The 54,445-nt window shown below is 72.9% G+C and carries 58 protein-coding genes (2 of these 58 only partly in view); 29 read left to right on the plus strand and 29 right to left on the minus strand.

Translation table 11 applies throughout. From position 1 onward, the window contains the following. From ACIPN7_RS11830 to ACIPN7_RS11845, 4 genes are all read right to left on the minus strand, one after another. Positions 1–641 carry the 5' portion of a cytochrome P450 gene (locus tag ACIPN7_RS11830; RefSeq protein WP_400541668.1) on the minus strand. It extends 670 nt beyond the left edge of the window, so only the first 641 of its 1,311 coding nucleotides appear in the window; it begins with the start codon at positions 639–641; the stop codon falls past the left edge of the window. A 72-nt stretch (positions 642–713) separates the two neighbouring features. Continuing rightward, on the minus strand, positions 714–977 hold the full coding sequence (locus ACIPN7_RS11835; RefSeq protein WP_400541671.1) for a CBS domain-containing protein: 264 nt from the start codon (positions 975–977) through the stop codon (positions 714–716). Positions 978–1,091: 114 nt separating this feature from the next. Beyond that, the gene (locus tag ACIPN7_RS11840) at positions 1,092–1,583 is read right to left on the minus strand and encodes a DUF6098 family protein (protein WP_400541674.1); all 492 of its coding nucleotides are present in this window, start codon (positions 1,581–1,583) and stop codon (positions 1,092–1,094) included. Between the two features lie 2 nt (positions 1,584–1,585). Continuing rightward, a complete protein-coding gene (locus ACIPN7_RS11845) occupies positions 1,586–2,359 on the minus strand; it encodes a PAS and ANTAR domain-containing protein (RefSeq protein WP_400541677.1) in 774 nt (257 codons plus the stop codon). Between the two features lie 185 nt (positions 2,360–2,544). Between ACIPN7_RS11845 and ACIPN7_RS11850 the strand changes: the two genes are divergently transcribed. The 17 genes from ACIPN7_RS11850 to ACIPN7_RS11930 all read left to right on the plus strand — a co-directional run bounded on the left by ACIPN7_RS11850 (position 2,545) and on the right by ACIPN7_RS11930 (position 14,895). Further along, positions 2,545–3,960, plus strand: a complete 1,416-nt coding sequence (locus ACIPN7_RS11850) for an FAD-dependent oxidoreductase (protein ID WP_400541680.1) — start codon at positions 2,545–2,547, stop codon at positions 3,958–3,960. Between the two features lie 209 nt (positions 3,961–4,169). Beyond that, complete coding sequence (locus ACIPN7_RS11855; RefSeq protein ID WP_400541683.1) at positions 4,170–5,252, plus strand: glycosyltransferase family 9 protein; 1,083 nt, start codon at positions 4,170–4,172, stop codon at positions 5,250–5,252. A 234-nt stretch (positions 5,253–5,486) separates the two neighbouring features. Beyond that, the gene (locus ACIPN7_RS11860; RefSeq protein WP_400541686.1) at positions 5,487–6,131 is read left to right on the plus strand and encodes a hypothetical protein; all 645 of its coding nucleotides are present in this window, start codon (positions 5,487–5,489) and stop codon (positions 6,129–6,131) included. Positions 6,132–6,181: 50 nt separating this feature from the next. Further along, positions 6,182–7,168, plus strand: a complete 987-nt coding sequence (locus ACIPN7_RS11865; protein ID WP_400541688.1) for an SRPBCC family protein — start codon at positions 6,182–6,184, stop codon at positions 7,166–7,168. Then, positions 7,165–7,647 (plus strand): gas vesicle protein GvpJ, encoded by a 483-nt coding sequence (gene gvpJ / locus ACIPN7_RS11870; RefSeq protein WP_400541691.1) that lies wholly within the window; start codon positions 7,165–7,167, stop codon positions 7,645–7,647. The genes ACIPN7_RS11865 and gvpJ overlap by 4 nt, the downstream gene beginning before the upstream one ends. 12 nt (positions 7,648–7,659) lie before the next feature. Further along, positions 7,660–8,403, plus strand: coding sequence for a GvpL/GvpF family gas vesicle protein (locus tag ACIPN7_RS11875; protein WP_400541694.1), 744 nt, complete (start codon positions 7,660–7,662; stop codon positions 8,401–8,403). A gap of 3 nt (positions 8,404–8,406) precedes the next feature. Beyond that, a complete protein-coding gene (locus ACIPN7_RS11880) occupies positions 8,407–8,658 on the plus strand; it encodes a gas vesicle protein GvpG (protein ID WP_400541697.1) in 252 nt (83 codons plus the stop codon). Beyond that, complete coding sequence (gene gvpO / locus ACIPN7_RS11885) at positions 8,655–8,999, plus strand: gas vesicle protein GvpO (RefSeq protein ID WP_400541700.1); 345 nt, start codon at positions 8,655–8,657, stop codon at positions 8,997–8,999. Before ACIPN7_RS11880 ends, gvpO begins: the two co-directional genes overlap by 4 nt. 61 nt (positions 9,000–9,060) lie before the next feature. After that, complete coding sequence (locus ACIPN7_RS11890; RefSeq protein WP_400541703.1) at positions 9,061–9,537, plus strand: gas vesicle protein; 477 nt, start codon at positions 9,061–9,063, stop codon at positions 9,535–9,537. Beyond that, positions 9,534–10,184, plus strand: coding sequence for a gas vesicle protein (locus ACIPN7_RS11895; RefSeq protein WP_400541706.1), 651 nt, complete (start codon positions 9,534–9,536; stop codon positions 10,182–10,184). The genes ACIPN7_RS11890 and ACIPN7_RS11895 overlap by 4 nt, the downstream gene beginning before the upstream one ends. Next, a complete protein-coding gene (locus tag ACIPN7_RS11900; protein WP_400541979.1) occupies positions 10,171–10,488 on the plus strand; it encodes a gas vesicle protein K in 318 nt (105 codons plus the stop codon). Before ACIPN7_RS11895 ends, ACIPN7_RS11900 begins: the two co-directional genes overlap by 14 nt. Next, positions 10,485–11,291 carry a GvpL/GvpF family gas vesicle protein gene (locus ACIPN7_RS11905; protein ID WP_400541709.1) on the plus strand — a complete coding sequence of 269 codons (807 nt, stop codon included), beginning with the start codon at positions 10,485–10,487 and terminating at the stop codon, positions 11,289–11,291. Before ACIPN7_RS11900 ends, ACIPN7_RS11905 begins: the two co-directional genes overlap by 4 nt. An 87-nt stretch (positions 11,292–11,378) precedes the next feature. Further along, positions 11,379–11,552 (plus strand): CsbD family protein, encoded by a 174-nt coding sequence (locus ACIPN7_RS11910; RefSeq protein ID WP_400541712.1) that lies wholly within the window; start codon positions 11,379–11,381, stop codon positions 11,550–11,552. Positions 11,553–11,600: 48 nt separating this feature from the next. Beyond that, the gene (locus ACIPN7_RS11915; RefSeq protein ID WP_400541715.1) at positions 11,601–11,864 is read left to right on the plus strand and encodes a GlsB/YeaQ/YmgE family stress response membrane protein; all 264 of its coding nucleotides are present in this window, start codon (positions 11,601–11,603) and stop codon (positions 11,862–11,864) included. A 200-nt stretch (positions 11,865–12,064) separates the two neighbouring features. Continuing rightward, on the plus strand, positions 12,065–13,108 hold the full coding sequence (locus tag ACIPN7_RS11920; RefSeq protein ID WP_400541718.1) for a DUF418 domain-containing protein: 1,044 nt from the start codon (positions 12,065–12,067) through the stop codon (positions 13,106–13,108). A gap of 30 nt (positions 13,109–13,138) precedes the next feature. Further along, positions 13,139–13,708 (plus strand): TetR/AcrR family transcriptional regulator, encoded by a 570-nt coding sequence (locus ACIPN7_RS11925; protein ID WP_400541721.1) that lies wholly within the window; start codon positions 13,139–13,141, stop codon positions 13,706–13,708. Between the two features lie 14 nt (positions 13,709–13,722). Next, entirely contained in the window at positions 13,723–14,895 is a 1,173-nt protein-coding gene (locus ACIPN7_RS11930; RefSeq protein WP_400541724.1) for a GDSL-type esterase/lipase family protein, read from the plus strand. Positions 14,896–14,920: 25 nt separating this feature from the next. Here ACIPN7_RS11930 and ACIPN7_RS11935 read toward each other — a convergent pair whose 3' ends face one another. Further along, the gene (locus ACIPN7_RS11935) at positions 14,921–16,078 is read right to left on the minus strand and encodes a sensor histidine kinase (RefSeq protein ID WP_400541727.1); all 1,158 of its coding nucleotides are present in this window, start codon (positions 16,076–16,078) and stop codon (positions 14,921–14,923) included. 163 nt (positions 16,079–16,241) lie between these two features. On the opposite strand from ACIPN7_RS11935, the gene ACIPN7_RS11940 reads away from it, so the two are divergent. Together ACIPN7_RS11940 and ACIPN7_RS11945 are read left to right on the plus strand one after the other, a co-directional pair. Further along, on the plus strand, positions 16,242–17,138 hold the full coding sequence (locus ACIPN7_RS11940) for an ABC transporter ATP-binding protein (RefSeq protein ID WP_400541730.1): 897 nt from the start codon (positions 16,242–16,244) through the stop codon (positions 17,136–17,138). A 33-nt stretch (positions 17,139–17,171) separates the two neighbouring features. Further along, the gene (locus tag ACIPN7_RS11945; RefSeq protein ID WP_400541733.1) at positions 17,172–17,891 is read left to right on the plus strand and encodes an ABC transporter permease; all 720 of its coding nucleotides are present in this window, start codon (positions 17,172–17,174) and stop codon (positions 17,889–17,891) included. 94 nt (positions 17,892–17,985) lie between these two features. Here ACIPN7_RS11945 and ACIPN7_RS11950 read toward each other — a convergent pair whose 3' ends face one another. The 9 genes from ACIPN7_RS11950 to ACIPN7_RS11990 all read right to left on the minus strand — a co-directional run bounded on the left by ACIPN7_RS11950 (position 17,986) and on the right by ACIPN7_RS11990 (position 25,592). Next, positions 17,986–18,750, minus strand: a complete 765-nt coding sequence (locus ACIPN7_RS11950) for an ABC transporter permease (protein ID WP_400541736.1) — start codon at positions 18,748–18,750, stop codon at positions 17,986–17,988. Beyond that, positions 18,747–19,580 carry an ABC transporter ATP-binding protein gene (locus ACIPN7_RS11955; protein ID WP_400541739.1) on the minus strand — a complete coding sequence of 278 codons (834 nt, stop codon included), beginning with the start codon at positions 19,578–19,580 and terminating at the stop codon, positions 18,747–18,749. Before ACIPN7_RS11955 ends, ACIPN7_RS11950 begins: the two co-directional genes overlap by 4 nt. 34 nt (positions 19,581–19,614) lie before the next feature. After that, positions 19,615–20,454, minus strand: coding sequence for a DUF4097 family beta strand repeat-containing protein (locus ACIPN7_RS11960; RefSeq protein ID WP_400541742.1), 840 nt, complete (start codon positions 20,452–20,454; stop codon positions 19,615–19,617). 107 nt (positions 20,455–20,561) lie between these two features. Then, the gene (locus tag ACIPN7_RS11965; protein WP_400541745.1) at positions 20,562–21,092 is read right to left on the minus strand and encodes a histidine kinase; all 531 of its coding nucleotides are present in this window, start codon (positions 21,090–21,092) and stop codon (positions 20,562–20,564) included. 149 nt (positions 21,093–21,241) lie between these two features. Continuing rightward, on the minus strand, positions 21,242–21,604 hold the full coding sequence (locus tag ACIPN7_RS11970) for a lipopolysaccharide assembly LapA domain-containing protein (protein ID WP_400541748.1): 363 nt from the start codon (positions 21,602–21,604) through the stop codon (positions 21,242–21,244). 105 nt (positions 21,605–21,709) lie between these two features. Then, positions 21,710–22,825 carry a fatty acid desaturase family protein gene (locus tag ACIPN7_RS11975; RefSeq protein ID WP_400541751.1) on the minus strand — a complete coding sequence of 372 codons (1,116 nt, stop codon included), beginning with the start codon at positions 22,823–22,825 and terminating at the stop codon, positions 21,710–21,712. A 28-nt stretch (positions 22,826–22,853) separates the two neighbouring features. After that, a complete protein-coding gene (locus tag ACIPN7_RS11980) occupies positions 22,854–23,975 on the minus strand; it encodes an NAD(P)/FAD-dependent oxidoreductase (RefSeq protein ID WP_400541754.1) in 1,122 nt (373 codons plus the stop codon). A 5-nt stretch (positions 23,976–23,980) separates the two neighbouring features. Then, complete coding sequence (locus ACIPN7_RS11985; RefSeq protein WP_400541757.1) at positions 23,981–24,508, minus strand: isoprenylcysteine carboxyl methyltransferase family protein; 528 nt, start codon at positions 24,506–24,508, stop codon at positions 23,981–23,983. Between the two features lies 1 nt (position 24,509). Further along, on the minus strand, positions 24,510–25,592 hold the full coding sequence (locus ACIPN7_RS11990; protein WP_400541760.1) for a type III polyketide synthase: 1,083 nt from the start codon (positions 25,590–25,592) through the stop codon (positions 24,510–24,512). Positions 25,593–25,659: 67 nt separating this feature from the next. Between ACIPN7_RS11990 and ACIPN7_RS11995 the strand changes: the two genes are divergently transcribed. After that, entirely contained in the window at positions 25,660–26,523 is an 864-nt protein-coding gene (locus ACIPN7_RS11995) for a UbiA family prenyltransferase (RefSeq protein WP_400541763.1), read from the plus strand. A gap of 48 nt (positions 26,524–26,571) precedes the next feature. Beyond that, positions 26,572–27,243, plus strand: coding sequence for an ANTAR domain-containing protein (locus ACIPN7_RS12000; RefSeq protein ID WP_400541766.1), 672 nt, complete (start codon positions 26,572–26,574; stop codon positions 27,241–27,243). A gap of 36 nt (positions 27,244–27,279) precedes the next feature. Here ACIPN7_RS12000 and ACIPN7_RS12005 read toward each other — a convergent pair whose 3' ends face one another. Next, complete coding sequence (locus tag ACIPN7_RS12005) at positions 27,280–28,161, minus strand: LLM class F420-dependent oxidoreductase (protein ID WP_400541769.1); 882 nt, start codon at positions 28,159–28,161, stop codon at positions 27,280–27,282. Between the two features lie 167 nt (positions 28,162–28,328). Between ACIPN7_RS12005 and ACIPN7_RS12010 the strand changes: the two genes are divergently transcribed. Beyond that, entirely contained in the window at positions 28,329–29,162 is an 834-nt protein-coding gene (locus tag ACIPN7_RS12010; RefSeq protein ID WP_400541772.1) for a class I SAM-dependent methyltransferase, read from the plus strand. Between the two features lie 9 nt (positions 29,163–29,171). On the opposite strand, the gene ACIPN7_RS12015 is transcribed toward ACIPN7_RS12010, so the two are convergent. From ACIPN7_RS12015 to ACIPN7_RS12025, 3 genes are all read right to left on the minus strand, one after another. Then, positions 29,172–31,298, minus strand: coding sequence for an iron ABC transporter permease (locus ACIPN7_RS12015; RefSeq protein ID WP_400541775.1), 2,127 nt, complete (start codon positions 31,296–31,298; stop codon positions 29,172–29,174). A gap of 4 nt (positions 31,299–31,302) precedes the next feature. Next, entirely contained in the window at positions 31,303–32,328 is a 1,026-nt protein-coding gene (locus tag ACIPN7_RS12020) for an ABC transporter substrate-binding protein (RefSeq protein WP_400541778.1), read from the minus strand. A gap of 95 nt (positions 32,329–32,423) precedes the next feature. Beyond that, on the minus strand, positions 32,424–33,245 hold the full coding sequence (locus ACIPN7_RS12025) for an ABC transporter ATP-binding protein (protein WP_400541781.1): 822 nt from the start codon (positions 33,243–33,245) through the stop codon (positions 32,424–32,426). 124 nt (positions 33,246–33,369) lie between these two features. Here ACIPN7_RS12025 and ACIPN7_RS12030 point away from each other — a divergent pair, with 124 nt between their 5' ends. Genes ACIPN7_RS12030 through ACIPN7_RS12040 form a run of 3 tightly spaced genes read left to right on the plus strand, consistent with a single transcriptional unit; the run spans position 33,370 to position 38,874 of the window. Continuing rightward, positions 33,370–34,857, plus strand: a complete 1,488-nt coding sequence (locus tag ACIPN7_RS12030; RefSeq protein ID WP_400541784.1) for a DUF3375 domain-containing protein — start codon at positions 33,370–33,372, stop codon at positions 34,855–34,857. Next, entirely contained in the window at positions 34,850–35,521 is a 672-nt protein-coding gene (locus ACIPN7_RS12035; RefSeq protein ID WP_400541787.1) for a DUF4194 domain-containing protein, read from the plus strand. The genes ACIPN7_RS12030 and ACIPN7_RS12035 overlap by 8 nt, the downstream gene beginning before the upstream one ends. Further along, positions 35,518–38,874 (plus strand): ATP-binding protein, encoded by a 3,357-nt coding sequence (locus ACIPN7_RS12040; RefSeq protein WP_400541790.1) that lies wholly within the window; start codon positions 35,518–35,520, stop codon positions 38,872–38,874. Before ACIPN7_RS12035 ends, ACIPN7_RS12040 begins: the two co-directional genes overlap by 4 nt. Positions 38,875–38,904: 30 nt before the next feature. Here the strand turns inward: ACIPN7_RS12040 and ACIPN7_RS12045 are convergent, their stop codons facing one another. Next, positions 38,905–39,819: a glycoside hydrolase family 43 protein gene (locus tag ACIPN7_RS12045; protein ID WP_400541793.1), complete on the minus strand. Its 915-nt coding sequence runs from the start codon at positions 39,817–39,819 to the stop codon at positions 38,905–38,907. Between the two features lie 256 nt (positions 39,820–40,075). Between ACIPN7_RS12045 and ACIPN7_RS12050 the strand changes: the two genes are divergently transcribed. Continuing rightward, positions 40,076–40,780 (plus strand): DUF4232 domain-containing protein, encoded by a 705-nt coding sequence (locus tag ACIPN7_RS12050; protein ID WP_400541795.1) that lies wholly within the window; start codon positions 40,076–40,078, stop codon positions 40,778–40,780. 134 nt (positions 40,781–40,914) lie between these two features. After that, the gene (locus ACIPN7_RS12055; RefSeq protein ID WP_400541797.1) at positions 40,915–41,604 is read left to right on the plus strand and encodes a hypothetical protein; all 690 of its coding nucleotides are present in this window, start codon (positions 40,915–40,917) and stop codon (positions 41,602–41,604) included. 15 nt (positions 41,605–41,619) lie between these two features. On the opposite strand, the gene ACIPN7_RS12060 is transcribed toward ACIPN7_RS12055, so the two are convergent. The 5 genes from ACIPN7_RS12060 to ACIPN7_RS12080 all read right to left on the minus strand — a co-directional run bounded on the left by ACIPN7_RS12060 (position 41,620) and on the right by ACIPN7_RS12080 (position 47,609). Next, positions 41,620–42,876 (minus strand): MFS transporter, encoded by a 1,257-nt coding sequence (locus tag ACIPN7_RS12060; protein ID WP_400541800.1) that lies wholly within the window; start codon positions 42,874–42,876, stop codon positions 41,620–41,622. Positions 42,877–43,022: 146 nt separating this feature from the next. After that, a complete protein-coding gene (lgt, locus tag ACIPN7_RS12065; RefSeq protein ID WP_400541803.1) occupies positions 43,023–44,021 on the minus strand; it encodes a prolipoprotein diacylglyceryl transferase in 999 nt (332 codons plus the stop codon). 82 nt (positions 44,022–44,103) lie between these two features. Further along, entirely contained in the window at positions 44,104–45,648 is a 1,545-nt protein-coding gene (gene der / locus ACIPN7_RS12070; RefSeq protein ID WP_400541806.1) for a ribosome biogenesis GTPase Der, read from the minus strand. Positions 45,649–45,717: 69 nt separating this feature from the next. Continuing rightward, positions 45,718–46,371 (minus strand): response regulator, encoded by a 654-nt coding sequence (locus tag ACIPN7_RS12075; protein WP_400541809.1) that lies wholly within the window; start codon positions 46,369–46,371, stop codon positions 45,718–45,720. Continuing rightward, positions 46,359–47,609 (minus strand): sensor domain-containing protein, encoded by a 1,251-nt coding sequence (locus ACIPN7_RS12080; protein ID WP_400541812.1) that lies wholly within the window; start codon positions 47,607–47,609, stop codon positions 46,359–46,361. The genes ACIPN7_RS12075 and ACIPN7_RS12080 overlap by 13 nt, the downstream gene beginning before the upstream one ends. A gap of 107 nt (positions 47,610–47,716) precedes the next feature. Here ACIPN7_RS12080 and ACIPN7_RS12085 point away from each other — a divergent pair, with 107 nt between their 5' ends. Both ACIPN7_RS12085 and ACIPN7_RS12090 read left to right on the plus strand, forming a co-directional pair. Next, positions 47,717–48,457, plus strand: a complete 741-nt coding sequence (locus ACIPN7_RS12085; RefSeq protein WP_400541814.1) for an ABC transporter ATP-binding protein — start codon at positions 47,717–47,719, stop codon at positions 48,455–48,457. Further along, positions 48,454–50,322 carry an FtsX-like permease family protein gene (locus ACIPN7_RS12090; RefSeq protein WP_400541817.1) on the plus strand — a complete coding sequence of 623 codons (1,869 nt, stop codon included), beginning with the start codon at positions 48,454–48,456 and terminating at the stop codon, positions 50,320–50,322. Before ACIPN7_RS12085 ends, ACIPN7_RS12090 begins: the two co-directional genes overlap by 4 nt. A 50-nt stretch (positions 50,323–50,372) precedes the next feature. Here ACIPN7_RS12090 and cmk read toward each other — a convergent pair whose 3' ends face one another. The 5 genes from cmk to ACIPN7_RS12115 all read right to left on the minus strand — a co-directional run. After that, positions 50,373–51,110 carry a (d)CMP kinase gene (gene cmk / locus ACIPN7_RS12095; RefSeq protein WP_400541820.1) on the minus strand — a complete coding sequence of 246 codons (738 nt, stop codon included), beginning with the start codon at positions 51,108–51,110 and terminating at the stop codon, positions 50,373–50,375. A 73-nt stretch (positions 51,111–51,183) separates the two neighbouring features. Further along, a complete protein-coding gene (locus ACIPN7_RS12100; RefSeq protein WP_400541823.1) occupies positions 51,184–52,074 on the minus strand; it encodes a pseudouridine synthase in 891 nt (296 codons plus the stop codon). A 75-nt stretch (positions 52,075–52,149) separates the two neighbouring features. Continuing rightward, the gene (locus ACIPN7_RS12105) at positions 52,150–52,815 is read right to left on the minus strand and encodes an SMC-Scp complex subunit ScpB (protein ID WP_400541826.1); all 666 of its coding nucleotides are present in this window, start codon (positions 52,813–52,815) and stop codon (positions 52,150–52,152) included. Beyond that, positions 52,812–53,834 carry a segregation and condensation protein A gene (locus tag ACIPN7_RS12110; protein ID WP_400541829.1) on the minus strand — a complete coding sequence of 341 codons (1,023 nt, stop codon included), beginning with the start codon at positions 53,832–53,834 and terminating at the stop codon, positions 52,812–52,814. The genes ACIPN7_RS12105 and ACIPN7_RS12110 overlap by 4 nt, the downstream gene beginning before the upstream one ends. Next, positions 53,818–54,445, minus strand: the 3' portion of a protein-coding gene (locus ACIPN7_RS12115; protein ID WP_400541982.1) for a ParA family protein. It continues 269 nt past the right edge of the window; 628 of the gene's 897 nt are visible here — the last part of the coding sequence; its start codon lies off the right edge, out of view; the stop codon is at positions 53,818–53,820. The genes ACIPN7_RS12110 and ACIPN7_RS12115 overlap by 17 nt, the downstream gene beginning before the upstream one ends.

Genomic DNA, 54,445 nt, shown 5'->3' on the forward strand with positions numbered 1-54,445 from the left:
CGCCGGGGGTGCAGCCACGACCAGTTCGCGTCCCGGCGCAGGGTCTCGAGTGCGTTCACCAGATCGTGGTCCGTGCATGCCTCGGTGCCCAGCACCATGTCCAGGACGATGCGCCACCACGTGGTGGAGAAGGCATCGGCGTCCAGCCCTCCTGTCCGGACCAACCGGTCCGCCAGAGTCACGGCACCGCGCCGGACGGCGGCCACGAACGCCGCCCCGTCGTCGTGCACGGCGTGGTCCGTCTGCAGCACGTGGTCGTTGAGCTCCCGCCGGCGCCGGCGCCGGGAGTTCGGCGAGATCAGCACGCCTTCGGGCTGGAAGTGTGCGAGGGCTCCGCGCTTCTCCTTGGTCGCGGGCGTGAACGGTTCGGGCGAGCCGTCGAGCAGCCGACGCACGTCGTCGGCCAGGGTGACCACCACCAGGCGCCGCGTGCCGATCCGCAGCACGAGCGGGGCGCCGCCGTGGCGTTCACGCAGCCCGGCCAGGACCACGTGCGCCGCGCGGTCGGTCTGATGACGCTCGGCCCACGCCGTGGCGTGGGGACGCCGGACGATCGCCCCCTGAGCGACCAGCGGAGCCAGCACCTTGCACACGACGTCCGTCGTCTCGGCGAGGGTCAGGTCGACAGGCGTGGAACTCATCGCACCTCCTCGCCGGGGCGAGACGACCTCGGGCCGCCCGGCCGAGGTCGTCTCGCACCAGCGTCAGAGAGCTCAGCGGTTCGGCTCGGCATCGGAGATGTCCGCGAGCGCCGAGGACGGGTCCCGTTCGAAGGCCAGGTCGCCGATCGAGACGATCCCGACGAGGGTGCCGCCGTCGAGCACGGGCACGCGTCGGACGGCGGCGTCGCGCATCACCTTGACTGCTGTCTCTACGTCCTGCTCGGTCATCAGGCGGGCGGCGTCCTGGATCGTCTCGGTCACGTCGACCGTGGTCGGATCCGGGGTCACGACATCGGCAACGGTCTGCTGAACCATGTCGCGTTCCTCCCTGGTTGGATCGGTCCTGTTCGGCTCGGTGGCTGTCTGCCTCACCGGTACCTTCCACACTGGCGCGCGGTAGGCCCACTCGCATGCGGGCCCGCCCCGCGTCTATGTCCCGTCCGCTCCCGGAGCGAACACCTGCGCGTAGATCGCGGCCGCTTCGTCGACGACGTGGGGCACGATCGACGCGACGGGCGTGACACAGACGAGCAGCGGTTCGCAGTCCGGGCCGTGGGCGGAGACCTCGCCGGTCAGCAGCCAGGGGAAGCGGTCGCGGACCATCAGGTGGGCGTACTGGTTGAGCTGGCGTGCCACCCAGTGCTCGACGGGCCGGGTCCACCAGGCCTCCGGCGTCATCGGGTTGACGCTCAGGCCTGGCATCACACACCCGCTCTCGTGGTCCCGGCTGACGGTCACCCGATCGGCCTCCGGGCCGGCACTGAAACGCACGTACACCGGCGCCAAGATCTGGACGAGCTCGGCGACCTCGGCGAGCGTCTCGAGACGGGGCACCGCCCACAGCCGGGTGAAGGGCCCAGGCATGTCGCTGCCCGCGATGCCGGAGGTGGATCGTTCGTCGACGGGGACTCGCGGTCTCATCGTCAGCCCCGTTCCGAGCGGCGGTGCCGGGTCAGCAGCGGATCATGGGCTCGCGGCCGCCCCACGGGCTGCACGGCGTCGAGCGCGCGCGTCAGCGCGGCCTGTGTGACCGGGGTCCTCTCCTCGGCCCGCAACGCGGTCATCATCTGGTCGGCGGCCGACCGCAACGGAACCCCCACCGCACGCGCGACGTCGCGCAGGACGCGCTCCGCACTGCCCTCGTCGACCGTGCGGACCGCCATGATCACGCCCTTGGCCTGTTCGATCACGGCCTGACTGACGAACGCCTGGTTCACGATCCCCGTCGACCGGCGGCGCAGGACCTCCGTCTGGAACGGCGTCACGTCCACCACGTAACCGGCCACCTCCGGGGACTCACCAGGACCACCCCGGTAGCCCTGACCCGTCACCACGACCGAGTGTGAGCGCCCGTACTTGTCCACGATGCGGTGGGCGCAGGCGAACGGCCGGCCGGCCCGCAAGGCCTCACCGGCGACCCGGAGCACCTGCGCCCTGTCGTCGGGATGCTTGCGGGACCGCAGCGCGTCCAGGCCGGGCTCCACCTCGTGCCGCTGCCAGCCGTGCATGGTGTAGATCTCGTCGGACCACCACCAGTCCCCCGAGTCCAGGTCCACGCGATACCGGCCGACCAGAAGGCTGGTCCCGACTCCGAGAGCGGCGGCCAGCTCGCCGGCCGAGAGCATCCGCAGTTGTGGCGGGGTCTCGACGTCGGAATCCTCGACGAGGGCGAGACGGGCCTGAGGGTTGAGAGACATGAGGACCTCCAGATCCGATCCGGACCTGGAGCCGCTTCCTGACTCCGCAAGGCAGATCTTAAAGCGGATCGCGGCCATCGGAAAGCCATCCGGGTCGCGAGCCGCAGCCTCCTGCGAGCGCCGGGATCTCGTGTCAGCCTCGAGTTGGCTGCTCATGGACCAACTACCGGTGCGGGAGGCAGACCGTGAGCGAGATCTCCGGCAACACGACGAGGGCGGACGGCACCGGAACTCCGAGTGTCGCCACGCCCGGCCCCCTGCGAGCCGACGTGGCGGTGGTGGGCGCCGGGCTCACCGGGGTCGTCACCGCCCTGCTCCTCGCCGACGGCGGCGCGGACGTCGTGGTGCTCGACGCCGGCTCGGCCCGCACGACCACCACCGCCCGTTCGACCGGCAAGCTCTCCGTGCTGCAGGGCACCAAGCTCGCACGCCTCGACCGGCACGGGAGCGAGGTGGTGGGCGACTACCTCGCGGCCGGGTTCGCCGGGCTCGGCTGGCTGCGCCGCGCCCTCGAAGACCTGAACGTCGCCGTGGACAACCGGGACGACCTGACCGTCGCGACCACCCCCGATCAGATCACCGACATCGACGCCGTGGCTGCGGCCTGCGCACACCACGACCTCGCCGCGCAGTGGGAGGAACACCCTCCTTACCCGGCTCCCACCTACGGCGCGGTTCGCCTTCCCGGCCAGGCGCAGGTCGATCCGCTGCACATGCTGTCCGCCCTGCGGTCCCGGCTGCGCAGCCGGGGCGTCGCCGTGCACGACCGCGCCAGGCTCAAGCAGGTACGACGGTTCCGGTCCGGCGTCGCGTTGCGCACCACCCGCGGCACGGTGCTCGCCGAACACGTGGTCCTGGCCACCGGCGTCCCGCCCGGCCGCCTGGGCGGGCTGTTCCTGCGGCTGGAAGCAAACCGCAGCCTGCTCACCACCTGGGAGGTGCCCGACCCTGATGCCCTGCCAACGGGCTTCGCCGACACCATGTCGATCACGGCGGGCTCGCCCGTCCGCTCGCTCCGCATGGCCCACGGACTGCTCATGGTGGGCGGCGAGGGCTACGCCGTGGGCCGTGAGCCGGCGCCGGCTGGGCGCCTCGCGGCGCTCGACGAATGGACCCGTGCGCACCTGCCGGTCGGTCCCACGCGGCACACCTGGGCCGCCCAGGACTACAGCAGCGACACCGGGCTGCCGCTCGTCGGACCGGCCGTCCCCGGTGACGACCGAGTCCTCGTGGCGACCGGCTACGACAAGTGGGGGCTCACCACAGGTGCCGCCGCAGGCTTGGCGCTCGCCGGCCGGATCCTCGGCGAGCCCGTCCCGTGGGGCCGGACGCTCGAACCGTGGGCCCGCTCCCCCGAGCCCGACGCGCGCGCCGCGGTCACGTTCGGTGAGCAGACCGTCGGCTGGGCTTGCGCGACGACGCGCCCCACGGGGCAGCGCGCCGGGGCTCGGCGGGTGTCGCGGGTCTGCCCGCACCTCGGCGGCGTCGTGCGGTGGAACGAACAGGAAGAGTCCTGGGACTGCCCTGTCCACGGTTCGCGTTTCGCACCCGACGGTGCGCTGCTCGAGGGCCCCGCCACGAAGGGCCTGGCCCGACGCTGACCTGCCACTTCATCGCAGGTGTTGGCGCGAAGCGGTTCCGGGTGCGAGTGGTCGGGAAGTCGTCGACCGTAGGACAGAAGAAGCCCGGCGACGCCGTCCCGTGGAGGTCATCCCGGTCCCGTTCGCGGCCTGGGAGTTGCCGGAGCCCCGCGGCGAGGAACTGTCCGCTCCGTGGTGGCGGCGATTCTCGACGAGGTGGTGACCGTGTTGTGACCCGCACCGACATGCCCGTCCGGGTGCTCGCCGTGCGGCTGGCGAGCGACGGGGAGGTGATCCTGACCGGCCCTGCCGTCCGCGCGCTGGCCGCGACCTACGACCAGGTGGATCTCCTTGTCCCCAGTTCCGGCGTCCAGGCCGCGTCCCTCCTGCCCGGGGTGACCGACACACTCCGGTTCGACGCTCCGTGGGTGGGTAGCGAACCGCCCCCGCTGAACCGCGAAGCGGTCTTGGACCTCCTGGCTGACCTGAGCACCCGGCACTATCAGCTGGCGGTGATCTTCACGTCGTTCCGGCAGTCACCGCTACCGATGGCACTGCTGGCTCGGCTTGCAGGCGTGCGCAGAGTTGTGGCGACCAGCGATGACCATCCCGGCTCGCTGGTCGACGTGCGGCATGTCCGCCCGCCCGGTCTGCACGAGGTCGAGGCCTGCCTCGACCTCGCCGGTCAAGCCGATGCTCAACTACCGGCGGGTGACGACGGCCTTCTTGCGGTCCGCCGGCCGCTGCCGCCATTGCCCCCACGGGCCGCGCGAACACTGGGCATCGAAGGTACGCAGGGACAGCGCTCAGTCGTCCTGCACCCAGGCGCCTCGACGACCGCGCGGGCGCCGCTCCCGGAAGGCGCGCGCACCACGGCCCAGCGACTTGCGCACGACGGCTGGGACGTCGTGGTGACCGGGTCGTCGGGCGAGCGCGATCTGACCGCGTACGTGGCCGGTGAGCACGCCACGGATCTAGGTGGGCAGACCGATCTTCCAGAGCTCGCCGCCGTCCTGGAGGCCGCAGCATGCGTGGTCGTCGGAAACTCCGGCCCCGCACACCTCGCCGCCGCCGTCGGGACGCCCGTGGTCAGCCTGTTCGCGCCCGTGGTTCCCCCCGACGACTGGGCACCGTACGGGGTGCCTCGGCTCCTTCTTGGTGACCAGGGCGCGGCCTGCCGGGGAACCAGGGCGTGCGCGTGCCCCGTACCAGGTCATCCGTGCCTCGGATCGGTCACGCCGGAGCAGGTGTCCAACGCCGTCGCACGGCTGACACGCCTGCCTTGTCGCACGCCTGCGGTCGCCGGGCGGTAGCGGGCCGTCCTCGGTTCAGCGCAGCGCGGGGCACCCTTCGCGGTGACCCGCGGACCTCATGACCCGATACGACGTGCGGTCGCACCACGGCCTTGGCCGGTCACGCGGGCGCGTCGTCGGAGTTCATCCATTGCCCGGGCGCGAGTCGGACACCCCGATGCTAGCCTCAAAAATCAGGCCCCCCGCGGCGCGACGATGTGCCGCTCGCTCCCCCCGGGTCTGTAAGGAACCAGCATGGACGACAAGCTCAAGATTGCAGCGGTCCTGCTAGCCGGGTACCTGCTGGGACGAACCAAGCGTATGAAGCTGGCGCTAGCGGCAGCAGGCGCCCTCGCCGTCAGGGAGCTCCGGTCCAATCCGGACGTCCTCAAGGCGGGTACCTCCGTGCTCGCCTCGCCCGCCGTCAAGAAGCTCACCGACGAGCTGTCCGGCCGACTCGTCGAGGCAGGAAAGACGGCCGTCGTCGCTGCGGCGGCCAAGCGGGTCGACGGCCTGGTCTCCAACCTCGAGAAGCGCACGGGATCACCACTCGCACCACCTGGGGCCGAAAAGGACGACGCCGACGAGCCGGGGGAGTCACCTGAGCCGACCGAAGAGCCGGCCGACGAAGGCGTCGACGAAGACCTGCCGGCTGAGGAGCCGGAGGAAGAGCCTCCGGGCGAAGAAGAAGAGTCGAGCGGCGACAAGAAAGCCGCGCAAAAGGCACCGACCCGGCAGCGACGCTCGGAGTCGAGCAAGACTTCACGCTCGTCGCGCGCATCCGGCGAGGGCGGATCACGACAGACCACGTCCGGTGGACGCGGCAAGAAGTCGGCGGGAACCACATCAACCAGGAAGTCGACGGGCGGGAGCTCGACGAGGAAGCCGAGCTCCCGGTAGTTCGACTACCTCGGCATCGCGCGACCGCGGTGTCGGGAAGGAGCATCCCCATGGACAACAAGTCCTCCGACACGACAACTGACGCCGGTCCGCAACCATTGGCCGCACTCCGGGAATCCGCCGGCGGCTACGTCAAGGCGCTCGCCAACCACGCGGTCGACAACGTCACGGACAAGGTCAGCGGCCTCACGGACCGCCTCACCCAGTACGCGAGCGGGTCGGGCCCGGATTCGGGCGGGGCCAGGGCAACCGCCGCCGCGAAGGGCGCCGAAGAGCTGGCGCAGGGAGCATCGCCGCTCAAGGCAGGACTGTCCGCCGCCGCCGCCGGCATCAAGGACAAGGTCACCGGAGTCTTCGGTGGCGGGAGCGGCGGCGGAGAGGGCAAGAAGTTCAAGTTCAACAACATCGTCGAGTCCATCGACGTCGGCGCCCCGGTCGAGGTCGTCTTCAACGCGTGGACCTCGTACGAGAAGTGGCCCGAGTTCATGAAGAAGGTCGAGCACACGGAGCTCGACGAGGACTCGGGCGAGGTCCAGTTCAAGGGGAAGGTGCTCTGGTCCCATCGCCAGTGGGACACAGTGATCACGGACCAGGTGCCGGACCAGCGCATCGTGTGGGACTCCTCAGGGGAGAAAGGGCACCTGAGCGGGGTCGTGACGTTCCACCCGCTGGGCGACGAACTCACGCGTCTCGTCGTCGTGGTCGCGTACTACCCGCAGGGCTTCATGGAGAAGACCGGGAACATCTGGCGGGCCGTGAACAGGCGGGTGCGCCTGGAGCTCAAGTACTTCGTCCACCACGTCATGACCGAGTCCGTCCTGCATCCCGAGGAGGACGAGGGGTACCGCGCGGAGATCCGCGAGGAGGAGATGGTTCGCAGCCACGAGGAGGTCGTCGAGGACGAGCGGGCCGATCGCGAGGAGGAGTACGAGGACGAGGAGGAGGAAACAGAAGGCGAAGAAGAAGGAGAGGACGAAGAACCGGATGAGGAAGAGGAACAGGACGAGGACTCCGAGAACAGGCGGGGATCACGATGACCGCCGTGAGCACAGGATCCCGGAGCAGGGGCTACGTCGAGCGCCCGTCATCCTCGTCGTTGGCTGACGTCATCAACATCATCCTCGACAAGGGGCTGGTGATCGATGCCTTCGTCCGGGTCTCGCTCGTCGGTATCGAGGTGATCACCATCGACGCCCGCATCGTCATCGCGAGCGTCGACACCTACCTGCGGTTTGCCGAGGCCACGAATCGTCTCGACCTCGCGCAGACCGGCGGCCGGGACCTGCCCGAGCTCATGGAGGACATCTCGGAGAGCGGGGCGCGGGGCAAGACCAAGGGCGTGCTGTCGAGCGCCAAGGAGGCCCTCCTCGGCAGCAAGGACGAGGACGAGGACCTCGATCAGGACGAGGCCGAGGACGAGGCTCAGGACGAGGACGAAGAAGTCGACGTTCCTGCACGCAGCAGCCAAGAGCGACGTCGGCCCCGACGCCGCGTGTCAGGGACACGCAACACCTAGGAGACATCCCTCGTGGCGGACGGAGGAGCCATGCTGTACGTCTACGGGCTGGTCCTTCCCGACACCCACGTGCCCGACCAGCAGTCCGGGCTCGGCCAGGGCGGTGTGCGCCTGGTGGGGCTCGGGGAGATCGCCGCTCTCACCTCCGAGGTCCCCGACGCCGAGGTCGTCGGGGTGCCCGCCGAGATCCGCGCCTATACCGCCGTCCTCGACGGCGTGGCCGCCGAGCGCCCCGTTCTGCCGATGAGGTTCGGCACGGCCGTCCTCGACGAGGCGGCCATGGAGCAGGCGTTCCCGATCGATCGTCGTGGGGCACTCGCCGGGGACCTGCACCGCCTCGACGGCCTCGCCCAGCTCACCGTCCGAGCGCGCTATGTCCAGGACGCCGTGCTCGCCGAGCTGATCACGGAGGACGCCGAGGTGGCAGAGCTGCGCACCTTCCTCCAGGGCTTGCCGACGCACGCGGCGTACCACCGCCGAATCCGCCTGGGCGAGCTCGTCGTCCAGGGATTCGCCCGCAAGCAGGCGGGCGACGCGGCCATGATTCTCGACGAGCTCGCCGCGTTCGCGGTCGAGACCCGGGAGCACGAGACCGGGCAGGTCGACGACGTGATCGAGCTGGCGCTGCTCGTCCGACGCACCGAGCTGGCGAAGTTCGAGGCGGTGCTCGAAGGACTCGCCGCACGTGCTCACGGCCGCATCACCTTTCGTCTCGTCGGGCCGCAGGCGCCGTACGACTTCGTCGACGAGGAGTGACTCATGGGCATCTTCAGCGGTCTGCTGTCGCTCCCGCTGGCCCCGGTCCGGGGCACGGTCTGGGTCGCACAACAGGTGCTCGACGAGGCCGAGCGCCAGTACTACGACGTCGGAGCCCTGCGCCGCCAGCTCGAGGAGGTCGCCCTGGCACGAGAGAGCGGCGAGATCGACGACGACGAGGCCGACGCACTGGAAGAGCAGCTGACGGCACGCCTGGTCGAGGCCAACCGACGCGGCCGGGAGGAGTGGCGATGAGCGACCCTGACACACGGGCCGACGAGCGCACTAGCCGCCGCCCGGCGAGAGACCACCGCAGGGACGAGACCGAACGGCCGTCGCGTCTCACGGCGGCCCGGGCGGCCCGAAGGGCCGTCGAGCAGCTCGCCGAGCTGACCGACCGCCGGCTCGAGAGCGTCGTGGAGATCCATGCCGAGCAGGACACGTTCACCGTCGTGATCGAGGCCGTCGAGGACCCGCACGTCCCGAGCACCGCGGACGTCATGGCTGAGTACGAGGTGCAGCTCGACGAGGACGGCGAGCTGCTCGGCTACCGGCGGCGGGCGCGTTACGTTCGCGGCAGCACGGACGAAGGGTGACGCCGCCCGAGGATGGGGCACCTTTCGGGCCGGGGCGACGAGGCGGAGGAGGTGATCGGGCATGAGCGTGGTCGGTGGCCAGGGCCGCTCCATGGAGCCACGGCGCGACGCGGACGGGTCGCTCGGTCACGTGATCGAGACGCTCCTGGACAAGGGCCTCGTCGTCAACGCGGACATCATGGTCTCCCTGGCCGGTGTCGAGCTGCTCGGCATCCGGATCCGGGCGGCACTCGCCTCCTTCGAGACCGCCGCGCGCTACGGGCTGGAGTTCCCGGCCGGCACCAACACCGAGACACTCGCCTGGCGGCGTGCCATCGAGCAGAAGGAGACGTGCCCGAGGTGCGGCAAGTCGTCCCCGAGGACCCAGCTGCTCGAGGATCTCTGCCCGTGGTGCGGCTGGCGCAGTGCACTGGTCGAACGCGCACAGGACCGCACCGGTTCGAGCAGCGCGGACGAGGACGACGACGCCGTGGAGCAGGACCTGCCGGCGAGCAAGCCTGCTCGGGCCAGACGTCCGGCCCCAGGAGCTCCGTCGTGACCACCGACCCGCGGCCCCTCACCCTCCCGGCGGTCGGGATGGAACCCACGCGCGATCTGCGCGCGTCCGTGCGGGACCTCCTGGACGTCATGCTCGACAAGGGTGTCTACCTCGACCTCGACCTGATCATCACCGTGGCGGACGTTCCGCTCATCGGCGTGAGCCTGCGGGCCGCCGTCGCGGGTGTCGAGACCATGCTCGAGCACGGTCTGATGAAGGACTGGGACGAGCAGACCCGCGCGGCGGCGGCCCGCTCGATCACGCGCGGCCTCGCACTTGCCGACGACGAGGAGATCGTCCTCCGCATGGCCGGCGGACACCTGCAGGAGGAGCCGTACCAGAGCTGGCGGCCCGGGATCGTCTGCCTGACCTCCCACCGCCTCGTCGTCTGGCGGTCGGAACCGCGTGAGGTGCTCTGGCAGGCGCGGCTGGAGGACGTTGCCGCGGTGGACCTGCGAGCCGAGGCGAGCGTCGGCGGACCGGACCGGACCCGGGTGCACGTGGTCACCCGGGACGGGCAGGCGCGGCTCTCCGCCGCGGCCCCGCAGCGCCTCCACGACGCGCTGCAGGCGAGGATCGCCGAGCGGCAGACCGCCCGGCACGGCGGTGCCGCATCTCCTGGGGGCCGTGACGATGCAGGTCGATGAGACGAGTCTCAAGAACGGGCTCCTCACTCTCGTGGTAACTCTCGTCGAGGTCATCGAGGAAGCGCTGGAGAGCCAGGCGATCCGGCGTCTCGAGGGCGGCGGGCTGAGCGAGGCCGAGCAGGAGCGCCTGGGCCAGGCTCTGCTGGACCTCGACGAGGCGATCGAACAGATCAAGGACGACCACGGTCTGACGGCATCGGTAGCGGAACTGAGACGCGGGCTGGACGACGTCGTCGGCGACCTCGTCGACCGGCTCGCCAACCCGGTGAGGTGGGTCGACGAGCCCGGGCACGAGCCCCCATGACCGCGGACCGTCTATATCTGTACGGCATCGTGACCTCCCCGCCGACTGACCTCGGAACGGGCATCGACGACATGTCACTGCATGCGATCGCCGGGCCGCAGGACCTCGCCGCCGTCGTGCACGAGCACGACGGCGGGCCGTACCAGGGCGCGGACGCCGACGTCGAACGCTGGGTGGTCGAGCACAGTGCCGTGGTCGAACGGGTCTGGCGGACCGGTGGAACGGTGCTCCCGGCAAGCTTCAACGTGATCATCGCGCCCACAGCACAGACGACCGCGCAGCGACGGCTCCAGGAATGGCTCGAGGATCACGCCGAACCCCTGCGTGCCCGCCTCGCCGCTCTCACCGGGCGGGTCGAGCTGCGCGTGGAGATCGCTCTGGACCATCACCGGGCCGCCGAGCAGCACCCGGACGTCGTCGCGGCACGGGCCGAGCTGGAGGATCGCCCGCCAGGCGTCCAACGACTGCTGCGCAAGCGCCTCGACCACCTGGAGCGCGACATCACCGAGGCCGTGGCTCGCGACCGGGACACCGACTACCGCCGGCGTCTGGAAGCGATCAGCGACGAGCTCGCCGAGAATCGGCGACCGCGTCCCGACCCGGGAACTGCCCTCGTTCTGTCCGTCTCCCTGCTGGTCCTGGCCGACGCAGTGCAGGACGTCGGCCTCGTGCTGACTGCTGTCCAGGACGAGGAGCCGGCCGCGAGGATCCGTTTCCTGGGGCCATGGCCGCCGTACTCCTTCGCTGACCTGCCTGGGCAAGATCCCCCAGAAGCCGGCAGCACGGGACGAACGAGCGGGTGACGACCTGCCGCAGCCCGCTCCCCTGGCGAGCATTCGCACCTGGGGTGAAGGTGAGAACGTAGGGAACCCCTGAGAGAGAAGGACATCATGGGAATCGACGACAAGCTCAAGAATGCCGCCGAAGACGCGAAGGGCAAGGCCAAGGAGGCGGTCGGCAAGGCCACCGACGACGAGGAGCTTCAGGCCGAGGGCGAGGCCGACCAGACCAAGGCCTCGCTCAAGAAGGCCGGCGAGAACGTCAAGGACGCCTTCAAGCGCTGAGCCGGCACGTCAACACCACTCAAGGACGCACGCTCGAACGGAGCAGCTATGGGAATCATCGGCTGGATCCTGATCGGACTCATCATGGGCGCCATCGCCCGGGTGCTCCTTCCGGACAGAGTCGCCGGAGGGTGGGTCATCACGCTCGTCATCGGCGTCCTTGGCGCACTACTGGGCGGATGGATCGGCGGGGTCCTCTTCGACGTCCAGGCCAACGAATCTTTCTACTCGCTGACGACCTGGACCTGGGCCCTCATCGGCTCACTGCTCGTCCTCGCCGTCTGGGGTGCCATCGCGCGACGCCGAGCGTGAATGAGCCGCACTTCGTCCATGAACTACTGGGCGATCTACACCTCCGGCACGCCAGCACCGTCCGGGGCGCTTCGAGGCACCACCCAGACGCCCTTGGTCAGCACGCCGCCCGCACCCAGGGTTGACCCCGAGTCCCGTGCACCGAAGATCGTCTCGGGGTCGGACGACGCCACCGCCGTCCGCTTGTTTGGATGGCCGTCATGAGCGCACCCGACACCGCCCTCACGGCCCCTCCCCTGACCGGCACCCGCCCACGCTGGCGGTTCCTCGACTCGTTGCGAGGGTTCGCCGTGCTCGGGATCCTGCTGGTCAACGCTGTGGACATCACCCGGCTCGGCATGGCCCGTGTGATGGAGGGTGGCGCCCCGATCCAGGACCCGGTGCTCGACGCGCTCTACCTCACGGTGCAGACCCGGTTCGTGCCGATCTTCGTCTTCCTGTTCGGCATCAGCCTCTGGATCGTGCTCGACGGCGCCCGCGCCCGCGCGCCCCGCCCGTGGCTGGTGATGGTGCGCCGCCTCGTGGGGCTCGCGATCATCGGCGGGCTGCTGATGTTCGTCTACCCCGGCAACGTGCTGGTCGAGTACGGCGTCGCGGGCCTGCTCATGCTGCCCGTCGTCGCGCTCACCCCGCGCTGGGTGACGCTGGCCGGCGGCGCCGCGCTCACGATCGTGGCCTACGCGGTGTTCGGCGGCGGCCTGCCGTCCGTGCCGGGGCTCATCCTGCTCGGTGCGGGGGCGGCCGCCTACGGCCTGCCCCGTGCGCTGGAGTCCTCGGGCCGGACGGTCGCCATCGTGTTCGCCGCGGCCGCCGTCCTGACGGTGCCGACCCTGGTCTGGCAGCTCAACGCCTCTGTCGGCGACCCCCGCTTCTCGACGGCGGGCTCCGTGGCCGGCCTGGTCATGGCCGTGCTGTACAGCACCGGCCTGGCGCTGCTGTGGCGCACCCCCGCGCGCCGGGCGATCGCCGCGTTCTTCGAGCCGCTGGGCCGCATGGCACTGACCAGCTACGTGGGCGCGGCGCTCGTGGTGGCGCTGACCGCGCAGGTCGTGGACTTCGGGCACATGACCAGCGCGGCGCCCGTGGTGGTCCTGGCCCTGGTGCTGATCGTGGTGCAGTCCGTGCTCAGCCGGATCTGGCTCCGGCACTTCGTCTACGGCCCCGTCGAGTGGCTGTGGCGCACCGCGACCTGGCTCCGGCCGGCGAGCATGCGGCGCAGGATCGCCGCGACCGAAGGTCAGTAGGCAAAAACCTAAAGGGTATAGGCTGGTTCCATGACCCGCCCACCCCTGACGTCCGCCTCGGTGATCGCCGAGGCGGCGGCACTGGCCGACGAGAGCGGGCTGGAGGCAGTCACGCTCTCGGCGGTCGCCCGCCGCCTCGGCGTCCGCACGCCCAGCCTGTACTCGCACGTCCGGGACCACGCGGCGCTGCTGGACGGCGTCAGCGCCGTCGCGCTGGCGGACCTGAGCGCCCGGGTCGCCGAGGGGGTCGCGGGCCGCTCCGGGCTGCCCGCGCTCGAGGGCCTGGCCGAGGCGCACCGCTCGTTCGCCCGGCAGTCGCCGGGCCGCTGGCAGGCGCTCCAGCGCCGGGCCGGGCCCACGGTGGTCGCCTCCGACGCCGCCCGGTCGATCGTCACCCTCACCGACGCAGTGCTGCGCGGCTACGACATCCCGCCGGGCGAGCGCGTGCACGTCACCCGGCTGCTCGGCAGCACGATCAACGGCTATCTCGCCCTGGAGCGCATCGGCAGCTTCGACCACAGCGAGCCCGACCCCGAGGTGTCGTGGCGCCGGACGATCGTCGCGCTCGACACCCTTCTGCGCACCTGGCCCACCGAATGAACGAGGAGCACCTCTTGCTCAGCACACCCCTCACCCCGTCTCTCGTGCACGGCTCCGCCGAGGTCGAGACCACGGCCCGGGGCCTGCGCCCGCACCGCCTGCCGCAGTGGGCCCGCACGCAGTTCCCCGACCCGCACCTGCTCATGATGGAGGCTCAGCCCTCCGGCGTCCGCGTGGTCTTCAGGACGGCGGCGCGCACCGTCGCGCTCGAGACCCACCCGTCGCGGCTCGCCTACCGCGGCGCGGACCGCCCGCGCGGGAGCGTCGACCTGGTGGTCGACGGCGTCGTCGTCGCGAGCAGCCCGCTCGCCGACGGCGACGTGATCCTCGCCGACCTGCAGACCGGCGCCACCGAGTTCCGGCCCGGCCCCTCGCACACCACGACGTTCGACGGTCTGCCCGCCGGCGACAAGCTCGTCGAGATCTGGCTGCCGCACAACGAGTCGGTCGAGCTGATCGGCCTGCGCACCGACTTGCCGGTCACCCCGGTGGAGCCGGACCGCCGGGTGTGGCTGCACCACGGCAGCTCGATCAGCCACGGCTCCAACGCGAGCACGCCCACCCAGATCTGGCCCGCCGTCGCCGCGCGCCACGGGGACGTCGAGCTGCGCAACCTCGGGCTCGGGGGCAACGCGCTCGTGGACCCGTTCGTCGCGCGCACGATCCGGGACGCGCCCGCCGACCTGATCAGCGTCAAGCTCGGCATCAACGTCGTCAACCTCGACGGGATGCGGCTGCGCACCTTCGTGCCGGCCGTGCACGGGTTCCTCGACACGATCCGGGACGGGCACCCGACCACGCCGCTGCTGCTGGTCTCGCCCATCTTCTGCGGCATCCACGAGGACACCCCCGGCCCGGGCGCCGTCGACCCGGACACCCTCGGCACCGACCAGGTGCGCTTCCTCGCCACGGGCCGCCCCGAGGAGCAGCGGCAGGGCAAGCTCACCCTGCGCGTCGTCCGGGACGCGCTGGCCACGGTGGTCGAGCACCGCGCGGACGACCCGAACCTGCACTACCTGGACGGCACCACCCTGTACGGGGCGGACGACGCCGTCGAGCATCCCCTGCCCGACGCGCTGCACCCCGACACCGCCACGCACCACCTGATCGGCGAGCGGTTCGCCGCGCACGCGTTCGCGGAGAGCGGGCCGTTCACGCGGCCCGCCGGCGTCACGGCGCGGGCGTAAGGGGCCGCGCCGGAGCGGGCAGTGTTCATACAGGAAATGCGGCGGCTGTCACGAACCGCCCGTCCTCGATCCGCACGGTGAGCTCGCCGCCGTCGTCCGCCACCCGCCGCGAGAGGGTGGCGAGCCCGCGCAGCTCCGGGAGCGTGTCGTCCGCGACGCCGTCGTTGACCACGGTGAGGCCGTGCCCGGTGAGCTCGATGCGCACCAGCGTGGCCCGCGAGTGCCGCAGGATGTTCGTCGTCGTCTCCCGGAGCACCTGCGCCAGCAGGTCGGTCGCACGGGTGCCGGCCTCGGCCCGGCGGTCCACGCGCACGCGCATGCCCGCCGCCTCCAGGAGGTTGCGCGCGTTCTCCAGCTCCGCGGACAGGTTGAGCTTGCGCTGCCCGTAGGCCAGCTCCTTGGTCTGCGCGATCGTGTCGCCCACCAGGGTGTACATCTCGCGCAGCTCCTGCTCCACACGCGCGGTGTCGCTGTGCAGCAGCTTGCTCGCCAGCGCGATCTTCAGCTTGACCACGTGCAGGGTGTGGCCCTGGATGTCGTGCAGGTCGCTCGCGAACCGCATCCGCTCGCGCACCACCGCGAGCTCCGCGTCGCGCTCGCGCGCCTCCTCCAGCTCGGCCATGACGTCGTAGAACCCCTTGTTGGGGAACATCAGGCCGATCAGCACCACGGTGATCCCGGTCGGGATGATCACGTTGGCGAGCAGCTCGTCCACCCCGGCGTCGGGCGTCACGGCCAGGCCGAGGGCGCCGACGACGGCGACGTACGCGGCCACCGTGACCGCCGCGGCCCCGCGGTGGCGCGGCAGCTGGGCGACGCTCATGCCGGCGATGACGGCCAGTGCGTAGTAGGCCGCCTGCGGGTCGCCGTCGATCACCAGCACCCCGTAGGGCCAGACCGCGGCGGCCACCAGGAGGCACGGCAGCGCGACCCGGTTGATCTCGCCGACCGTCCAGCGCTCGAAGGCCACCACGACCGCCACGATCCCGAGTCCGAGGACGACGACGTCCAGCGGCGTCTGCGCCTGGCGCACCAGCATGAACACGCCGACGGCGACGAGCAGCGGCAGCATCATCGACAGGTTGAGCGTGCGGAACCGCCGCCGCGAGAGCCGGGTGGCGGCGGGCGACCAGGGGGCCGGCGGGAACGGGCCGCGCCCCGGGCGAGCAGATCCAGCGTTCATGGGTGGGTCTTCTCGTCGATCGGCAGGGAACCCCTCCCAGTATGGTCGCCGCGCGCGGGCGCAGCAGTGACGCTGCGTCATACGTTCCGCACCCGGATGTCATGCCGCGGACCTGACGTCAGCACACTGGTCCGGGGCGCCCGCGGCGGGTGTGCTGGAGGGCATGACGACAACCCCCGCCATCGACATCGACCGGCTGAACGTCACCTACGGTGACTTCCACGCGGTCAAGGACCTCTCGTTCCAGGTGGAGCAGGGCGAGCTGTACGCGCTGCTGGGCACCAACGGCGCGGGCAAGACCTCGACCCTGGAGGTCGTCGAGGGGCACCGCAGGGCGACGTCGGGCACGGTGCGCGTGCTCGGCAAGGACCCCGCCGACCGGCGCGCGGTGCGGCCCCGCATGGGCATCATGCTCCAGGAGAGCGGCTTCTCCCCCGACCTCACCGTCGCCGAGACGGTCCGGCTGATCGGGAGGCTGAGCGGCCGTGCCGACTCGGCGGAGCGGGTGCTGGGCGTCGTCGACCTCACCCGCAAGGCCGACACCCGGGTGTCGCAGCTCTCCGGCGGCGAGAAGCGGCGGCTCGACTTCGCCACGGCCGTGTACGGGCGGCCCGAGCTGGTCTTCCTGGACGAGCCCACGACCGGCCTGGACATCCAGTCGCGCGACGCGCTGTGGGACGCCGTCGAGCAGCTCCGCGAGGACGGCTCCACCGTGGTGCTCACCACCCACTACCTGGAGGAGGCGCAGCAGCGCGCCGACCGCATCGGCCTGATGCACCAGGGAACGTTCCGCCACCAGGGCACCGTGGCCGAGCTGACCCGCACCCTGCCCGCGGCCATCCAGTTCTCGCTCCCGCCGGGTGCGCCCGCGCCGCTGCTGCAGGCCGCACCGCTGGCCGACGGGTCCTACCAGATCGAGACGTTCGACCTGCAGAAGGACCTCAAGCTGCTCCTCGACTGGGCCCACGCGCACTCGGTCGAGCTGGTCGGCCTGTCCGCCGCGCCGACCCGGCTCGACGACGTGTTCCGCGCCATCGAGGCCGAACCCGTCCCCGCCTGAGCCACCTGAACCGCAGAAACGGAAACCACCACCATGCTCTCCATCGCACGCAGCGAGCTCATCCAGATCCTCCGCAACCGGGCCGTGCTGATCACCAGCCTGATCATGCCCGTGGCGGCCAGCGTCTTCTTCATCCGGTTCCGGGAGACGTTCGAGCAGATCGGCAGCCTCGGCTACATCGGCGCCGTGATCGTCTTCACGATCGCCGCGTTCAGCCTCTACGCCACCACGGTGACCACCCTGGCCGCCCGCCGTCAGGACCTCTTCCTCAAGCGCCTGCGCTCCACCGCGGCCGGCGACGCGTCCATCCTGACCGGCCTGGTGCTGCCGATCAGCGTGCTCTCCGCGGTCCAGGTAGGCCTGATCCTCGCGGTGTTCGCCGGGCTGAGCGGCGGGCCCGCCGACGTGCCGCTCCTGGTGCTCGCGGTCGTCGCGACGTTCGTCATGATGCTCGCCCTGGGGCTGGCCACCGCGGGGATCACGAACTCGCCCGAGCACGCCCAGGTCACCTCGCTGCCCCTGAGCCTGGGGGTCGTGGCCGTGACGAGCTGGGTGGGGATCACCGGCACGGAGGAGCTCACGCTGCTCAAGCGGCTGCTGCCCGGCGGGGCGGCCACCGAGCTCGTCGTCAACGCCTGGAACGGCGGCGTGCCGCTCGCCGACTCGCTGCTGCTGCTCGCACCCACGCTCGCCTGGGTCGTCGTGGCGGTCACGCTCGCCCTGCGGATGTTCCGCTGGGAGCCGCGGCGCTGAGCCGCGCACGACGGCGCCGCGCCGTCCGCTCCCTGGGGTGGGGCGGACGGCGCGGCGCTCTTCTCGTGGGCCGACGGCGCGGGGGCCGACGCCGTCAGCTGATCTTGCGCTTGTACGCGGCGATCGCGAAGCCGTAGGCGACCACGAGGATCCCGACCAGCCAGCCGAGCGCGATCCAGATGTCGTTGCCGACGGGCTGCTGGGCGAACAGGGCGCGGATGGTGTCCACGATCGAGGTCACCGGCTGGTTCTCGGCGAACCAGGCGACCGGGCCGGGCATGGTCTCGGTGGGCACGAACGCCGAGCTGATGAACGGCAGGAAGATCAGCGGGTAGCTGAACGCGCTCGCGCCGTCCACGGTCTTGGCCGAGAGCCCGGCGATCACCGCGAGCCAGGTCAGGGCCAGGGTGAACAGGGCCAGGATGCCGGCCACGGCGAGCCAGTCGAGCAGCGAGGCTCCGGTACGGAACCCCATGAGCAGCGCGACACCGATGACGATCGCCACCGAGATCAGGTTGGACACCACGGACGTGAGCACGTGCGCCCACAGCACGCTGGAGCGCGCGATCGGCATCGACTGGAAGCGTTCGAAGATGCCGCCCTGCATGTCGAGGAACAGCCGGTAGGCGGTGTACGCGATGCCCGAGGCGATGGTGATGAGCAGGATGCCGGGGAGCATGTAGTTGACGTACGACTCGCCGGTGCCGGTGTTGATGGCGCCGCCCAGCACGTAGACGAACAGGAGCATCAGCGCGATCGGCGTGACGGCCGTGGTGATGATCGTGTCGGGGCTGCGCAGGATGTGGCGCAGGGAGCGGCCGGTGAGCACACCGGTGTCGCCCAGGACGTGGGAGGTCATCGGGATTCCTTTCCTGCCGCGGCGGTGCCGCTGGTCTCTTCGTTCGTGGTGGGCTCGGCCGGGTCGGGCTCGCCGACGAGGGTGAGGAACACGTCCTCGAGGGAGGGCTGCTTCTCCACGTACTCGACCTTGGCCGGCGGCAGGAGCGCCTTGAGCTCGGCCAGGGTGCCGTTCTGGATGATGGTGCCCTTGTGCAGGATCGCGATGCGGTCGGCGAGCTGCTCGGCCTCGTCGAGGTACTGCGTGGTCAGCAGCACCGTGGTGCCGTTGTTCGCGAGCTCCTTGACGGTCTGCCACACCTCGATCCGGGCCTGCGGGTCCAGGCCGGTGGTGGGCTCGTCGAGGAAGATGATCGGCGGGTTGCCGATCAGGCTCATCGCGATGTCGAGCCGGCGGCGCATGCCGCCCGAGTAGGTGGCGGCCCTGCGGCCGCCCGCGTCGGTCAGCGAGAAGCGGGCCAGCAGGTTGTCGGCCACGGCGCCCGGGTCCGGCATGTGGCGCAGCTTCGCCACGAGCACCAGGTTCTCCCGGCCCGAGAGGATCTCGTCGACCGCGGCGAACTGCCCGGTCAGGCTGATCGACTCGCGCACGTCGCCGGCCTGCGTGCCGACGTCGAAGCCGTGCACGGTGGCGGTGCCCGCGTCGGCCTTGAGCAGCGTCGACAGGATCCGCACGAGCGTGGTCTTGCCCGCGCCGTTCGAGCCGAGCAGGGCGAAGATGCTGCCGGCCGCGACGTCGAAGTCGACGCCGCGCAGCACGTGCAGGTCCTTGAAGGACTTCTCGATGCCGTGCACCCGGATGGCGGGTGCCGTGGCCTGGTCGGTGGTCATGTCCAGTTCTCCTTCGCTGGGGGAAATCTCTGGGTCAGGGGCGGCGGACGACGATGTCGCCGTGGCCGGTGCTGGCGTGGATCTCGGCGGTCGACTCGTTCTCGACCGGGCCCTCGGTGGGGGTCAGGTGGTTGCGGACGCTGCCGTGCTCGGAGGCGACGTCGAGGTAGGCAGCCACGCCCTCGGGCACGCCGACCTCGATCGAGCCGTAGGAGTTCGTGAGCGTGGCGCTGCCGGACTCCAGGTTGTTGACCCGGATGCCCGCGTGCGCGGACTTCACGGTGAGGGTGCCGCGCACCTGGCTGACCATGATGTCGGCGTGCGCGCCCTGCACCTGGAGGGTGCCGGTGACGGAGCCGACGGTCGTGGTGCCGTTGCTCGCGCGGATCGTGGCGTCGCCCGCGATCTCGTCGACGCGCACCGAGCCGGCGCTCACCTTGATGTCGGTGGGGCCCAGGGCCCGGCGGACCGCGACGGACCCGGCGGAGACCTTGAGGGTGACCCGGTCGACGTCGTCCAGCGTCACGTTGCCGGCGTTCAGCGTCATGTCGACGGCCCCGAGGGCGCCCTCGGCGTAGAGCGAGCCGGTCTTGCCGCGCAGCTCGGATCCCGTGGGCAGCTCGACGGTGATGTCGGCGGTGCCGGCCGCGAACGGCAGCACGTACTGCTTCCACGAGTTCGGGTAGGTGATCGTGACGGCGTCGCCGTCCCGCTCGACGCGGACCTCCTCGGCGGCGCGCACGCTGCCGGACTTCTTGTCGGTGGGCAGCACGGTGACGACGACGTCGTCCCGCTCACCGGCGACGACGTGCAGGTTGCCGAACGGCACGTCCACGACGACGGGGACCGGGTGGGGGGCGGGGAAGGTAGGCATGGCAAGGCTCCAAGGCTGTGAATACGGAAGAGGGTCTGATGTCTGTGGTGTCGTGTGGTGTCACGCGTCGAGGCAGATGGTGCCGCGGCGCGCGGTGGCGCGTGCGGTCAGCGCACCCATCCGGTGACGCGGCTGTTGGCGCGCTGCTCGGGGCTGGTCGGCGCGGCCGGGCGACCGGGCGGCCGCTCGACGGCGGCGGCCACCGCCCGTACCAGCCAGGTGTTGACGGAGACGCCGTCGCGCGCGGCGGCGACCTCGGCCTGCGTCTTGAGGTGGTCGGGCAGGCGCAGGGTGGTCCGGGTGGTGGCTCCCGCCTCGGCGTCCGCAAGGGCCGACGCCGGTGCGGGGACCTGGGCGGACGCGGCGGCCGCCGGTTCCGCGGCAGGCGCGGGCGCGGCGGGGGCGGTGACGACGAACTCCGGGGAGCCGCCGCGCAGGCGCACGTCCACCGAGCCCGGGGCGAGCTCTGCCGAGATCTCCCCCGCCGCGTCGGAGAGCGCGTTGAGCAGGACGAGGCGCGCGGCGGCGTCGAGCGGTGCGGTCAGCCGCGCGGCGAGCTCGCGGGTGTCGTCACCGCCGGCGGCAGCGGCCGTGGCGAGCTGGCGCTGCAGTTCGTCTGCGTATCGGTTCAGGTCCATGGCACCACTATGACACCTTCGTGGTGTCACCGCAAGAGCTTTGACGCCATTGATGACACCACGTTGGCGTCAGGCGGCGACCCACCCTGTCGTCGCCGCCCCGGATCGCCGCCGCGGCCTCAGCCGCCGCGCTCTCAGCCCCCGCGCTCTCAACCGCCGCGGTGGGCGCGCCGCCGGCTCCGAGAGACGCGGATGGTGCCGACGACGAGGGCGATGATCGCGACGCCGGCCCCGGCGATGAGCAGTGCGACAGCGAGCGGGACCGAGCCCTGCATGCCCAGGAACGAGACGAGCACCGGCTGGGTGTTCTGCAGCACGAAGACGATCAGGGCGGCCAGCATGAGCGCGGCGACGCAGCTGCCGAACCAGACCCCTCCGACCCGAGCCCTGGACGGCTTGACCGTGTGCGTGCTGGTCCGGTGGATGTGTTCCGGACGGACGGCGTCGTGGCCGGGCCTGCTCGGGTTGCCGTTGGTCGCGGACGGCAGCGGTGGGGTGGGAACGGTGGCCATGACGGCCTCCCTGGGGGGTTCCGGGCCCGCGCACCTCAGGCGGGGCACGTTCGCCCGGATACCTTCGACTGTACGCGCCCGGGCGCCCCGCGAGGGCGCGGCGCGTCAGCGGCCCAGCTGGGCCGCGAGCGGGCAGGAGAACGGGTCGCGCGCGCGGTGCTCAACGTCGTTCAGGTAGCGGACGACGATCCCGTAGGAGCGGAAGAACCCCACCTCGGTGTACGTCACGCCGAGGGTCGAGCAGAACTCGCGTACCAGCGGCTGGACGCGCCGGAGCGCGGGCCGGGGCATGCTCGGGAAGAGGTGGTGCTCGATCTGCCGGTTGAGGCCGCCCATGAAGAAGTCGACCACGGCGTTGCCCCGGATGTTGCGCGACATGAGCACCTGGCGGCGGAGGAAGTCGATCTCGGTACCGGCCGGGACGATCGGCATCCCCTTGTGGTTGGGGGCGAACGCGCCGCCCAGCAGCACGCCGAACAGGCCGAGCTGCACGGCGAGGAAGGCGGCGGCGAGCGCGGGCGGCAGCAGGATCAGGAGCACGGCGATGTTCAGGGCCAGGCGGGTCAGCAGCACAGGGGCCTCTACTGCGCGGTGCACCACGGGCGCGGTGCCGAGCACGGTGCGCACGCTGGCCACGTGCAGGTTGAGGCCTTCGAGCGTCAGCAGCGGGAAGAAGAACCAGCCCTGCCGGCGGGCGAACTGGTGCCGCCAGCCCTTGCGGCTCGCCAGGACGGCCGGTGTGAAGGCGATGACGCCGGGCGAGATGTCCGGGTCGCTCTGCTCCTGGTTCGGGGCGGTGTGGTGGGCGTCGTGCTTCGTGGTCCACCACGCGTGGCTCACGCCGACGAACACGTTCGCCAGGACCCGGCCCGTCCAGTCGTTCCACGCCCGCGAGCGGAAGATCTGGCGGTGGGAGCTGTCGTGGCCGAGGAACGCGAGCTGGGCCAGCACGACGGCGAGCGCCACGGCGAGCAGGAGCTGCCACCACGAGTCGCCGACGAGCACGATCGCCGTCCAGACCAGCCCGAAGGCCGCGACGGTGCCGATCAGGCGGGTCCAGTAGTACCCGTACCGCCGACGGTGCAGGCCCGACTCCCGCACCACCTTCGCCAGGACCGAGTAGTCGCGGACCACCTGCCTGGCGGGCCTGCGGCGGGCCGCGGTTCCTGCCGGGCCCGGCTGCTCACCCGGATCGGACGCGCCGATCGCTCGTTCGCCCACGCCCCCACCGTACTCCCGCACGCGTCGCTCAGCGGGCCAGCCGGTCGACCACGGCACCGTAGAGCCACGGCAGCCGGGCCGCGGCGGGCACGATGGCGCCGCGTGCGGGTCCCGACGCCCACGCGACCAGGCCTGTGGTGAGCACGCGGTAGTCGCGCGTCACCGTGCGCCAGGCGCGCTCGTACGCCTCGGCGTCCTCCAGGTGGCGGACGGCGGCGGCGGCCTGCGCGAGCCCCACCCGGACCCCCTCGCCGGTCAGCGCGTCGACGTACCCCGACGCGTCACCCACGAGCCGCACCCGTCCGGCGCTGCGCCGCCGCGACCGGCGCAGCAGCGGGCCCGCGCCGAGCAGTGTCCCGGTGGGTTCGGCCACCGCGAGCCGGGCGGCGAGCTCCGGGAACTGCGAGCGCAGCAGCGTGTCGAACCCCGCCCCGGTCACGGTGCGGGGTGCGAGCAGCGCGACGCCGACGAGATCGGGGGCGACCGGCGTCACATAGGCCTCGGCGTGCGGCGACCAGTGCACCTCGACGAGGTCGGTCCACGGCGTGACGGCAAAGTGCCGGCGCAGGCCGTACCGGTTGCCGGCCGGCCGGCCGGCCCCGGGCCCCGGGCGGACGTCGAGCCCGGCCAGGCGGCGGACCGCGGAGTGCAGGCCGTCGCACCCGAGCAGCCAGGGGGCGCGCAGGGTGACCGGGTCGCCGTCGGCCGCGTCCCCGGCCGGGTGGCCGTCGTCCGCCCGGCCGGGCGTCACCTCGATCTCGACCCCCGCGGCGTCCTGCCGCAGGGCGGTGACCCGCCCGCACCTGCGGCGCGCGCCGACGTCGGCGGCGCGGGCCCGCAGGGCGTCGTGCAGGGCGGTGCGCCGAACGCCCCGCCCGGGTCCGGCGGTGAACTCGTGGTCGGCGTGCCGGCCGGGCGCCCGGTAGCTGATCCCGGTCAGCACGTGGCCCGGCGGGTCGGCGCCGAGCGCCTGCACGGCCCGCAGCGCGCCGGGCAGCAGGCCCTCGCCGCAGGCCTTGTCGAGGGTGCCGGCCCGGTGGTCCACGACCAGGACGTCGAGACCCGCGGCGCACGCGTGCACGGCGGCGGCCAGGCCGACCGGCCCGGCACCCACCACCAGGACGTCCGCGTCGGCGGCGCCCCGGCCCATGCCGCTCACCCCGCCTCGGGCACGGCCTGCCGGAGCGCCCGGTCCTCGGCCGGGATGCGGAAACGGGCGAGCAGCACCGCGTTCAGCACGGTGAACGTGAGGGCCGTGACCCAGCACGTGTGCACCAGCGGCAGCGCGATCCCCTCGACCACCACGGCCACGTAGTTGGGGTGGCGCAGCCACCGGTACGGCCCGCCGGTCACGAGCGGCAGGCCCGGCACCACGATGACGCGGGTGTTCCAGCGGTGCCCCAGTGTGGCGACGCACCACCAGCGCAGCGCCTGGCTCGCGAGCACGAGCACGAGCATCGGCCAGCCCAGCCACGGCAGGAACGGTCGGTCGGCGAGCACGGCCTCCGCGACGCACGCCACCAGCAGCCCGGTGTGCAGCGCCACCATCGCCGGGAAGTGCCCCCGGCCCGACTCGACACCGCCGCGCTCGAACGACCACCGGGCGTTGCGGGCCGACACGACGAGCTCGGCGAGGCGCTCCACGCCCGTCGCCGCCACGAGCGCGATGTAGAACCCGAGCATCTCAGCGTCCCTCCAGCCGCAGCAGCACCAGCTCGCACGACACCCCGGGGCCGAACGCCATGAGCACGGCGGGCGAGCCGGGCGGCGCCTCGGCACTCTCCAGGGTCCTGGCCAGGACGTCCAGCACGGAGACCGAGGAGAGGTTGCCGGCGCTCGCGAGGCTCGCGCGGCTCTCCCGGACGGCGTCCTCGGACAGCCCGAGCGCGTCCCGCACCGCGTCGATCACGCGCGGCCCGCCCGCGTGCACCACCCAGGTGGGCACCTGGGCCGGCGTGAGGCCGTGGTCGGCCAGCAGCCCCTTGACGTCGGCGAGCAGGTGCGCGCCCAGCAGGTCGGGCAGATCGGCCGAGAGCACGATCGCGAACCCGGTGTCCCGCACCTCCCAGCCCAGGGCGTCCGTGGTGCCCGGGTAGAGCTGGGAGCGGGTGTCCAGCACGCGGGCCGTCCGGCGTCCGCCCTCCGCGCGCGCCAGCGGGTGCTGCGCGCCCACGACGACGGCCGCCGCCGCGCCGTCGCCGAACAGCCCGGACGCCACCAGGTTGGCCGCCGAGTCGTCGTGGTGCTGCAGCGTGAGGGAGCACAGCTCGACCGCGACCAGGAGCGACACGTCACGCGGCCGGCCCAGCAGGTGGTCGTGCACCCGCGCCAGCCCGCCCGCGCCGCCCGCGCAGCCCAGACCGAACGACGGCGTGCGCCGCACGTCCCCGCGCAGCCCGAGCCGCTCCGACAGGAGCACGTCCAGCGACGGCGCCGCCACCCCCGTCACCGAGGTGGCGAACACGTGGTCGACCTCCCCCGGCTCGACCCCCGCCGCGGCCAGCGCCCGGCGGCAGGCCTGCTCCGCCAGCAGCGTGCCCTCCCGGACGAACACCGCGTTGGACGCGCCCATCGACCCCAGCCCCGCGTACTCCTCCAGCGGCAGCACCAGGTGCCGGCTGCGCACGCCGGCGCTCGCGTGCAGCCGCCGCAGCAGCGCGGCCCGCGACGGGTCCGGCGTCACCAGGGGCGCCACGGCCTCGGTGATCGCCTCCTGGGCGTACACGTTCGGGGGCAGAACCGCCTCGACCGCAACGACTCGCGACACCTAAGCATCGTGACCCACGACCGGCCCAGCCGCGCGGGGAGAACTCGCCGGGACTAGCGTTCCGCCCATGATGACCGGCACCGGTGCCCGCCGCCTCGGCCGCGGCCTCGTGCTCGCGAGCCACCCCGCCCCCGCCGTCGTGGTCACCGCCCTGGCCGCCGGGCTCGCCGCCGCCCTCGGGTCCCCGGCCGGCGTCGTCACGCTGGTCGCCGCGGCCGTCGGCACCGGCCAGCTCTCCGTCGGGTGGTCCAACGACTGGATCGACGCGCCCCGCGACCTGGCCGTGCACCGCGCCGACAAACCCGTCGTGCAGGGGCTCGTCACCGCCACCACCCTGCGCACCGCCGCCCTCACGGCGCTCGCCGTCTGTGTCGCCACGTCGCTGGCGGCGGGCCTCGCGGCCGGGGCCGCGCACCTGGTGGCCGTCGCCGGGGCGTGGGCCTACAACGCCCGGCTCAAGTCCACCGCCTGGTCCTGGCTGCCCTACGCGCTCTCGTTCGGGCTGCTGGCGGTCTTCGTCGTGCTCGCGGCGCCCGGCCCGCGCGTCCCGGCACCCTGGGCGGTCCTCGCGGCGGCGCTGCTGGGCGTGGGCGCGCACGTCGCCAACACCCTGCCCGACCTGGAGGACGACGCCGCCACCGGCGTGCGCGGCCTGCCCCACCGGCTCGGCCGCCGGGCGTCCGGCGTGCTCGCGCCCGCCCTCCTGACCGCGGCGGTCGCCGTCGTGGTCGTCGGTCCGGCAGGGCCCCCGGCACCCGCCGCCTGGGCCGGCGGCGCGGTCGCCGTCGTCCTGGCCCTCGCCGCCGGGGTCGTGGCCGTGACCCGGCCCCGCAGCCGCGCGCCGTTCGCGCTCAGCCTGTGCGTCGCCGTGGTGTGCGTGGTGCTGCTGGCCCTGGCCGCCCCCGAGATCGCCGTGAGCCCCGGCGCATAGTGTGAGAGCCTGACGGTCCGGCCTGGCAACGAAGGTAGGTCTGATGCGATGAGAATCTCGACGTCCCCCCACGACCTCGCGCGGCGGGCCGCCGTCGTGCTCGGCTCCGGCCTCGAGGCCAGCATCATCTTCCAGGAGCACGGGGTGTCGGTCGCCGCGGGCAGCAGCACCGCCGCTGCCGCCCGGTGCGACCAGGCAGAGGCCCGGGCCGAGACCGGACCCTGCATCGACTCCATCCACCTGGGAACGGTCCAGGTCGTGCCGGTCGTCGCCGAGTCGGCGGGCTGGGACGCCTGGCAGGCCCAGACCCTGCGCGAGGGCTTCGTCTCCGCGCTCGCGGTCCCCGCCTTCGTCAACGACGACGTCGCCGTCGCGCTCAACCTGTACTCCCGCGCGCCGGACCCCTGGAACAACGAGCTCCTGACCGCGGCGGACGGGTACGCCCAGCTCGCCGCGTCCCTGGTCGCCCTGCACCTGGAGCTCGCCGAGCTGGAGGACGCCACCGCGGGCCTCTACCGCCAGCTCTCCGACACCGCCGCGATCGAGCGCGCCGTCGGGGCCGTCATGCACTCCAACGACACCAGCGAGAACGAGGCGAGACGGATCATCGAGTCCGCCTCCAGGAACCGCAACGTCACGGAGCGGGACGTGGCCGAGACCATCCTGCGTGCCCTGGTCGTCACCGACGTGCCCCCGCCCGAGGAGGAGCCCGGCGCCTGAGCGGGACCGCTCCGGCGCCGGGCCACCCCGAACCGGTCAGACCTCGTTCAGCCGGGGCACGACCTTCTCGGCCAGCGCGGTCGCCCACGGGACCGGGTTCTCGTACGGCGTCGGCATCAGGCCCACGAGCGAGACACCCAGCGCCCGGTACCGCTCCATGTCCTTCAGGAACGCGTCCGTGTCACCGGTCGCGTCACCCTGGTAGAGCATCGTCTTCTCGATCGCGTCGTAGTCGGTCCCGAGGCGCTCGCAGTGCCCGCGCAGCACGTCCAGCTTGTGCGCGACCGTCGCCAGGGCCTCGTCGCCCGGCCCGCCGAACAGGTTGCACGCCTGCCCGTACTGGGCCACGAGCCGCAGCGTCTTCTGCTCGCCGCCCCCGCCGATCATCACCGGCACGGTGCCGCGGGGCGGCTGCGGCAGGTTGATCGTCTCGGCGAGCTGGTAGTGCTTGCCCTCGAACGCGCCGTCGTCGTCCGACCACATCTGGCGGCAGATCTGGAGGGTCTCCTCCAGCCGCTCGAACCGCTCCGCCGTCGACGGGAACGGCACGCCCAGACCCGCGTGCTCACGGTCGTACCAGGCCGCACCGATGCCCAGCATCGCGCGGCCGCGCGAGAGCACGTCCAGCGTGGAGACCGTCTTGGCCAGGAGGCCGGGGCGCCGGTAGGTGACCCCCGTGACCAGCAGGCTCAGCCGGACGTTCTTGGTGACGCCGGCAAGGTAGCCGAGCGAGGTGTAGCCCTCCAGCATGGGCTCGTACGGCCCGCCGGAGCTGAGCATCTGGAACCAGTGGTCCATGACCGTGAAGAGGTTCACGCCGCCCTCGTCGGCGATCTGCGCGGTCTCGGTGAGGCGGTCGGCCAGAGTGGTCTCCCACTCGGGATGGGTGAACGTGAAGTAGTGCAGCCCAAGATCCATGGCTCCGACCCTAGCACCCGGTTGTCATGGTCTGACGCTCATGTCGTGATCTGCCACGCCATGCCGGACCGGGTGAGTTTCGGGCCTGTGGTGGTGCGCCGTCCGGACCCGGCGTTGACTGGACGCTGCGGGGGCGACCACCGAACGGCACGAGCCGAGGAGCAGTCATGACCGACACCGACCGCGTCCCGCCCGAGGTCCTCACCGCCGTCGGCGCCAAGCACCGCGCGCTGTGGGCGCTCGGCGACTACCCGGCGGTCGCCACCGAGGTGATCCCCGCGCTGGGCCCCGTCCTGGTCGAGGCTGCCGGGGTGCGGCCGGGCGACCGGGTGCTCGACGTCGGCGCCGGGTCCGGCAACGCCGCCATCCCCGCCGCGCTCGCGGGCGCGCAGGTCGTCGCGGCCGACCTCACGCCCGAGCTGTTCGACGCCGGGCGTGCGATCGCCGCGGCCCGGGGGGCCGAGCTCACCTGGGCCGAGGCCGACGCCCACGCGCTCCCGTACGACGACGGCGCGTTCGACACCGTGCTGTCCTGCGTCGGTGTCATGTTCGCCCCGTTCCACCAGACCGCCGCGGACGAGCTGGTCCGGGTGACACGGCCCGACGGGACGATCGGGCTCGTCGCCTGGACGCCGGCCGGGTTCATCGGCCAGATGTTCGCCGCGATGAAGCCCTACGCCCCCGCTCCCCCGCCCGGCGCGGAGCCGCCGCCGCTGTGGGGCGACGAGGAGCACGTACGCGCGCTGCTGGGCGACCGGGTCACCGACGTGCGCGCCGAGGTGCGGTCGCTGCCCGTCACCCGGTTCGCCACGGGCACCGAGTTCCGCGACTTCTTCAAGGCCGTGTACGGCCCCACCATCGCGGTGTACCGCAACGTGGCCGACGACGCCGCGCGCACCGCCGAGCTCGACGGCACGCTCCTCGACCTGGCCGCCCGGTTCCAGGGTCTCGACGGCTCGATGGGCTGGGAGTACCTGCTGTTCACCGCGCGGCGGGCGTGACCTCCGCCGTCACGCCCGCGAGCGCGCGAGGAGCCAGACGAAGTACGGCGCGCCGAGCAGCGCGACCGCCAGCCCCGCGGGGAGCTGGGCCGGCGCGATGGCGGTGCGGCCGAGCGTGTCTGCCAGGCCGAGCAGCACGGCGCCCAGCAGCATCGCGACCGGCAGCACCCGGGCGTGCCGGCCGCCCACCAGGGCGCGCGCGGCGTGCGGCGCGACCAGGCCCACGAAGCCCACCACGCCGACCGCGGTCACGCTCGTGGCCGCCAGCACGGCGGCCACGGCGAGCACGACCAGCCGGCTGCGCTCCAGCCGGACGCCCACGAGGCGCGGTGTGTCGTCGTCGAGCGCGAGCAGGTCCAGCTCCCGCCGCACGGTCACGGCGAGCGGCACCGCGAGCGCCAGCGTGACGACCACGGGCAGGACCTGTTCGAGGCTGCGGCCGTAGGTGGTCCCGGACAGCCAGGTGTAGATGCGCGGCGTGTTCCAGGGGTCGGAACGGAGCAGCAGGAACGTGGTCAGGGCGGTGGTGAGGTAGCCCAGGCCGATGCCGATGAGCACGAGGCGGTCGGCGTGCAGCCCGCCGCGCCAGGCCAGCAGGTAGACGGCGGCGAAGGCGAGCAGGCCGCCGACGACGGCGGCCACGAGCATCGCGCCGTTGCTCGCGGCGACGCCGTTGCCCCAGGTGGTGCCCGCGACGGCGGTGACGACCACGACGGCGCCGAGGCCGGCGCCCCCGGTGATCCCGAGGATGCCGGGTTCGGCGAGCGGGTTGCGGGCGGTGGCCTGCACCATCGTGCCGGACAACGCGAGGGCGGCCCCGGCGACGACGGCGGCCAGCACGCGGGGCGCGCGCTCGTCGAGCGCGAACCGGACCACGGCCGGGCCCTGGTCGTTCAGCCAGAGCGCGATGTCGCCGGTGCGCAGCCAGGTGGAGCCGGCGAGCAGGCCGAGCAGCACGACGCCGACCGCGAGGGCGACGCACATGGAGAGCACGATGACGAAGCGGCGCGTGCTGCGCGGCCCGGTCCCGGCGGCGGGCGGCCGGCGGGAGGGTCCGGCGTCGCGCAGGCGCCGCGCGAGGAGCACCATGATCACGGCTCCGGCGATCGTGGTCGCGACGCCCGTGGGGACGGCGAGCGCCTCCTCAGCACCGAGCAGGGCGCGGACGACGGCGTCCGCGAGCACCACGACGAACGCGCCGAGCAGCCCGGCGGCGGGCAGCAGGATGGCGTGCCGGTGCAGCGCGGGAACCACGCGGGCCAGGAGCCGGGCGACGACGGGTGCGGCGAGGCCGACGAACCCGAGGGGGCCCGCGAGGGTCACGGCCGCGGCGGTGAGCAGCACCGCCAGCAGGACGCCGATCGCGCGGGTCGAGCGGACCGGCACGCCGAGCGCGCCGGCGGTGTCGTCGCCGAGGCCGAGCACGTCGAGGCGCCGGGAGACGAGCAGGCCGCCGAGGGTGGCCAGCAGGACGACGGGCAGCGCCCGCCAGAACGCCGTGAGGTTGAGCTGGCTCAGGGAGCCGCTGCCCCAGGCGAACAGGCCGGTGGTCTCCGTCTGGAAGAGGATGAGCAGCGCGGAGGCGGCGGCCTGCAGCGCGAGCGCGACGGCGGAGCCGGCGAGCACCAGGCGCGTGGACGACGACCCGGCGCCGCCGGCCAGCCCCAGCACGAGCCCCGCGGCGGCGAGGCCGCCGGCGAACGCGACGGCGCCCGAGGCCCACAGCGGCACGGCGAGCCCGAAGGCGGCCACGGCCACGACCGCCAGATAAGAGCCGGCCGTCACGGCGAGCGTGTCCGGCGAGGCCAGCGCGTTGCGGGCGATCGACTGGAAGAGCGCCCCGGCGACGCCGAGGGCGAACCCGACGGCCACGCCGGCCGCGAGGCGCGGCAGGCGTGACCCGACGAGGATGTCGCGGACCGCCGACGCGTCGTCGGCGTCCTGCCCGGTGAGCAGGCGCAGCAGGTCGCCCGTGCCCACGCCGGACGTGCCCTGCGTCAGGTGCCAGGCACCGACGACGAGCACGGCGAGCGCGAGCACCACCAGGGTGGCCCCGCCCGTGGCCCACGTGACGGGGCGGGAGGCGGGGGCCTGGGGCAGGGTGTCCGTCGCGGACGGCGACTGCGTGGCGGTCATGGCGTCAGTTCGTGAAGACGTCGACGTACGCGTCGACGATCTTCTCCGCGGAGCGGGGGCCGCCGAACGTCCAGGTGTGCTCCGGGAACGCGTGCGCACGGTCCTCGGTGACGGCGGGCAGGTTCGCCCAGACGTCGTTCTTGGTGAGCTCGGCGGTCCAGTCGTCCTCGCCCTCCTTGGTGCCGGTCCAGAGCAGGGTCGCGTCGCCGACGTCGGTCATGCCCTCGATGTCGGACTGGCCCAGGCCGTAGGCGGGGTCCACCTCGCCGGTCCAGGCGTTGGTCAGGCCGAGCTCCTCGCCCAGCTCGCCGACCAGCGAGCCCTGGCCGAACGGGCGGATCGAGACGTTGCCGCCGTCGACCCAGCCGTCGAAGTACACGAAGTCGGTGCTCTCCGGGGCGGCCTCGGTGACCTGCGCCTTGGCGTCGGCCAGGTGCTGCTCGAACTCGTCGGTCACGACGGCGGCGCGCTCGGTGCGGCCCGTGGCCTCCGCGATGATGCCGAAGGTGTCGAGCATGGTCCCGATCGGGTCGGCGGCGTCGGCGCCCTTGGTGGCGAGCACCGGCACGTCGTAGGCCTCGAGCTTGGCGATGATCTCGTCGTCGGGCGTGTAGGCCTCGATGATGACCAGGTCGGGGTCGGCGGCGTACAGGGCGTCGAGGTTGGGCTCGCCGCGGGTGCCGACGTCGGTCACGCCCTCGGGCAGCTCCTCCGCGTCGTTCCAGGTCGCGTAGCCCTTGACGTCGGCCACGGCGACCGGGTTGACGCACAGGCTGAGCACGTCCTCCACCTGCTGCCACTCCAGGACGGCGACCCGCTCGGCCGGCTTGTCGAGCTCGACCGTGCGGTCGAACGAGTCGGTCAGCGTGACCGGGTCGGTCGACGTCGTGACATCGGCGCAGTCGCCGGCGGCGGCCTCGCTGGGCGCGGCCGGCGCGGCCGCGCCGGGGTCGGTGGTGCCGCACGCGGACAGCGTGAGCGGCAGGATCAGGGCGGCGCCCGCCAGGGTCGCCTTGGTACGCGGGGACATGGGTCTCCTCAGGTTCGTGACACGTCGTGTCGGTGCAGTGCCGGGTGCGGCGGGTGGTGCGGGCGCCGGCGGCGTCCTGCGGTGCTGGGGTCTGTTCAGCGGGTCCGGCCGTGGTGCCGCCCGCGCGGATGCACGCGGACCCGGCCGGTCCCGGGGTCGGTGGTCACGTCGATCGGCAGGCCGTACGCGAGCGAGAGGTGCTCGGCCGTGAGCACCTGCGCGGGCGGTCCGGCCGCGAGCACGCGTCCCTGGTGCAGCAGCACCACGGCGTCGGCGACCGACGCGGCGTGGTCCAGGTCGTGCAGGACGATGCCGACCGCGGTGCCGTGCTCCTCGGCGAGGTCGCGCACGAGGTCGAGCGTCTCGACCTGGTAGCGCAGGTCGAGGTGGTTGGTGGGTTCGTCCAGCAGCACCACGCCGGTCTCCTGCGCCAGGCAGGTGGCCAGCCAGACGCGCTGCACCTCGCCGCCGGAGAGCTGGTCCACGCCGCGGCGGGCCATGCCGGCCACGCCGGTGATGTCCATCGCGCGGTCGATCGCGGCGTGGTCGGCGTCGGTCAGCGGCGCGAACCGGCGGCGGTGCGGGTGCCGGCCGAACGCGACGACGTCGCGCACCTCCAGCCCGGCCGGGTGCGGGCGGGACTGGGCGAGCAGCGTGACGCGCCGGGCGAAGTCGCGCGCCGACAGCGGGCCGACGTCGACGGCGTCGTCGGCCGTGGCCCCCAGGCTGACGGTCCCCTGCTGCACCGGGTGCAGCCGCGCCAGCGAGCGCAGCACCGTCGACTTGCCGGACCCGTTGGGTCCGACGAGGGCGGTCACGACGCCCGGCGGCAGGTGCACGGCGACGCCGTGCACCACGGCGGTGCGCTGGTAGCCCAGCACGAGGTCGTCACCACGAAGGGCGGTAGGGGCGGTCACGGAGGTAAGCCTAACCTTATGTCCGGGGTGCCCCGGGTGTCCGTCTCATTCCTCACCCGCTGCGCGGGCCTTCGGCCGCTCTCGTGCCCGTCGATGTCGGACTGTCCACGTACCCTGGTCGGCGATGAGCACAGCCACCGTGGAGGGCGCGTACGAAGGTGCGCTCCGAGCGTTCAAGAACCCGATGCTGGACCTGCTCCACGGGACGTACGCGCCGTTCGTCGTGACGATGCTGGCGCTGGTCTTCACCGCGCGGCCCCAGGTCCCGGTGGCCGACGCGCACGCGGAGATCGACGCCGCCCTGGACCGCCTGCGCGCCGCGGGGTACGGCGAGGAGGGCAACGCGCCGCTCCCCGTCGGCAGCTCGCGCGACCTCTGCCGCGGCTGGGTCCGGTCGGGCTGGCTCAAGCGGCACGTGCAGGACGGCGTCGAGGTCTACCAGGTCTCCGCGCACGGCGTCGGTGCCCTCGAGGTCGCGGGCCGGGTGGGCGGCGCGCGCACCCGGGTCTCCGAGTCCCGGGTGCGCACCCTCCTCGACGCCGTCGAGGAGCTGGCGCAGGACGCCGACCCGGACGTGCTGTCCCGGATCGCGCGGCTCGACGCCGAGATCCGGGAGCGCACCGCCGAGGTCGAGCGGCTGGAGCGCACCGGCGCCGTCGAGCCGGTGAGCGACGACCAGCTCCTGGAGGAGGCGGAGAACGTGCTGCACCTCGCGCGCGAGCTGCCGGCCGACTTCGCCCGGGTGGTCGAGTCGATCAAGCAGGTCCAGCGCGACGTCGTCACCGACCTGCGGCAGGACGTGCGCCCCACGGGCGAGGTGCTCCGGGAGTACCTCGCGCGCGGCAAGGACATCATGGAGTCCACACGGGAGGGGCGCGCCTTCGCCGGGGCGCTCGCCCTGATCGGCCGGGCCGAGCACATCGACCAGCTCGCCGGGAACGTCCGCGTCATCCTGGGGCACCCCTTCGCGGAGCAGCTCCCCGCGCCCCAGCGGCGCGAGCTGCACGAGATCGCGCGGCGCATCGAGCAGGGCGTGCGCGAGGTGCTGCACGCGCAGCAGCAGGCCTCGCACGTCATCACCACGCAGATCCGCAACCACGACCCGCTGCGGGACCGCGAGGTGGACGGGCTGCTGCGGGACGTGATGTCCGGGTTCCAGCAGTGGATGCCCGCGTCACGGCACAAGCAGGCGGTGGAGCCGATGCGGCGGCTGCCCGTGGCCGACGTCGGGCACCTGCGGCAGAAGGTCGACGGCCTGCGCCCGCCCGCTCCCCCGACGCCGCTGGAGGCCTGGGAGATGGGCGCCGTGCCGGACGACGACTCCCGGGCCTGGGGCGGTCCGCACTACGCGGACCTGGAGAAGCACCTCGCCGGGCTGCCCCGCGAGGACGGGGGCGTAGACGTCGCGACGGCGTTCCGGGCCGCGCCCGAGCGGCTGCGCCGGCCGGTCGACCTGCTGGGCCTGCTGGAGATCGCGCACCGGCACGGCATGGTCGAGACGGACGAGGTGGTGACCGTCGAGGCGGTCCGGCCGGACGGGACGCGGCGGCGGTTCGCGTTCGGCGGTGTGGCGATGAGGGACGAGCACGAGGGCGGGACGACGGATGAGTGAGACGGTGACGGACGAGGCGGGCTTCATCGAGCCCGCCCCCATGGAGGACGACCAGACGGAGCTCTTCGCGGGCGACCGCGGCCTGCTGGACCCGGAGGTCCGGCGCGTGCTGGTCCGGCTGCTGCAGCGCCGGTTCCTGACGGCGGAGAAGAACCGGGCGCAGTGGAAGACGCTCCTGGAGCACCAGTCGGTGATCGAGTCGCGCCTGCACGACCTGTTCGTGCGCCTCGTGGTCGACCACGACCGCGGCATCGCCTACAAGCAGCAGGTGCGTTCGGGCGAGGTCGACGTGCCGATCCTGCTGCGCGACGACCCGTACAACCGCGTCGAGACGCTGGTGCTGGTGCACCTGCGCACCGTCTACCAGCACGAGGCGAGCTCGGGCGAGACCTCCGCGCGGATCGACCTGGAGGACATCGAACAGGGCGTGCTCACGTTCTTCGACCTGGACGACAACAACCTCGTGCGCCCGCAGCGCGAGATCCGCGACGCGGTGGGGCGCCTGGCGTCCGAGGGCCTGATCGACGAGGAGTCGAGCGGCCGGTACCGCATCACGCCGCTGGTGGAGGTCGTGCTCGACAACAGCCGGCTCGCGGAGCTCACGCGCTGGCTCGCCGACCGGCGGGCGGGCGGCCCGAAGACCGACGAGGAGAACCTTTCGTGAGCATGATCGAGACGCTGTGGGGGCTGGTCCCGGCGCGGTCGACCGGCCAGCAGTGGGTGGCGCAGACGCTGCAGCTCGTCAACTGGGGCGGCTACCACGGCCACCACCACGTGCGCTTCTCCCCGGGGGCCACGCTGTTCAGCGGCGGCTCGGGGTCGGGCAAGTCCACGCTCATGGACTCCTACATCGCGCTGATCATGCCGCACACCACACCGTTCAACGGGGCGTCCAACGGCGGGGTGACCGGCAAGCCGCGCGGCAAGGAGCAGCGCAACATCCTGTCCTACGCGCGCGGCAAGCTCGACGAGAAACGGGTCGACGGCGAGACCCGGGTGCGGGTGCTGCGCGGCGAGAAGGAGGACACCTGGTCGGCGATCGCGATGACGTGGGTCGACCAGGGCGGGGCGACGTTCACCGCCGTCCGCGCCTGGTACGTGCCGTCGTCCGCCCGGACGCTGGAGAACGTCACCGCGGTGCGCGGCACCTGCGACGGGCCGTTCGACCTGACCGGGCTGGAGGAGGCGGCCCGGCACCGGTTCGACCGCCGGGCCGTGACCCGCACGGGGCTGACCTGCTTCGAGACCGACCGGGACTACACCGCGCGGCTGCACACCGCGCTCGGCATCGGCGCGAGCGGCGACGGGCACAAGGCCGTGGGCCTGCTCGGCCGCATCCAGGCCGGCCAGCAGATCACCACGGTCGACGCCCTGTACAAGACGATGGTGCTGGAGGAGCCCTCGACGTTCGCCACGGCCGACGGCGCGGTGCAGCAGTTCGACGAGCTGTCCGCCACGCGCGACCGGATGGTCACCGCGCAGCAGCAGGTCCGCGCGCTCGGGCCCGTCCGGGAGCACCGCGGCGCGATCGACCAGGCCGTCGAGCGGCTGCGCCTGATCGACGCCGTCGGGCAGTTCGCGGACCCGGCGGCCCCCGCGGCGCTGTGGCTCGCGGGCCGGCGGCTGGACCTGCTGCGCGCGTCGGAGGCGGACCTCCAGCGGCGGCGCGCCCGCGCGCGGGACGAGGCGACCGAGCTCACCGTGCGGGTCTCGGCGGCCCGGCTGGAGCGGGACGCGGCACGGGACCTCCTGGGCGCCGCCGGCGGCGACCGGCTGAGGAAGGCGCAGGACGAGGTGGACCGGCTGGAGGCCCGCATCGAGCCCGTCGCCGCGGCCCGGGCCCGGTTCGACACGCTGCTGACGGACATCGGGGCCGAGGTGTCGGACGCCGCCGGCTTCGACGCCGTCGTCGAGCAGGCGCACCGTGCGCTGAACGACGCGGACGCGCGCGCCGCCGCCCGGCGGCGCTTCACCGAGGCGACCCTCGCCGAGCAGGCCGCCGCGAAGGAGCTCGAGACCCTGCGGTCCGAGCTGCGGACCGTCAGCGCCCGCAAGGACAACATCCCGTCCGACCTGCACCGGGCCCGTGCGGCCCTCGCCGAGGCCGCTGGCCTGTCCGCGGACGAGCTGCCGTTCGTGGGCGAGCTGATCGAGGTGCGCACCGAGTTCGAGCCGTGGCGCCAGGCGTTCAACCTGGCACTGGGCGGCTTCGCCACCGAGATGCTGATCGACGTCGCCCACGTCAAGGCCTTCCGCGCAGCGATCAACGCGGTGCCCACCGCGCGCCGGGTCCGGTTCCGGGGCGTGCCGACCGGGCGGCGCGACGAGGCCGCCGTCCAGGACCGCACCCTGCCCGCCCGCCTCGACCACCGGCCGACGCCGTTCACCGGCTGGCTCCGGCAGGAGCTCGCCGACCGCTTCGGCTACGTCTGCATCGACTCGCCGGCGCAGTTCGCGCTGCACCCCAAGGCGGTGACGATCACCGGTCAGACGTCCGACGGCCGGCGGGGCGCCCACGGCGGCCAGGGCGTGACCAACGTGCTCGGGTTCTCCAACGCCCGCCGGCTCAAGGAGCTGGAGGGCGCCGTCGCCGAGGCGGAGGCGGCGCACGCCGCCGCCACGGGCGCGCTGGAGGCCGCGACGGCCGGGCTCGACTCGTTCGAGAAGCAGCGCGGCGCGTACGAGAAGATCGCCGACCTGACGTGGGAGCAGGTCGACCTCGACGCCCTGCGGACCGAGCTGGGCCGCTGGACCGCGATCGTCGAGGAGGTCACGTCGGACAACCCGGAGATCGGGCGGCTGCGCACCGAGCTCGGCGCCCTGGAGGACCGGGTCACCCGGCTGACCGAGGAGAGCGGCGTGGCCAAGAGCCGGGCCGGCGACCTCGAGTCCGCGTGGGAGCGGACGGCGGACGCCGTCGACACCGCGCAGCGCACCCTCGACACGGCCGAGGCCGACGGGACCCAGGTCGCCGCCGCGCACCGGGAGTACCTCCAGGGGCTGTTCGCGGGCGAGCAGGGCGCCGACGGCTCCCCCGCTCAGGCCGTCGAGCGCTTCGACGCGGCGCTGGACCGCGCGGCGGCGCGCGTCCGGGACGACCAGGGCGAGGCACAGGCCGCCGCCGGCCGGGGCCGCGCGGCCCTGCACGACATCTTCGAGACGTTCAAGGAACGGTGGCCCAACCCGAACCTCGGCGTCGACCCGGACACGTCGTACGACGACTACGAGCGGCTCCTGACCGACCTGGAGAAGAACGGGCTGCACGAGCTGGAGGCGGAGTGGCGCGACAGCCTGCTCCGGCTGTCGGGCGCGGACCTGACCAAGCTCGACAGCGACATCTCGACCGCCGTGCGCGAGATCCGCGACCGGATCGACCCGGTCAACCGGATCCTCGACGGCCTGGACTTCTCCGACGAGCACCACAAGCTGCACATCGAGCTGCGCGACACCGCCTCGCCGGTGCGCTCCCGGTTCCGCGCCGACCTCCGCGCCGTGCGCGAGGCCATCGCGAGCGCCCGGAGCGACGCCGACCGGCAGCGCGCCTACACCCGCATGGCCAAGGTCGTCGACCGCGTCCGCCGCACCGCCCCGGAGTTCCACGACCTGATCGACGTGCGCAACCACGTGCGGATCAGCGCCGAGAAGCTCACCAAGGACGGCGCGCACGTCGCGGTGTACGACCACATCGGCGAGAAGTCCGGCGGCGAGTCCCAGGAGCTGGTCGCCTTCATCGTGGGCGCGGCCCTGCGCTACCAGCTCGGCGACGCCGGCGCGGAACGACCGCGCTATGCGCCGGTCTTCCTCGACGAGGCGCTCATCAAGGCCGACGCCCACTTCACCGGGCGGGCGATCAACGCCTGGCGCGGGCTCGGCTTCCAGCTCATCATCGGCGCCCCGAACGACAAGCACAGCGGCATCGAGCCGCACGTGGACGCGGGCTACGTGGTGCTCAAGGACACGAGCGGCAAGTCGTTCACGCAGCTCACGGTGGGGTTGCCGGACGAGGCGCCGGGGTAGCTCGACGCCTCGTCCGGGGCACCCGGCCGGTCAGGCCAGGTCCAGCTCCGTGCGCGGGCCGAGGAACCTCGGCACGTCCGGGCCGCCGTCCGGCGCCGGCTCGAAGACCAGCTCCGTGAGCCACATCTGGCGGCCCGGCTCGGGCGCGTTGACCGCGCCGGGCGGCCAGGCGTGGTGCACGTACCAGGTGCGCCCGTCGCGCTCGACGACCATGCCGTGCCCCGGCCCGGCTGCCACCTCGTTCGACACCATGACCGGGCCGTCCTGCGGCTTCACGTACGGGCCGGTGGCCCGGTCGGCCACGGCGTAGCCCACGCCGTACCGGTCCGAGTCGAACGCGTTGCCCGAGTAGAACAGGTAGTACCGCCCGCCGTGCGGCCAGACGTACGGGCCCTCCACGAGCGTGCCCTCCCACTCCTGGTCCTGCTTCAGGATGCGGCTCGGCTCGCCCTGCAGGCGCAGCCCGTCGTCGGACAGCCGCTGCACGTAGATCCACGTGTCGACACCCACGTGGTTGCCGTCGTTCTTCCACAGCAGCCAGCGCGAGCCGTCGGCGTCGGTGAACGGCGACGCGTCGATGGAGCCGCCCTCCTTGTCCTGGCACAGCAGCGGCCGGTCGGCGTCGTCCCGGAACGGGCCGTACGGCTTGTCGGCCACGGCCACCCCGACCGCCTGCACGTCGGTCGCCCGGTCGTGCGCCGTGTAGTACGCGACGTACCGCTCCCCCACGACCGCGACCTCGGGCGCCCAGTTCAGTCCGGGCTCGATCCACGACGCCAGCTCCGGCATCGCGTCGCCCACCGGCTCCCAGCGCACGAGGTCCTGGGAGCGCAGCACCGGCAGCGCCTCGACGCGGTTCTTCGTCGCGTACGCCCAGTAGGTCCCGTCGACCTCCAGGACCGCGGGATCGGGAAAGTTGGAGCCGTACACAGGGTTCGTCGCCATCGTCTGTCCTGCCCTCTCGCTCGACACGTGGGTCACGCGCGGACCCGCCATCAGCGCACCAGGCTAGGAAAGATGTCCGGTCCTCGCCGAGGTGTCCACGAGGTTCCGACCTGGGCCACGGTGTCGCGCCGCGCCGGGGTGAATATTGTTGCTCAGAGCAACTCGACGGGATGATCGAACCTCTGCAACGATCGACGCGGCCGCAGGGTGTGGACGCGGCCGTCGGTTGGCTGGATCTGCCCGAGGGGAAGTTCGTATGACCAAGCACAGGATCGTCAGGACGATGTTCGGCGCCGCGGGGGTCGCCGCACTGCTCGTCACCGCGGGACGCTCGGCGAGCTCCGCGGACGACGACGCCGCGTCGGGCACACCGTCCGCGTCGTCGGCCGGTTCGACACCGTCCGCGTCGGCGGAGTCACCGTCGGGTGAGGCGTCGGGCGAGGCGTCCGGCGAGGCGTCGGAGCCCGCCGCGACGGCGAGCACGACGGACGGGACGGGATCGACGGACGAGACCGGCACCACCGAGGGCCGCTGCCAGACGCCGGAGCTCGCGGGCAGCCTCGTGCCGGTCGAGGGCGGCGCCGGGGCCGGGCACTACGAGATCGAGGTCGTGCTGAAGAACGAGGCGCCGGAAGAGTGCTGGCTGCAGGGCTGGCCGGGCGTGTCCTTCGTGGGCGACGGCGACGGCACACAGATCGGCGAGGCCGCCACGTTCGACCGGTCGAGCCCGCACGAGACGGTGACGCTCGCGCCCGGGGAGGCCGCCCACGCCGTCGTCCGGGTCTCGAACGCCGAGAACTACGGGGACGAGTGCGGGCAGACGCCCGCCGACGGGCTGCGGATCTACCCGCCGGGCGAGAAGCGCTCCCTGTTCGTCCGGAACGACCAGCTCATGCTCACGGCGTGCGCCGACTCGGACGAGTCCCTGCTGCAGGTCCAGGCCCTCCAGCCGGCGAGCTGAGGACCCGGCGGGCGCGGCGCCCAGAAATGACCTCGGTCCGTTGCTTTGAGTTCGGTCCATCAACCGACCGGTCTCAGGGCAACGGACCGATCTCATGACCGGACCCGCCCGCCGGCTGTGCTGTACTACCCGGCGTGACAGACCTGGACGATGAGCCTGCGCGCGATGACGGCACCCGTGCCACGGGCGCGCGACGGCGAGCGATCCGGACCGCCAGGACATCACTCCTGGTCGGAGTTCTCGCCGCGCTCGCCGCTCTTGGGGTCTCGCTCGGACTCGGCAGAGGTGACCTCCTACTCGTCGCCAGCCTGGGCGGCGGCACCCTTACCTTTCTGCTCTGGACCGTCTCGTGCGCGTCCGGCGTCGTGCTGAGCATGACCGGGTTCCGGCTGTTCGTCATCGGCTATGAGGCGTTCACCGCCGCGATGGCCGCACTCTTCCTGTGTGCGTTCGTCCTGTTCGCGGTCATCGCCACGCTCTTCACAGGTCTCATGACCCTCCTGTCCGCGGAGACGCGCTACGTCGTGCTCGGCGAGCTCGACCGGCCCGCCGACCAGCGGATCGTCGTCGGGGAGAGCTTTGCCGTCCACCACATCCACTGGCGGGTCTACCAGGGCGGCCCGTTCCACTACCGGGACATCACGGAGTCGCTTCTCACCGACCCGGACTGCCACGAGCTCGGTGCCGACCGAGGATTGACGCCGTTCGCGCGCGGCGACTACACCCTCACGACCGACGCCCAGGGCCGGGATGTCCTGAGCTTCGCCGCCGACGAGCCGCTCTGCGACAACGACGGGACGTACGACCTGGTGCTCCCGGACTAAGCGGTTTCCCCCGCGTCACCGGCCTCCGCGGCCGCCGCCCGCCAGCGGGAGGTCCTTGCGGGAGGAGAGTGCGACAAGCACCAGGCACAGCGCCGCGGCGGCCGCCCCGAAGCCGAACATCTGGCCGTACGACCACGTCGCCTGGAGCCAGGCGAGCACCATCGGGGCGAAGAACCCCAGGTAGGTCAGCGAGTAGAAGACGGCGGTCAGGCCGGCGAGCTGACCCGGCCCGGCGATGCGCGCGACCTCGCTCAGCCCCGCGACGAGGCCCAGCCCGTAGCCGGTGCCCAGCACCACGGCCGCGAGCACGCCGAGCGGCAGCGACGGCGACACCGCCGCCCACGCCGCGAGCGCCATCCCGACGGCGACGATGCCCAGCGCGACGATCGACGCGCGGGCCGACGCCGGGGTGTCGATCCGCCGGGCCACGGCCTGCATGCCGATGCCGCAGCCGAGCGAGAGCACCGTCATGCCGCCGGCGAACGCGATGGGGATCGTCCCGGCGTGGTCGGAGAGCAGCGCGGGCAGCACCGCGTACGCGCTGCCGCCGCAGCCGAACACCCAGGGCGCGAGCGGCACCACGACCCGCAGGAACCGCTTGTGCCCGACGGCGGTGATCCGCAGGTCGTCGAGCAGCGGGCCGCGGGCGTCGCGGTGCAGACCGGGGTTGGTCTCGGGCACGCGCAGCAGCCACACCCCGGCGGCGAGGGCGCCCGCCGCGTGCACGACGTAGGCCAGGTGGGTGGGCCAGGGGCCGAACTGGGCGAGCATCGCGGCCACGCCCGCGCCGAGCAGGAAGCCGACGGTGAGCGACAGGGAGCCGCGCCGCGGGCCGGCGGCGCGGTCGCCCGTGCGGGCGCTGAGCTCGGTGATCCACGTGCTGCCCACGGCCATCACCAGCCCGAGCGCCACGCCGCACAGCACGCGGCCGGCGGCGAGCAGCAACGGGCTGGTCGGGTCGAGGGCGAGCACGAGGGAGCCGAGGGCGCCCACGGGCGCGGCGGGCAGCAGGAGCGGACGGCGGCCGTGCCGGTCGGACAGCGGCCCGCCGAGCAGCAGCGCCGGGACGATGCCGAACACGTAGGCGGCCAGCAGCGCGTCGACCGTCACGTCGCCCAGGTGCCCCTGCTCGCGGTACATGACCAGCAGCGGCGTGAACTCGTTGCCGCCCCACGCGATGGCCAGCAGGACGGCGGCGACGGGCCACCAGGTGCGCGGTCCCACGGGGAGGCGTTCGGACGCAGGCGTGTCCCCGGGGAGCGAGTGTGGCATGACCACATCCTCCGCAATGGATGCCCGGGTGAACAACCTGAGGGGCTGTGAGGGTGCACACAGGCGCCTGGCCGCTCCCCGGCCCGGTCGGCGCGGCCGACGCGCCTCGGGGAAGTGCTGCGGTGGCTTTGCCCGCCTGGGGCCGGCTACTTGGTCCCGGCCGGGTCCACGGGGCTCGAGTCGGCGTCCACGCCGGTGTCGACGTCGCTGCCCGCATCGCCGTCCGCCGACTCCGCGTCCTCATCTGCCGGCTCGCGGCCCGGCACGTAGACCGAGAGCTCGGGCTCCGGGTGACGGCGGCCCTGCACGATGATGATGGCGATGCCCAGCAGCACCGCGATACCCGACGTCCAGATGTTCGCGGGGATCCCCAGGGGCGCGTCGCTCGTGGGGTCGATCCGGATGGACTCCAGCCAGCTCCGGCCCAGGCCGTACCAGATGAGGTAGAGGCCGAACATGCGGCCCCAGCGCAGACCGGCCCCGGGCGTGCCGCCGTCGGCGAGCAGGGCCTCGTTCCGGCGCACCACGCGGCGCTCGATGAACAGGAGCACCGCCACCCCGATGAGGTTCCAGATCATCTCGTACAGGAACAACGGGTGGAACAGCGTCCCCTCGGGCGTGCCGGTGGGGAACATCGGCGCGTCGGTGCGGATCTCCAGACCCCAGGGCAGCGTGGTCGGCAGGCCGAACAGCTCCTGGTTCACGTAGTTGCCGAGCCGGCCGATCGCCTGGGCCACCAGCAGGCCGGGCGCGAGCGCGTCGGCGAAGGACCAGAAGCGCAGGCCGGAGATGCGGCACCCGATCCAGACGCCAACGGCGCCGCCCAGCAGCGAGCCGAACAGCGCGTTGCCGCCCTCCCAGATGCGCACCCATGCCCAGGCGTCGACCTCGGGTCCGGTGAAGTCGCCGAGGTGGGTGAGCACGTGGTAGATCCGCGCACCGACGATGCCGATCGGCACCGCCCACATCGCGACGTCGACGGCGATCCCGGGGGCGGCTCCGCGCGCGCGGAGCCGCCGGTCCGTGATCCACGCGGCGGCGACGATGCCCGCCAGGAGGCACAGGGCGTAGGTGTGGATGGTGAGGGGGCCCAGGCTGAACTGGGACCACACCGGGTCAGGGCTGGGGATACTGGCCGGAAGCACGACCTGAAGGTACCGCGAACCGGCCCCGACGTGGGCATCGGCTCGGCGGAATTCCCTTACCGACCATCACCACGCGGCAGGATCAGCGCCGCCGCTTCTCCCGCACCCGCACCGAGATCTCGATGGGCGTGCCCTCGAAGCCGAACGTCTCACGCAGGCGGCGCTCGATGAATCGGCGGTACCCGGCCTCGATGAACCCCGTGGCGAAGATGACGAACCGCGGCGGACGCGTCGAGGCCTGCGTCGCGAACAGGATGCGCGACTGCTTGCCACCACGCAGCGGGTGCGGGTGCGCGGCCACGAGCTCGCCGAGGAACGAGTTGAGCTTGCCCGTGGGGATACGGCGGTCCCAGGACGCGAGCGACCGCTCGATCGCCGGCACCAGACGCTCGCTGTGCCAGCCCGTGCGGGCCGACAGGTTGACGCGCGGCGCCCACTGGATCTGCACCAGCTCCTTCTCGATCTCGCGCTCGAGGTAGGGGCGGCGGTCCTCGTCCATGAGGTCCCACTTGTTGTACGCGATCACCAGGGCGCGACCGGAGTCCACGACCTGCTGGATCACGCGGATGTCCTGCTCGGTCAGCGGGGCGGACGCGTCCACCAGGACCACGCCGATCTCGGCCTTCTCGATGGCGGCCGCGGTGCGCAGCGACGCGTAGAAGTCGGCGCCCTTGGTCTGGTGCACCCGGCGGCGGATGCCGGCGGTGTCGACGAACCAGTACGGGATGCCGCGCAGCTCGATCAGCTCGTCGACCGGGTCACGCGTGGTGCCCGCCACCTCGTCGACGACCACGCGCTCCGAGCCGGCGATCTTGTTCAGCAGCGACGACTTGCCGACGTTCGGCCGCCCGACCAGGGCCACGCGGCGCGGGCCCGAGGGCCGCAGCGTGCCGTGCGCCGACTTGGTGGGCAGGGCCTTGACGGCGGCGTCGAGCAGGTCGCCCGTGCCGCGACCGTGCAGGGCGGAGACCGGGTACGGCTCCCCCAGGCCCAGGGCCCAGAGATACGTGGCGTCCGCCTCGCCCGAGGCGCCGTCCACCTTGTTGGCGCACAGCACCACCGGCTTGCCGGAACGACGCAGCAGCTCCACGACCCGCTCGTCGGTCGCGGTGGCGCCCACGGCGGCGTCGACCACGAAGACCACGGCGTCGGCCAGGGAGATCGCGACCTCGGCCTGCTCCGCCACCTTGGCCTCGATGCCCGCGATGTCGACCTCCCAGCCGCCCGTGTCCACGAGCATGAACCGGCGGCCGGCCCACTCGGCCGGGTAGGAGACGCGGTCGCGCGTCACGCCTGGCTTGTCCTCCACGACCGCCTCGCGGCGGCCGAGGATGCGGTTGACGAGGGTCGACTTGCCGACGTTCGGCCGCCCGATGATCGCGAGCACCGGCAGGATCTGCTCGGCCTCGGACTCCTCGTCGGACCACTCGGAGTCCAGGAGCGCCTGGTCCTCGTCGTCGAGCTCGAACTCCTCGAGGCCGACGCGCAGGGCGCGCTCGCGCGCGACGTCGTCCTCGGTCTCGGTGAGGTCGAGGTCGGGTGCGACCGGAGCGGCAGCGTCCAGGGCAGCATCGTCTCCGGCCGCCGCGTCCAGGGCAGCCTCAGATGCAGAGGAGTCGTGGGTCATGCCCCCATTGTCGCAGGCCCCGTGCGCTCAGGCCGACCCGCGGGCATATGACCTGCGTCGCTCCGGAGCTCAGCCGTCGCGCAGGTAGGCGAGCACGGCCGAGACGCGCCGGTCCGACATCGGGTCGAGAGGCAGCTTGGCGAAGATGTTCCCGACATGCTTGCGCACCGCGGCCTCGGACACGAACAGCTCGGCGGCGATCGAACCGTTGGTCCGCCCCTCGGCCATGAGAGCAAGGACCGCCTGCTCACGCTCAGTGAGGGAGGCGAGCGGGCCGTCGTCACGCCGCCGACCGAGGAGCTTGCGCACCACCTGCGGATCGACGACCATCTCGCCCGCGGCCACCCGGGCCAGGCTGTCCAGGAACTCGCGCACGTGCCCGACCCGGTCCTTGAGCAGGTAGCCGATACCGCCGCCGGGCGCGGAGTCGAGGAGCTCGGCGACGTAGGCGTCGGCGACGTACGCGGACAGCACCAGCACCGCCAGGTCCGGATGACGGCGACGCAGCTCGGCGGCGGCCCGCAGGCCCTCGTCGGTGTGCGTGGGCGGCATCCGGATGTCGGTGATGACGACGTCCGGAGAGACACGCCCGGCGAACGCGAGCAGCGCCTCGGCGTCCTCGACCGCGGCGACCACCTCGTGGCCGGCCCGTTCCAGGATCGCCAGCAGGCCCTCCCGAAGCAGGGCAGCGTCCTCCGCCAGCACGATCCTCAAACCGGGCATGTCGCTCGCACCTCCGTCGGGCCGCCGGGCGGGCTGGTCACGGACAGCTCACCGTCGAGCGCCTCGAGACGCAGAGCGAGGCCGGCCAGCCCGCCGCCGGACCGCACGGTCGCGCCGCCGACGCCGTCGTCCAGCACCGTCAGCACGAGGGAGCCGCCCGCGAGACGGCCGTGCACCCGCACGGACCGCGCCCCGGCGTGCCGGACCACGTTCGTCAGCGCCTCGCTCACCACGAAGTAGGCCGCCGCCTCGACCGGTCCCGGCAGCCGCCCGGGCAGCCGGACGTCGACGGTGACAGGGACCTCGGCCGCATCAGCGACATCGTGCACCGCCGCCTCGACACCATGGTCCACCAGCACCCGCGGGTGGATCCCGCGCACCGTGCTGCGCAGCTCCTCCAGCGCCGCCTCGGCCTGTCCGTGCGCCTCACGGACCAGGTTCAGGCCCGCACCCTCCGGGATCTCCAGCTCGGCCCGTCCGAGTGTCATCGTCAGGGCCACGAGGCGCTGCTGCGCGCCGTCGTGCAGGTCGCGCTCGATGCGGCGGCGTTCGGTCTCGAAGGCGTCGACGAGACCGACCCGTGAACGCCGCAGCTCGGCGACGGCCTCGGTCAGACGGGCGTGCGTCGGGTCGAGGAGCAGCCGGGCGAGGCTCGCCTGGGCGGCGGCCAGCAGGGTCACCCCGTACAGGCCGGCCGCCAGGAGCACCAGGCCCGGCCCGACCGCGAGCCACGCCTCACCCGCGGTGTCGGCCTGCCACGGGCCCAGGTCCACCGGGTCGCCGGAGGTGACCAGGACGGGGGCGGACAGCAGGATCCCGGGGAAGACGACGAGCAGGTTCAGCGCCACGGCGTCGACGACCCAGAGCACGACCGCCAGCAGCACCGCGTAGCCGACCTCCGGCCAGGCGACGGGCATGGTGCGCGACGCCCGCAACCTCGTGGCCCACGGCACACCGTCCGACGGCGCCCGCCGGCCCAGCAGGAGCTGCACCCGGCGTCGTTCGACGCCTGCGACCACCGACGCGATCAGCGGGAGCGCGGCCAGCACGAGCACCCCGACCACGAGCACGGCGGTCAGCACGCCCACACCCACGGTCACGAACAGCGCCGTCGCGACAGCCAGCCCCACCGGCACGGTGCTCACCAGATAGGCCAGCGCCCGCCACGGCCAGGATGATCCGAGGAAGCGCCAGGGGCGCCCGCGCAAGGCGGTCCACACGTCAGGTCGCGAGGTCACGGGACGACCCTAGGCATACCGGACCGCCCCGCGGGGTAGCGCACACGCTACCCACCTGTGGCGTGCGGGCCCGGGTACCGCCCGCGGGCTTGCGGTTCGCTCATGACATGACCAACGGCACCGCCACCGACACGGCAGTCGTCCTCGACGGCATCACACGCACCTACCGGTCCCGGTCCGGGACGGTCGACGCCCTGCGCGGCGTCACCCACGTCTTCCCGACCGGGACGTTCACGGCCGTCATGGGCCCCTCCGGCTCGGGCAAGTCCACGCTCATGCAGATCGCCGCGGGCCTGGACCGCCCGAGCAGGGGCGACGTCACGATCGCCGGCATACCGCTGAGGGGCCTGGACAGGACGCGGCTGACAAAGCTGCGCCGTACCACGATGGGCTTCGTGTTCCAGCAGTACAACCTGCTCGACGCCCTGACCGCCTTCGACAACGTCGCTCTCCCCGCCCGGCTCGCCGGGCTGCGCGTCGACCGCACCGCGGTGCTCGATGCCCTGGACCGGGTGGGACTGCGCGACCTGGCCCGGCGTCGCCCGCCCGAGATGTCCGGCGGCCAGCAGCAGCGCGTCGCCATCGCCCGCGCCCTGCACGCCCGCCCCGCCGTGCTGTTCGCGGACGAACCGACCGGGGCCCTGGACCGGGCCACGGGCCGCGACGTGCTGGCGCTGCTGCGTGCGCTCGCTGACTCGGGCCAGACCGTCGTGATGGTCACCCACGACCCGCTGGCCGCGTCCTATGCCGACGCCGTGCTGTTCCTCGCGGACGGCCTGGTGGTGGGGCAGATGCGGCGCGGCGACCCCACGCAGATCGCGGCGCGGATGACGGAGCTGGAGCGATGATCCTCGCCCACAGCCTCAAGACGTTCCGCGACTCGTGGCGAGCGTACGCCGGCGCGATGGTGGCCCTGGCCGGCGGCACCGGTCTGATCGGCCTGGCCGTGAACCTGCTGGGGTCCCTCGGCACGACGTCCGGCCAGGCGGGGCTCACGGCCGAGGCCCGCAGGCAGCTGAACGACCTCGGGTCACTCTTCGGGTTCATGGCGGGTGTCTCGCTGTTCATGGCGCTGTTCGTGGTGGCGAGCACCTTCGGGTTCGTCGTGGCGACCCGGCGCCGTGAGCTGGGCCTGCTCCGGCTGATCGGTGCCACACCCCGGCAGGTGCGGCTGCTCCTGCTCGGCGAGGCGGCGGTGGTGGCCGTCGCCGGAACGACGCTCGGTGTCATCCTGGCGACGGTGATCACACCGCCGGCGTTCGGCCTCCTGCACCTGACCGGGCTGACGCCGGTTCACCTGACGGCGCCGGGGCCGGGCGCTGCCTGGGCGGCTGCGGCGCCCCTCGGCGCCGGCGTCGCGCTGGTCGGTGCGTGGCGGGCGGGCGGGCGTGCCGGCCGCACACAGCCCGCCGAGGCGTTCCGCGAGGCGGTGCTGGAGCGACGGCGGCCCGGCGTGCTCGAGGCGCTCGTCGCACTCGTCGCACTCGCCACGCTGGTCGGAGCCGCCGTCCTCGCGCCCGAGATGGAGCTGCTCTTCGCGCTCCTGGCGGGGATGCTCCTGCCGGTCGTCGCCGTGGTCGGGATCAACGGCGTGGGCCGGCTGGTCTACCCGGCCCTCGCCGGGCTCGTCGGACGGGTCGTGGCGGACCGTGACCCCGCTGCGCGCCTGGCCCGGGACCACGTCCGCTCGTCGCTGCGCATGACGACGGCGGTGGCCGCGCCGGTCGTGGCGATCTCCGCCATGGCCGGTTCGCTGCTCCTGGCCGTGAGCTTCACCGCGGACTGGACCGAGGGCGCCGACCGGGGGGCGCTGAAGGCCCCCCTCGTGGCCGAGGTACAGGGCGATGCCCGGGCTGTGGCCACGGCTCCGGGGGTCGCGACGGCCGACGTCCGGCGCACCACGCAGATCCGTCTGGGGCGCGGCGACGACACCGAGGCCGAGGTCCTCGACGTCGCCGCCGCGGCCGAGACCCGCAGCCTCCGGGCCGTGCGAGGTTCGCTCGACGACCTGCACGGTGCGGCGATCGCGGTGACCGAGTCCTACGTGACCGACCTCGGCGTGCGGATCGGCGACACCCGGACCCTGCACGTCGGGGACACGAGCACGAGGGTGACCGTCGCCGCCGTCGTGCCCGACGCCCCCGACCTGTGGACCGACGTGCTGGTGCCGGCGGACCTGCCGGGCGTCGCCGGTGCCGCGCGCCCCACCGGCACCGTGTTCGTGGTCCCCCGCGACGGCGCCGACGATGCCGCGGTGGCCGCCGCGCTGCGCGAGACGGGGGCCGGTGTGGAGACGGCCGACGAGTGGGTCCGCCGGGTGGCCGGCGAGGCCCGGGCGATGAACGCGCTCGTGCTGTGGGTCATGCTCGGACCCGCCGGCGTCTACGCGGCCATCGCCGCGGTCAACGCGATCCTCATCGGGTCCTCGCAGCGGCGCCGCCAGCTCGGCACCGCCCGCCTCCTGGGCGCGACGCCCGCGCAGGTGCGCCGTGCGGCCGTCTGGGAGACCAGCTTCACCGGCGTCGCGGCCCTGCTCGTGGGCGGCTCGATCACCGGCTTCGTCGGATGGCTCGTCCGCCAGGCCGTGGTGCGCGAGGTACCGGCCGCACCGCTGACGATCCCGTGGCTGCCGTTCGCGGGCATCGTCGCGGCCTGTGCCGTCGTGATGGTCGCGGCCGGCGTGGCGGGAGCCCGCGCGGCGACCCGGGAGTAGTCCCGGGGCGCTGCTCCCGGAGCGCTACGGAGTCCGCGTGAGCCCGGCCCTCACGCGGACGGCGCGACCTCGCGCCCCGTCACCTGCGTGACGACGGCCAGCACGGCGTCGACCGTCTGCTCGAAGTCGAGGTCGCTCGAGTCGACGGTCACCACGCCGTCCGCCGCGACGAGGAACTGCGTCACCTTGGCGTCGTCCTGGTCCCGGCGCAGCACCTGGTCCTTCGTGGCCTCGACGGCACCGGCGTCGGCGGCGCCGTGCACCTCCAGGGACCGGCGGCGCAGGCGTGCCTCCTCCGAGGCGGTGAGCAGCACGCGGACGTCGGCGTCGGGCGCCACGACCGTGGTGATGTCGCGGCCCTCGGCCACGATCCCCCGGCCGCCCGAGTGCACGGCCTGGTCCGCTGCGGACTCCTGGTCGATGATCGCGCGCTGGAGCCGCTTGAGCTCGGCGCGCACGTCGAGGTTGGACGCGACCTTCGACACGTTGGTCGTGACCTCGGTGCTGCGGATCGTCACGGCGACGTCCCGGCCGTCCAGCTCGACCCCCGGCGCGGCCGGGTCCAGCCCCATGAGCAGCGGCATCGCCCGGACCGCGGTGGTGACCGACCCGGCGTCCGCCAGGTCCGCCGTCTCCATGCTCCACACCGTGGCCGCCCGGTACATGGCCCCCGTGTCGAGGTAGGCCAGGCCGAGCCGCGCGGCGACCGCCTTCGACACGCTCGACTTGCCGGAGCCCGACGGCCCGTCGATGGCGATCACTACAGGGCTGGTCACAGGTTCGCTCATTTCCGTTGAGTGCTGGGTATCTGCGCTTCGGAGTGCTCGTCGGAGGCAAACAACCAGCACTCAGCGGGAGAGGTTACAGGTCGACCGCGTTCATCAGGGTGCCGAGCTCCGTACGCCCGAGCACCCGGGTGCGGCCGGCCTTCAGGTCGCCCAGCGGGATCGGGCCGATCCGGGTGCGCACCAGCCGCGTGACGGGGTGCCCGACGGCGTCGAACATGCGGCGCACGATCCGGTTGCGCCCCTCGTGCAGCACGACCTCCAGCATCGCGAAGCCGTCGATCTGCTGGAGCACGTGCACGGCGTCCATCTTGGCGACGCCGTCCTCCAGCTCCACACCCTTCAGGAGCTCGCGGCCGACCCGCGGGTAGACCTCGCCCTCGACTGTCACGAGGTACGTCTTGGCGATCTGGTACTTCGGGTGCGACAGGCGGTTGGCGAGCTCGCCGTCGTTCGTCAGGAGCAGCAGGCCCTCGCTGTCGGCGTCGAGCCGGCCCACGTGGAACAGGCGCTCCTCGCGGTTCTTGATGAGGTCCGCGACCGTCGGGCGGCCCTTGGGGTCGTCCATCGTGGACACCACGCCCAGGGGCTTGTTCAGTGCGATCGTCACCTTGGCCTGGTCGAGCTGGATGCGCAGCCCGTCCACGTGGATGACGGCGGTGGCGGGGTCGACCCGCACGCCCAGCTCGGTGACGAGCTGGCCGTCCACCTCGACGTGCCCGTTCGCGATCAGCTCCTCGGACGCGCGGCGCGAGCCCAGCCCGGCCTGCGCGAGCACCTTCTGCAGGCGCACACCGTCCTCGACGTGCACGTCCCGGGCCGGCTCCGTGGGCTTCGCGGGCCGACGGCGCGGCTGGTTCGCCTGCGCGCGGCTCTTCGCGGAGCTGCCCCCACGGAAGTTCTGGCCCTGCCGTCCGCCCTGCTTGCCGGACTCGCGGCGGCTCCCGCCGCGGCGTTCGTTGCTCATGATTTGTCTCTCGGTACGTCGGAAGATCTCGGAAAGGGGCGCGCGCGAAGCCCGTCGGTCAGGCCTCGGGCAGGACTAGGAGTCCAGCCCGTCGAGGCCGTCGATCGTGTCGAGATCCGGCAGGTGCGGCGCCAGCGGGGGCAGCTCGTCGAGCGACGAGTAGTCCATCCGCTCCAAGAAGTATCCCGTGGTTCCGAACAGAACCGCACCCGAGCTCGGGTCCTGACCGATCTCGGCGATCAGCCCGCGGGTCAGCAGGGTCCGTACGACGCCGTCCACGCTCACGCCGCGCACCGCGCTCATCTGGCCGCGCGACACCGGCTGACGGTACGCGATCACGGCGAGCGTCTCCAGCGCAGCCTGGCTCAGCTTGGCCGACTGGCCGTCCAGCACGAAGCGCCCGACGGGGTCCGCGTGCGCCGTGGACGAGTAGATGCGCCACCCGTCCACGGTGCGACGCAGCTCGAAACCGCGTGGGCGGGAGCCGAGGTGGCCGGCGTACTCGTCGGCCAGCTCGTGCAGGATGTCGTCGGTCTCGTCCTGCGTCAGGTTCAGCGCCGCCGCGATGCGGTCCGCGCCGATCGGCGCGTCGGCCACCATGAGCACGGCCTCGATCGCGGCGTGCGCCCCGCCCGGGAGGGTGTGCACGTCGACGACGGGCTGTTCCTCCGGCGCGGGAGCCGCGGGGGCCTCAGGGGTGGCGGGGGCGTCCGCCGGCGGGGCCTGCTCCTCGACCGTCATGCTGTCGCCTCCGTTCCGGGCTGCGGGATGTCTGCCTGTCCGGGTCCTTGTTCGAGTCCCTGCTCCGCCGCCGGGGCGGTCAGGTCCTCCTCGTCGAACTCGCTGGGGCCGGCCGCCGGGTCGAGGTACTTCCCGCCGTCGTCGGGCCCGGCCGTCCACCGCACCGTCAGCTCGCCCAGCGGGCTGACCTGCTCGAAGCCGACCAGCGCGTCGCGGAACAGCTCCAGCAGCGCGAGGAACCGGGCGACCGTCACGAGGCGTTCCGTACCGGCGGTGAGCGACCGGAACGTGACCGAGTGCTCGTCCCGCAGGCGCCGGACGATGACGCCCGCCTCCTCGCGCACGCTCACCGCCGAGCCGTGCAGGTGGGCCAGTCCCACCACGGGCGGCGGCTTGGGAGCGAGCACCCTCGCGGCCAGCTCCGCGAGCCGCTCCGCCGTCGTGTCCCACACCAGCTCCGGCAGGATCGCGGCCAGGTGCGGCTCGAGCGGCGCCAGACGGGGCACGCGGCGTCCGGACGACGCCATCTGCTCCGCGAGGACCTTCGAGACCTCCTTGTACGCGCGGTACTGCAGCAGCCGGGCGAACAGCAGGTCGCGGGCCTCGAGCAGCTCGAGGTCCTCGGCGTCCTCGTCCACGACGCCGGGCAGCAGCCGCGCGGCCTTGAGGTCCAGCAGGGTCGCGGCGATGACCAGGAACTCGCTGGCCACGCCGAGGTCCCACGACTCGTGCACCTCGCCGCGCTCGGCGGCCTCGCGGGACGCCCGCTCCGCCTCGCGGATGTGTGCGACGAACTCGTCGGTCACCACGGCGAGCGCCACCTCGGTGACGTCCATCTGGTGCTTCGCGATGAGCGACAGCAGCAGGTCGAACGGTCCCTCGAAGTTGTGCAGGCGCACCTGGAACGTGCGCGAGGACGGCCGCTCGACGGGCTGCTCCTCCGGCGGCGCCTCGGGCGCCGCCCCCGGGCCGGCAGCGGCCTCCAGGACCTCGGGCGCCACGTCAGGCAGCGTCGCCACGGGCCACGAGCTCCCGGGCGAGCTGACGGTACGCGGCGGCGCCCGGGTGACCCGGGGCGTACGCGGTGATGGGCTCGGCGGCGACGGTGGCGTCGGGGAACTTGACCGTGCGCCCGATGATCGAGTGCAGCAGCGTGTCGCCGAAGGCCTCGTGCACCCGGGCCACGACCTCCCGGGAGTGGAGGGTGCGCGAGTCGTACATGGTGGGGAGGATACCGTCGATCTCCAGGGCCGGGTTGAGCCGGTCCCGCACCTTCTCGATGGTCTCCACCAGCAGCGCGACGCCGCGCAGCGCGAAGAACTCGCACTCCAGCGGGATCAGCACGCCGTGCGCGGCGGTCAGCGCGTTGACGGTGAGCAGGCCGAGGCTCGGCTGGCAGTCGATGAGGATCACGTCGTAGTCGTCGATCACCGGGCGCAGCGCGCGGGCCAGCACCGACTCCCGGGCGACCTCGCCCACGAGCTGCACCTCCGCGGCCGACAGGTCGATGTTCGCGGGCAGCACGTCGAGGTTCTCGATGCCCGACGGGATCAGCACGTCCTGCACGTCCACGCCCCGCTCCATGAGCAGGTTGTAGATCGTGAGGTCGAGCTCGTGCGGGTTCACGCCG

The organism is Promicromonospora sp. NPDC090134 (assembly GCF_044746965.1).
GTDB lineage: Bacteria > Actinomycetota > Actinomycetes > Actinomycetales > Cellulomonadaceae > Promicromonospora.

Bases quoted from the DNA above. Each gene is read 5' to 3' on its own strand.
- ACIPN7_RS11835 (WP_400541671.1), bottom strand. From the start codon at position 977: ATGGTTCAGCAGACCGTTGCCGATGTCGTGACCCCGGATCCGACCACG.
- ACIPN7_RS11840 (WP_400541674.1), bottom strand. From the start codon at position 1,583: ATGAGACCGCGAGTCCCCGTCGACGAACGATCCACCTCCGGCATCGCG.
- ACIPN7_RS11845 (WP_400541677.1), bottom strand. From the start codon at position 2,359: ATGTCTCTCAACCCTCAGGCCCGTCTCGCCCTCGTCGAGGATTCCGAC.
- ACIPN7_RS11860 (WP_400541686.1), top strand. From the start codon at position 5,487: ATGGACGACAAGCTCAAGATTGCAGCGGTCCTGCTAGCCGGGTACCTG.
- ACIPN7_RS11865 (WP_400541688.1), top strand. From the start codon at position 6,182: ATGGACAACAAGTCCTCCGACACGACAACTGACGCCGGTCCGCAACCA.
- gvpJ (WP_400541691.1), top strand. From the start codon at position 7,165: ATGACCGCCGTGAGCACAGGATCCCGGAGCAGGGGCTACGTCGAGCGC.
- ACIPN7_RS11880 (WP_400541697.1), top strand. From the start codon at position 8,407: ATGGGCATCTTCAGCGGTCTGCTGTCGCTCCCGCTGGCCCCGGTCCGG.
- gvpO (WP_400541700.1), top strand. From the start codon at position 8,655: ATGAGCGACCCTGACACACGGGCCGACGAGCGCACTAGCCGCCGCCCG.
- ACIPN7_RS11890 (WP_400541703.1), top strand. From the start codon at position 9,061: ATGAGCGTGGTCGGTGGCCAGGGCCGCTCCATGGAGCCACGGCGCGAC.
- ACIPN7_RS11900 (WP_400541979.1), top strand. From the start codon at position 10,171: ATGCAGGTCGATGAGACGAGTCTCAAGAACGGGCTCCTCACTCTCGTG.
- ACIPN7_RS11905 (WP_400541709.1), top strand. From the start codon at position 10,485: ATGACCGCGGACCGTCTATATCTGTACGGCATCGTGACCTCCCCGCCG.
- ACIPN7_RS11910 (WP_400541712.1), top strand. From the start codon at position 11,379: ATGGGAATCGACGACAAGCTCAAGAATGCCGCCGAAGACGCGAAGGGC.
- ACIPN7_RS11915 (WP_400541715.1), top strand. From the start codon at position 11,601: ATGGGAATCATCGGCTGGATCCTGATCGGACTCATCATGGGCGCCATC.
- ACIPN7_RS11920 (WP_400541718.1), top strand. From the start codon at position 12,065: ATGAGCGCACCCGACACCGCCCTCACGGCCCCTCCCCTGACCGGCACC.
- ACIPN7_RS11925 (WP_400541721.1), top strand. From the start codon at position 13,139: ATGACCCGCCCACCCCTGACGTCCGCCTCGGTGATCGCCGAGGCGGCG.
- ACIPN7_RS11935 (WP_400541727.1), bottom strand. From the start codon at position 16,078: ATGAACGCTGGATCTGCTCGCCCGGGGCGCGGCCCGTTCCCGCCGGCC.
- ACIPN7_RS11940 (WP_400541730.1), top strand. From the start codon at position 16,242: ATGACGACAACCCCCGCCATCGACATCGACCGGCTGAACGTCACCTAC.
- ACIPN7_RS11945 (WP_400541733.1), top strand. From the start codon at position 17,172: ATGCTCTCCATCGCACGCAGCGAGCTCATCCAGATCCTCCGCAACCGG.
- ACIPN7_RS11950 (WP_400541736.1), bottom strand. From the start codon at position 18,750: ATGACCTCCCACGTCCTGGGCGACACCGGTGTGCTCACCGGCCGCTCC.
- ACIPN7_RS11955 (WP_400541739.1), bottom strand. From the start codon at position 19,580: ATGACCACCGACCAGGCCACGGCACCCGCCATCCGGGTGCACGGCATC.
- ACIPN7_RS11960 (WP_400541742.1), bottom strand. From the start codon at position 20,454: ATGCCTACCTTCCCCGCCCCCCACCCGGTCCCCGTCGTCGTGGACGTG.
- ACIPN7_RS11965 (WP_400541745.1), bottom strand. From the start codon at position 21,092: ATGGACCTGAACCGATACGCAGACGAACTGCAGCGCCAGCTCGCCACG.
- ACIPN7_RS11970 (WP_400541748.1), bottom strand. From the start codon at position 21,604: ATGGCCACCGTTCCCACCCCACCGCTGCCGTCCGCGACCAACGGCAAC.
- ACIPN7_RS11980 (WP_400541754.1), bottom strand. From the start codon at position 23,975: ATGGGCCGGGGCGCCGCCGACGCGGACGTCCTGGTGGTGGGTGCCGGG.
- ACIPN7_RS11985 (WP_400541757.1), bottom strand. From the start codon at position 24,508: ATGCTCGGGTTCTACATCGCGCTCGTGGCGGCGACGGGCGTGGAGCGC.
- ACIPN7_RS11995 (WP_400541763.1), top strand. From the start codon at position 25,660: ATGATGACCGGCACCGGTGCCCGCCGCCTCGGCCGCGGCCTCGTGCTC.
- ACIPN7_RS12000 (WP_400541766.1), top strand. From the start codon at position 26,572: ATGAGAATCTCGACGTCCCCCCACGACCTCGCGCGGCGGGCCGCCGTC.
- ACIPN7_RS12005 (WP_400541769.1), bottom strand. From the start codon at position 28,161: ATGGATCTTGGGCTGCACTACTTCACGTTCACCCATCCCGAGTGGGAG.
- ACIPN7_RS12010 (WP_400541772.1), top strand. From the start codon at position 28,329: ATGACCGACACCGACCGCGTCCCGCCCGAGGTCCTCACCGCCGTCGGC.
- ACIPN7_RS12015 (WP_400541775.1), bottom strand. From the start codon at position 31,298: ATGACCGCCACGCAGTCGCCGTCCGCGACGGACACCCTGCCCCAGGCC.
- ACIPN7_RS12020 (WP_400541778.1), bottom strand. From the start codon at position 32,328: ATGTCCCCGCGTACCAAGGCGACCCTGGCGGGCGCCGCCCTGATCCTG.
- ACIPN7_RS12030 (WP_400541784.1), top strand. From the start codon at position 33,370: ATGAGCACAGCCACCGTGGAGGGCGCGTACGAAGGTGCGCTCCGAGCG.
- ACIPN7_RS12035 (WP_400541787.1), top strand. From the start codon at position 34,850: ATGAGTGAGACGGTGACGGACGAGGCGGGCTTCATCGAGCCCGCCCCC.
- ACIPN7_RS12045 (WP_400541793.1), bottom strand. From the start codon at position 39,819: ATGGCGACGAACCCTGTGTACGGCTCCAACTTTCCCGATCCCGCGGTC.
- ACIPN7_RS12050 (WP_400541795.1), top strand. From the start codon at position 40,076: ATGACCAAGCACAGGATCGTCAGGACGATGTTCGGCGCCGCGGGGGTC.
- ACIPN7_RS12060 (WP_400541800.1), bottom strand. From the start codon at position 42,876: ATGCCACACTCGCTCCCCGGGGACACGCCTGCGTCCGAACGCCTCCCC.
- der (WP_400541806.1), bottom strand. From the start codon at position 45,648: ATGACCCACGACTCCTCTGCATCTGAGGCTGCCCTGGACGCGGCGGCC.
- ACIPN7_RS12075 (WP_400541809.1), bottom strand. From the start codon at position 46,371: ATGCCCGGTTTGAGGATCGTGCTGGCGGAGGACGCTGCCCTGCTTCGG.
- ACIPN7_RS12085 (WP_400541814.1), top strand. From the start codon at position 47,717: ATGACCAACGGCACCGCCACCGACACGGCAGTCGTCCTCGACGGCATC.
- ACIPN7_RS12090 (WP_400541817.1), top strand. From the start codon at position 48,454: ATGATCCTCGCCCACAGCCTCAAGACGTTCCGCGACTCGTGGCGAGCG.
- cmk (WP_400541820.1), bottom strand. From the start codon at position 51,110: ATGAGCGAACCTGTGACCAGCCCTGTAGTGATCGCCATCGACGGGCCG.
- ACIPN7_RS12100 (WP_400541823.1), bottom strand. From the start codon at position 52,074: ATGAGCAACGAACGCCGCGGCGGGAGCCGCCGCGAGTCCGGCAAGCAG.
- ACIPN7_RS12105 (WP_400541826.1), bottom strand. From the start codon at position 52,815: ATGACGGTCGAGGAGCAGGCCCCGCCGGCGGACGCCCCCGCCACCCCT.